Annotated in this window: 54 protein-coding genes and 1 pseudogene (1 of these 55 cut by a window edge); 30 read left to right on the top strand and 25 right to left on the bottom strand. The window is 73.0% G+C overall.

The window, feature by feature from the left end; translation table 11 throughout:
• The first annotated feature begins 56 nt into the window (after positions 1-56).
• The 4 genes from mqnE (at position 57) to ACSLIC_RS10410 (ending at position 4,134) form a co-directional block, all read left to right on the top strand.
• Positions 57-1,220: an aminofutalosine synthase MqnE gene (gene mqnE, locus ACSLIC_RS10425; RefSeq protein WP_436737398.1), complete on the top strand. Its 1,164-nt coding sequence runs from the start codon at positions 57-59 to the stop codon at positions 1,218-1,220.
• A 90-nt stretch (positions 1,221-1,310) separates the two neighbouring features.
• A complete protein-coding gene (locus ACSLIC_RS10420; RefSeq protein WP_436737397.1) occupies positions 1,311-1,832 on the top strand; it encodes an N-acetyltransferase family protein in 522 nt (173 codons plus the stop codon).
• 133 nt (positions 1,833-1,965) lie between these two features.
• Complete coding sequence (locus tag ACSLIC_RS10415) at positions 1,966-2,259, top strand: DUF4229 domain-containing protein (RefSeq protein WP_436737396.1); 294 nt, start codon at positions 1,966-1,968, stop codon at positions 2,257-2,259.
• A 525-nt stretch (positions 2,260-2,784) separates the two neighbouring features.
• A complete protein-coding gene (locus ACSLIC_RS10410; RefSeq protein ID WP_436737395.1) occupies positions 2,785-4,134 on the top strand; it encodes a dicarboxylate/amino acid:cation symporter in 1,350 nt (449 codons plus the stop codon).
• Between the two features lie 72 nt (positions 4,135-4,206).
• On the opposite strand, the gene ACSLIC_RS10405 is transcribed toward ACSLIC_RS10410, so the two are convergent.
• The 7 genes from ACSLIC_RS10405 to ACSLIC_RS10375 all read right to left on the bottom strand — a co-directional run bounded on the left by ACSLIC_RS10405 (position 4,207) and on the right by ACSLIC_RS10375 (position 10,838).
• Positions 4,207-6,069 carry a glycosyltransferase gene (locus ACSLIC_RS10405; protein ID WP_436737394.1) on the bottom strand — a complete coding sequence of 621 codons (1,863 nt, stop codon included), beginning with the start codon at positions 6,067-6,069 and terminating at the stop codon, positions 4,207-4,209.
• A gap of 19 nt (positions 6,070-6,088) precedes the next feature.
• On the bottom strand, positions 6,089-6,538 hold the full coding sequence (locus ACSLIC_RS10400; protein ID WP_436740331.1) for a GbsR/MarR family transcriptional regulator: 450 nt from the start codon (positions 6,536-6,538) through the stop codon (positions 6,089-6,091).
• A 640-nt stretch (positions 6,539-7,178) separates the two neighbouring features.
• A complete protein-coding gene (locus tag ACSLIC_RS10395) occupies positions 7,179-8,063 on the bottom strand; it encodes a hypothetical protein (RefSeq protein ID WP_436737393.1) in 885 nt (294 codons plus the stop codon).
• Positions 8,060-8,806 carry a hypothetical protein gene (locus tag ACSLIC_RS10390; protein WP_436737392.1) on the bottom strand — a complete coding sequence of 249 codons (747 nt, stop codon included), beginning with the start codon at positions 8,804-8,806 and terminating at the stop codon, positions 8,060-8,062. The genes ACSLIC_RS10395 and ACSLIC_RS10390 overlap by 4 nt, the downstream gene beginning before the upstream one ends.
• Positions 8,806-9,420 (bottom strand): WXG100 family type VII secretion target, encoded by a 615-nt coding sequence (locus ACSLIC_RS10385; protein ID WP_436737391.1) that lies wholly within the window; start codon positions 9,418-9,420, stop codon positions 8,806-8,808. Before ACSLIC_RS10385 ends, ACSLIC_RS10390 begins: the two co-directional genes overlap by 1 nt.
• Positions 9,420-9,725 (bottom strand): hypothetical protein, encoded by a 306-nt coding sequence (locus tag ACSLIC_RS10380; protein ID WP_436737390.1) that lies wholly within the window; start codon positions 9,723-9,725, stop codon positions 9,420-9,422. The genes ACSLIC_RS10385 and ACSLIC_RS10380 overlap by 1 nt, the downstream gene beginning before the upstream one ends.
• 123 nt (positions 9,726-9,848) lie before the next feature.
• Positions 9,849-10,838 (bottom strand): arsenic resistance protein, encoded by a 990-nt coding sequence (locus ACSLIC_RS10375; protein ID WP_436737389.1) that lies wholly within the window; start codon positions 10,836-10,838, stop codon positions 9,849-9,851.
• 298 nt (positions 10,839-11,136) lie between these two features.
• Between ACSLIC_RS10375 and ACSLIC_RS10370 the strand changes: the two genes are divergently transcribed.
• Positions 11,137-11,751: a TetR/AcrR family transcriptional regulator gene (locus tag ACSLIC_RS10370; protein ID WP_436740330.1), complete on the top strand. Its 615-nt coding sequence runs from the start codon at positions 11,137-11,139 to the stop codon at positions 11,749-11,751.
• 1 nt (position 11,752) lies between these two features.
• Here ACSLIC_RS10370 and ACSLIC_RS10365 read toward each other — a convergent pair whose 3' ends face one another.
• Together ACSLIC_RS10365 and ACSLIC_RS10360 are read right to left on the bottom strand one after the other, a co-directional pair.
• Entirely contained in the window at positions 11,753-12,640 is an 888-nt protein-coding gene (locus tag ACSLIC_RS10365; protein WP_436737388.1) for a MaoC family dehydratase, read from the bottom strand.
• Between the two features lie 2 nt (positions 12,641-12,642).
• The gene (locus ACSLIC_RS10360) at positions 12,643-13,968 is read right to left on the bottom strand and encodes a 3-oxoacyl-ACP reductase (RefSeq protein WP_436737387.1); all 1,326 of its coding nucleotides are present in this window, start codon (positions 13,966-13,968) and stop codon (positions 12,643-12,645) included.
• Positions 13,969-14,140: 172 nt separating this feature from the next.
• On the opposite strand from ACSLIC_RS10360, the pseudogene ACSLIC_RS10355 reads away from it, so the two are divergent.
• Positions 14,141-14,287, top strand: a pseudogene (locus tag ACSLIC_RS10355) (acetyl-CoA C-acetyltransferase); the annotation flags it as partial.
• A 262-nt stretch (positions 14,288-14,549) separates the two neighbouring features.
• A complete protein-coding gene (locus ACSLIC_RS10350; protein ID WP_436737386.1) occupies positions 14,550-16,499 on the top strand; it encodes an AMP-dependent synthetase/ligase in 1,950 nt (649 codons plus the stop codon).
• Between the two features lie 139 nt (positions 16,500-16,638).
• On the opposite strand, the gene ACSLIC_RS10345 is transcribed toward ACSLIC_RS10350, so the two are convergent.
• On the bottom strand, positions 16,639-16,842 hold the full coding sequence (locus ACSLIC_RS10345; RefSeq protein ID WP_003948780.1) for a cold-shock protein: 204 nt from the start codon (positions 16,840-16,842) through the stop codon (positions 16,639-16,641).
• Between the two features lie 321 nt (positions 16,843-17,163).
• Between ACSLIC_RS10345 and ACSLIC_RS10340 the strand changes: the two genes are divergently transcribed.
• Positions 17,164-18,075, top strand: coding sequence for a menaquinone biosynthetic enzyme MqnA/MqnD family protein (locus ACSLIC_RS10340; RefSeq protein WP_436737385.1), 912 nt, complete (start codon positions 17,164-17,166; stop codon positions 18,073-18,075).
• Between the two features lie 48 nt (positions 18,076-18,123).
• Here ACSLIC_RS10340 and ACSLIC_RS10335 read toward each other — a convergent pair whose 3' ends face one another.
• Entirely contained in the window at positions 18,124-22,878 is a 4,755-nt protein-coding gene (locus tag ACSLIC_RS10335) for an FtsK/SpoIIIE domain-containing protein (RefSeq protein WP_436737384.1), read from the bottom strand.
• A 381-nt stretch (positions 22,879-23,259) separates the two neighbouring features.
• Between ACSLIC_RS10335 and ACSLIC_RS10330 the strand changes: the two genes are divergently transcribed.
• A complete protein-coding gene (locus ACSLIC_RS10330; RefSeq protein ID WP_436737383.1) occupies positions 23,260-23,565 on the top strand; it encodes a WXG100 family type VII secretion target in 306 nt (101 codons plus the stop codon).
• A 372-nt stretch (positions 23,566-23,937) separates the two neighbouring features.
• Here ACSLIC_RS10330 and ACSLIC_RS10325 read toward each other — a convergent pair whose 3' ends face one another.
• The 12 genes from ACSLIC_RS10325 to ACSLIC_RS10270 form a co-directional block, all read right to left on the bottom strand.
• Entirely contained in the window at positions 23,938-24,525 is a 588-nt protein-coding gene (locus ACSLIC_RS10325) for a hypothetical protein (RefSeq protein ID WP_436737382.1), read from the bottom strand.
• Between the two features lie 20 nt (positions 24,526-24,545).
• Positions 24,546-25,211 carry a hypothetical protein gene (locus ACSLIC_RS10320; RefSeq protein ID WP_436737381.1) on the bottom strand — a complete coding sequence of 222 codons (666 nt, stop codon included), beginning with the start codon at positions 25,209-25,211 and terminating at the stop codon, positions 24,546-24,548.
• A complete protein-coding gene (locus ACSLIC_RS10315; RefSeq protein WP_436737380.1) occupies positions 25,208-26,590 on the bottom strand; it encodes a hypothetical protein in 1,383 nt (460 codons plus the stop codon). Before ACSLIC_RS10315 ends, ACSLIC_RS10320 begins: the two co-directional genes overlap by 4 nt.
• A 142-nt stretch (positions 26,591-26,732) precedes the next feature.
• Positions 26,733-28,178, bottom strand: a complete 1,446-nt coding sequence (locus ACSLIC_RS10310) for a putative T7SS-secreted protein (protein ID WP_436737379.1) — start codon at positions 28,176-28,178, stop codon at positions 26,733-26,735.
• The gene (locus ACSLIC_RS10305) at positions 28,175-28,501 is read right to left on the bottom strand and encodes a hypothetical protein (protein WP_436737378.1); all 327 of its coding nucleotides are present in this window, start codon (positions 28,499-28,501) and stop codon (positions 28,175-28,177) included. Before ACSLIC_RS10305 ends, ACSLIC_RS10310 begins: the two co-directional genes overlap by 4 nt.
• A gap of 91 nt (positions 28,502-28,592) precedes the next feature.
• The gene (locus ACSLIC_RS10300; protein WP_436737377.1) at positions 28,593-29,138 is read right to left on the bottom strand and encodes a hypothetical protein; all 546 of its coding nucleotides are present in this window, start codon (positions 29,136-29,138) and stop codon (positions 28,593-28,595) included.
• Complete coding sequence (locus ACSLIC_RS10295; RefSeq protein WP_436737376.1) at positions 29,135-29,806, bottom strand: hypothetical protein; 672 nt, start codon at positions 29,804-29,806, stop codon at positions 29,135-29,137. The genes ACSLIC_RS10300 and ACSLIC_RS10295 overlap by 4 nt, the downstream gene beginning before the upstream one ends.
• Before the next feature lie 56 nt (positions 29,807-29,862).
• On the bottom strand, positions 29,863-31,158 hold the full coding sequence (locus tag ACSLIC_RS10290) for a hypothetical protein (protein WP_436737375.1): 1,296 nt from the start codon (positions 31,156-31,158) through the stop codon (positions 29,863-29,865).
• Positions 31,158-31,460, bottom strand: coding sequence for a WXG100 family type VII secretion target (locus tag ACSLIC_RS10285; RefSeq protein WP_047141096.1), 303 nt, complete (start codon positions 31,458-31,460; stop codon positions 31,158-31,160). Before ACSLIC_RS10285 ends, ACSLIC_RS10290 begins: the two co-directional genes overlap by 1 nt.
• A gap of 45 nt (positions 31,461-31,505) precedes the next feature.
• Positions 31,506-32,444: a hypothetical protein gene (locus ACSLIC_RS10280; RefSeq protein ID WP_436737374.1), complete on the bottom strand. Its 939-nt coding sequence runs from the start codon at positions 32,442-32,444 to the stop codon at positions 31,506-31,508.
• Positions 32,445-32,530: 86 nt separating this feature from the next.
• Positions 32,531-33,250: a hypothetical protein gene (locus tag ACSLIC_RS10275; protein ID WP_436737373.1), complete on the bottom strand. Its 720-nt coding sequence runs from the start codon at positions 33,248-33,250 to the stop codon at positions 32,531-32,533.
• 86 nt (positions 33,251-33,336) lie between these two features.
• Positions 33,337-33,957, bottom strand: a complete 621-nt coding sequence (locus ACSLIC_RS10270; RefSeq protein ID WP_436737372.1) for a hypothetical protein — start codon at positions 33,955-33,957, stop codon at positions 33,337-33,339.
• Positions 33,958-34,462: 505 nt separating this feature from the next.
• Here ACSLIC_RS10270 and ACSLIC_RS10265 point away from each other — a divergent pair.
• From ACSLIC_RS10265 to ACSLIC_RS10190, 16 genes are all read left to right on the top strand, one after another.
• Positions 34,463-35,113, top strand: coding sequence for a hypothetical protein (locus tag ACSLIC_RS10265; protein WP_436737371.1), 651 nt, complete (start codon positions 34,463-34,465; stop codon positions 35,111-35,113).
• On the top strand, positions 35,101-36,156 hold the full coding sequence (locus ACSLIC_RS10260; protein ID WP_436737370.1) for a hypothetical protein: 1,056 nt from the start codon (positions 35,101-35,103) through the stop codon (positions 36,154-36,156). The genes ACSLIC_RS10265 and ACSLIC_RS10260 overlap by 13 nt, the downstream gene beginning before the upstream one ends.
• 443 nt (positions 36,157-36,599) lie before the next feature.
• Positions 36,600-37,334 (top strand): hypothetical protein, encoded by a 735-nt coding sequence (locus ACSLIC_RS10255; RefSeq protein WP_436737369.1) that lies wholly within the window; start codon positions 36,600-36,602, stop codon positions 37,332-37,334.
• Positions 37,335-37,345: 11 nt separating this feature from the next.
• Positions 37,346-38,173 (top strand): hypothetical protein, encoded by an 828-nt coding sequence (locus ACSLIC_RS10250; RefSeq protein ID WP_436737368.1) that lies wholly within the window; start codon positions 37,346-37,348, stop codon positions 38,171-38,173.
• Entirely contained in the window at positions 38,170-39,468 is a 1,299-nt protein-coding gene (locus ACSLIC_RS10245) for a CpaF family protein (RefSeq protein ID WP_436737367.1), read from the top strand. The genes ACSLIC_RS10250 and ACSLIC_RS10245 overlap by 4 nt, the downstream gene beginning before the upstream one ends.
• A gap of 5 nt (positions 39,469-39,473) precedes the next feature.
• Positions 39,474-40,496, top strand: coding sequence for a type II secretion system F family protein (locus tag ACSLIC_RS10240; RefSeq protein WP_436740329.1), 1,023 nt, complete (start codon positions 39,474-39,476; stop codon positions 40,494-40,496).
• Positions 40,493-41,416: a type II secretion system F family protein gene (locus ACSLIC_RS10235; protein ID WP_436737366.1), complete on the top strand. Its 924-nt coding sequence runs from the start codon at positions 40,493-40,495 to the stop codon at positions 41,414-41,416. Before ACSLIC_RS10240 ends, ACSLIC_RS10235 begins: the two co-directional genes overlap by 4 nt.
• 57 nt (positions 41,417-41,473) lie before the next feature.
• Complete coding sequence (locus tag ACSLIC_RS10230; protein WP_023418858.1) at positions 41,474-41,722, top strand: hypothetical protein; 249 nt, start codon at positions 41,474-41,476, stop codon at positions 41,720-41,722.
• A gap of 186 nt (positions 41,723-41,908) precedes the next feature.
• Complete coding sequence (locus ACSLIC_RS10225) at positions 41,909-42,424, top strand: TadE family protein (RefSeq protein WP_436737365.1); 516 nt, start codon at positions 41,909-41,911, stop codon at positions 42,422-42,424.
• Positions 42,424-42,897: a TadE/TadG family type IV pilus assembly protein gene (locus tag ACSLIC_RS10220; protein ID WP_436737364.1), complete on the top strand. Its 474-nt coding sequence runs from the start codon at positions 42,424-42,426 to the stop codon at positions 42,895-42,897. Before ACSLIC_RS10225 ends, ACSLIC_RS10220 begins: the two co-directional genes overlap by 1 nt.
• A gap of 71 nt (positions 42,898-42,968) precedes the next feature.
• Positions 42,969-43,520, top strand: coding sequence for a pilus assembly protein TadG-related protein (locus ACSLIC_RS10215; protein WP_436740328.1), 552 nt, complete (start codon positions 42,969-42,971; stop codon positions 43,518-43,520).
• A 354-nt stretch (positions 43,521-43,874) separates the two neighbouring features.
• Positions 43,875-46,832, top strand: a complete 2,958-nt coding sequence (locus ACSLIC_RS10210) for a BTAD domain-containing putative transcriptional regulator (protein WP_436737363.1) — start codon at positions 43,875-43,877, stop codon at positions 46,830-46,832.
• The gene (locus ACSLIC_RS10205) at positions 46,829-47,557 is read left to right on the top strand and encodes a prepilin peptidase (protein ID WP_436737362.1); all 729 of its coding nucleotides are present in this window, start codon (positions 46,829-46,831) and stop codon (positions 47,555-47,557) included. Before ACSLIC_RS10210 ends, ACSLIC_RS10205 begins: the two co-directional genes overlap by 4 nt.
• A gap of 175 nt (positions 47,558-47,732) precedes the next feature.
• Entirely contained in the window at positions 47,733-48,932 is a 1,200-nt protein-coding gene (gene mqnC / locus ACSLIC_RS10200; protein ID WP_436737361.1) for a cyclic dehypoxanthinyl futalosine synthase, read from the top strand.
• 14 nt (positions 48,933-48,946) lie between these two features.
• Entirely contained in the window at positions 48,947-49,591 is a 645-nt protein-coding gene (locus ACSLIC_RS10195; protein WP_436737360.1) for a hypothetical protein, read from the top strand.
• Positions 49,592-49,658: 67 nt separating this feature from the next.
• Entirely contained in the window at positions 49,659-50,354 is a 696-nt protein-coding gene (locus ACSLIC_RS10190; RefSeq protein WP_436737359.1) for a demethylmenaquinone methyltransferase, read from the top strand.
• A gap of 310 nt (positions 50,355-50,664) precedes the next feature.
• On the opposite strand, the gene ACSLIC_RS10185 is transcribed toward ACSLIC_RS10190, so the two are convergent.
• Positions 50,665-51,171 (bottom strand): GNAT family N-acetyltransferase, encoded by a 507-nt coding sequence (locus tag ACSLIC_RS10185; protein ID WP_436737358.1) that lies wholly within the window; start codon positions 51,169-51,171, stop codon positions 50,665-50,667.
• Positions 51,172-51,273: 102 nt separating this feature from the next.
• Between ACSLIC_RS10185 and ACSLIC_RS10180 the strand changes: the two genes are divergently transcribed.
• Entirely contained in the window at positions 51,274-52,560 is a 1,287-nt protein-coding gene (locus tag ACSLIC_RS10180; RefSeq protein WP_436737357.1) for a geranylgeranyl reductase family protein, read from the top strand.
• A gap of 102 nt (positions 52,561-52,662) precedes the next feature.
• Here ACSLIC_RS10180 and ACSLIC_RS10175 read toward each other — a convergent pair whose 3' ends face one another.
• A complete protein-coding gene (locus tag ACSLIC_RS10175) occupies positions 52,663-53,448 on the bottom strand; it encodes a C40 family peptidase (protein WP_436737356.1) in 786 nt (261 codons plus the stop codon).
• 872 nt (positions 53,449-54,320) lie between these two features.
• On the opposite strand from ACSLIC_RS10175, the gene ACSLIC_RS10170 reads away from it, so the two are divergent.
• The 4 genes in view from ACSLIC_RS10170 to ACSLIC_RS10155 are tightly spaced (at most 51 nt apart) and all read left to right on the top strand, a layout consistent with a single transcriptional unit that may run on beyond the window.
• On the top strand, positions 54,321-54,680 hold the full coding sequence (locus ACSLIC_RS10170) for an NADH-quinone oxidoreductase subunit A (protein WP_003948737.1): 360 nt from the start codon (positions 54,321-54,323) through the stop codon (positions 54,678-54,680).
• A 51-nt stretch (positions 54,681-54,731) separates the two neighbouring features.
• The gene (locus tag ACSLIC_RS10165) at positions 54,732-55,286 is read left to right on the top strand and encodes a NuoB/complex I 20 kDa subunit family protein (RefSeq protein WP_383172645.1); all 555 of its coding nucleotides are present in this window, start codon (positions 54,732-54,734) and stop codon (positions 55,284-55,286) included.
• On the top strand, positions 55,283-56,038 hold the full coding sequence (locus ACSLIC_RS10160; RefSeq protein ID WP_436737355.1) for an NADH-quinone oxidoreductase subunit C: 756 nt from the start codon (positions 55,283-55,285) through the stop codon (positions 56,036-56,038). Before ACSLIC_RS10165 ends, ACSLIC_RS10160 begins: the two co-directional genes overlap by 4 nt.
• Positions 56,038-56,134, top strand: partial view of an NADH-quinone oxidoreductase subunit D gene (locus ACSLIC_RS10155; RefSeq protein WP_436737354.1) — the 5' end (the start) only. The gene runs 1,283 nt beyond the window's last position; only the first 97 of its 1,380 coding nucleotides appear in the window; the start codon lies at positions 56,038-56,040; its stop codon lies off the right edge, out of view. Before ACSLIC_RS10160 ends, ACSLIC_RS10155 begins: the two co-directional genes overlap by 1 nt.

Below are 56,134 nucleotides of genomic sequence, written 5' to 3'. Positions count from 1 at the left end.
GGTCCGGCTCCTTCCGACGGGAGGGGCCGCGACGCAGGCGAGAGGAAGGCAGCCGGATGGACGCGGGGCTCAAGCGTGAGCTGGAGGAGAAGGTCCGGGCCGGTGAGCGGTTGACCCGCGAGGACGGCATCGCCCTCTACGGCTGCGACGACCTGGCGTGGCTCGGCGGCCTCGCCCACGGGGTGCGGACGCGCAAGAACGGCGACGTCGTCCACTTCAACGTCAACCGCCACCTCAACATGACCAACGTGTGCACCGCCTCGTGCGCCTACTGCTCGTTCCAGCGCAAGCCGGGCGAGAAGGACGCGTACACGATGCGGATCGAGGAGGCGGTGAAGCTCGCCAAGGCGATGGAGGGTGAGAACCTCACCGAGCTGCACATCGTCAACGGCCTGCACCCCTCGCTGCCGTGGCGGTACTACCCGCGCTCGCTCTCCGCCCTCAAGGAGGCGCTGCCGCAGGTCTCCCTGAAGGCGTTCACCGCCACCGAGATCCACCACTTCGAGACCATCTCGGGCATGTCGGCCTCCGACATCCTCGACGAGCTGATCGAGGCCGGCCTGGAGTCGCTGACCGGCGGCGGCGCGGAGATCTTCGACTGGGAGGTCCGCCAGCACATCGTCGACCACGCCACCCACTGGGAGGACTGGTCGCGCATCCACCGCCTCGCCCACGAGAAGGGGCTGAAGACCCCGGCGACGATGCTCTACGGCCACATCGAGGAGCCCCGCCACCGCGTCGACCACGTGTTGCGGCTGCGCGAGCTCCAGGACGAGACCGGCGGCTTCCAGGTCTTCATCCCGCTGCGCTACCAGCACGACTTCGTGGACATGAAGGACGGCAAGGTCCGCAACAAGCTCCAGGCCCGCACCGCCATGGCCACCGGCGCCGAGGCGCTGAAGACCTTCGCCGTCTCCCGGCTGCTGTTCGACAACGTCCCGCACGTCAAGGTCTTCTGGGTGATGCACGGCGTGCAGACCGCCCAGCTCGCCCTCCAGCACGGCGCCGACGACATGGACGGCTCGGTGGTCGAGTACAAGATCACCCACGACGCGGACAACTACGGCACGCCGAACAAGCTGACCCGCGACGACCTCCTCGACCTGATCCGCGACGCCGGCTTCCGGCCCGTCGAGCGGAACACCCGGTACGAGATCATCCGCGAGTACGACGGCCCCGACGCGGGCCGCCGCGACGAGCCGCAGCCGATGCGGGTCTGAGCCGCGCCCGGCTCCCCGCGCCCCGAGCGACCCCGTCCGCACTGCGGACGGGGTCGACCCCGCTCCGGGGGTAATGGTTAACATCGCCTCATGACCCTTACGTTCACGGTGGACCCGCCGCAGACGCCCCAGCTGCGCGACCAGATCGTCGGGGTGTGGACCGACGTCTCCAACGCCGGGGGAGCCGTCGGCTTCGTCCCGCCCGTCACCGCCGAGGACGTCCGGCCCGACTACCTCAAGTACCTCGTCGCCCTCGAAGCCGGCCGGATGCACCTGGTCGTCGGCCGCGACGAGGGCGGCCGGGTCGCCGCCACCGCCTTCCTCGGCCGCAACACCCACCGGCTCCAGCGCCACTGGATCTGGGCGTACACGGTCATGGTCCACCCCCGCCTCCAGGGGCAGGGGTGCGGCCGGGAGCTGATGGCCGCCGTCGAGCGGGCCGGGCGTTCCCTCGACGGGATCGAGGCGATACGCCTGACCTGCCGCGGCGGCACCGGCGTCGACCGGTTCTACGCCTCGTGCGGCTACAAGGAGGTCGGGCGGGTCCCCGGCATGATCCGGGTGGCCCCGGGCGACGACCGCGACGACATCACCATGCTGCTGCCGCTCTGAGGGCCGCCGGGCCGGGGCGCGGATGCCAGGAATGCCGGACACCGGCCCCTGGCGGCGGCGCCCTCGGCGCCCCGTGTTTCACTGGATGGACCCGCCCCTGTGGGGCCCTGTTGACCGGAAGAGTGGATTCCTCATGCTCCGCTACACCCTGAAGCGCTTCGGGATCTTCGCCGCCTGCTTCGTGGTCGTCGGACTGCTGGTCCAGTTCGGCATCGTGCCCAGGGGCGTGGGCGGTTCCAACGTCCTGTGGGTGCTCCTGCTGGCCATGGTGATCTCCGCGCCCATCAGCTTCGTCGCCCTCCGCAAGGACCGCGACGAGGCGTCGGTGAACGTGGTGGCCAGGGTCGGCCGCACCAAGGCCAAGCTCGACGCCAACCGCAGCCAGGAGGACGCCGCCGTCGACGCGGCCGCGGCCAAGTCCAGCTGACCGCACGCCTTCCCGGCACCGCACACCGCGCCCGCCCCGGCAGGCCGGCCCCCACGGGCCGCCGCCGGGGCTTCGGCGTGCCCGGGGGTGCGAGGTGCGCGGGATGGGGGCGCGTGAGGCGTTCCCCACTCCCCAAAGAAGTCCTTTGATGTTCTCAAAGCGGCAGTGTTAACGTATCGGTCATGATGACCGCAGCCGCGCACCGCCAGGCCAGGAGCACTCCGCTCGTGGCGCGTCTGCACGTCGACCTCTGCCGCTGCGTCTCGGCGGCGTGTCGCCGTCCGGCGGCCTGTCGCGCCACCTGAGCCCCGCCCGGCGGGGGCCGACGCACGACCGCGTCACGCCGCTCGACCCCGCCGCCCGGTCCCGGCCCGCAAGGGCCCTCAGGTGCCGGCACCGCCCATGACGCCCGGCCGCACGGCCATCCCCGTACGTCCGCCCCCGCGCGCTTGGCGCCGCGCGGGAGCGCGTGCCCCGGGCACAGCCCCCGTCCCCACCCCCACCGCATCCCACCGGAGTGTGCCCGTGTCCGCACAGAACCCCGCCCCCGAGCCCAGCTCCGTGGACGCCCAGTCCAGAGGTGCCGGGCAACCCCGGTCCGGCTTCCGCATACCGAAGATCCCGTTCTGGGCCCAGATACTCGGCGGCCTCGTCCTCGGCGTACTCCTCGGCTGGCTCGCCCGCGACCAGCGGATCGACTGGCTGGTCACCACGCTGGAGCAGGTCGGCGGTGTCTTCATCGGCCTGCTGAAGCTCGCCGTGGCCCCGCTCGTCTTCTTCGCGATCCTGGTCTCCATCACCAACCTGCGGAAGGTGAACAACGCCGCGCGGCTCGCCTCCCGCACGCTGCTGTGGTTCATGATCACCTCGCTGATCGCGGTCGCCATCGGCCTCGCCATCGGCCTGGTCACCAACCCGGGCGCGGGCACCGGCCTCACCCCGAAGGACGGCGCCGCGCCGGAGAACACCGGCTCCTGGATCGACTTCCTCACCGGGATCATCCCGACCGACGTGATCACGCCGTTCACCGAGCTGAACGTCCTCCAGATCGTCTTCATGGCCGCCGTCGCCGGTATCGCCGCGCTCCAGCTCGGTGAGAAGGCGCAGCCGATCCTCACCCTCAGCGAGTCCGTGCTGAGCCTGCTGCAGAAGGCCCTGTGGTGGGTGATCCGCCTCGCCCCGATCGGCACCATCGGCCTCATCGGCGGCGCCATCGCCACCTACGGCTGGGACCTGATCGGCAAGTACGCGACCTTCACCGCCGACATCTACATCGGCTGCGCCCTCGTCCTGTTCGGCGTCTACCCGCTGCTGCTGTCGACCGTCGCCAAGCTCAACCCGGTCCAGTTCTTCAAGGGCGCCTGGCCCGCGATCCAGCTGGCCTTCGTCTCCCGCTCCTCGGTCGGCACCATGCCGGTCACCCAGAAGGTCACCGAGCGGCTCGGCGTGCCGAAGGAGTACACCTCCTTCGCGGTGCCGTTCGGCGCCACCACCAAGATGGACGGCTGCGCCGCGATCTACCCGGCGATCGCCGCGATCTTCGTCGCGCAGATCTTCGACATCCAGCTCGGCTTCACCGACTACCTGCTGATCGCCTTCGTCTCGGTCGTCGGCTCCGCCGCCACCGCCGGTCTCACCGGCGCCACGGTCATGCTGACCCTGACCCTCTCCACCCTGGGCCTGCCCATGGAGGGCGTCGGCCTGCTGCTCGCGATCGACCCGATCCTGGACATGATCCGCACCGCCACCAACGTGGCCGGCCAGGCACTGGTCCCGGTCCTCGTCTCGGCCCGCGAGAACATCCTCGACCGCACGGCGTACGACAACGCGTCCAGCTTCGAGCTGGACGCCGAGGAAGCGCCCGCCGCCGTCTGATCCAGGCCGCGCACGGTCCGCGACGCCCCGTCATCCTCCGGGAGAGCGGGGCGTCCGGCGTTCCGGGCCAGGTCAGTCCGGCACCCGGACCGTCACCACGCTCGCCTCACCCAGAACCCCGGTCGCCGGAAGTCTGAGCACCGTCTGCTCCATGCCGCGCGTCAGCTGCGCCAGCCCCTGGCCACCGGGCTGGTGGCGCCCGCGCTCGTACCGGATGAAGGACACCCGGGTGCCCGGCACCGGGGGACCGGCCGCCCGGTACTGGCGGTACGTCATCGCGTCGCACCCCGAGTACCAGCCGGTCGCCGGCTCGTACCCGGTGACCAGCAGGCAGGGCGTGCCGTCGGAGGCCAGCGCGCGGGCGACCGGGACGGTGGAGCGGGCCTGGCCGGTCGGTCCGGGCATGGCGCCGTGGGCCACCACCTGGGCCGTGCCGGCGCCGGTCAGCAGCGCGAGCACGCCGAGGGCCGCGAGGAGCCGGTGCCGCTGGTCCCCGGCGGCCCGGGCGAGGGCCTGCACGCCGAGCAGGGTCAGCAGGACGACCGGCAGGTAGACGAAGCGGGGTTCGCCGTCGGTGGCGACCCCGAGCAGGACGAAGACCAGTACGGAGGTGAGTCCGAGGAAGGCCCACCGCCGGGTCTCAGGACCGGGCCCACCCGCGCGCCGCAGCCGCCGCACCGCCCCGTACGCCGCGACGAGCCCGGCCGCCATCACCACACCGCCGAGGTCCCCGGCGAGGCGGTACGGGAAGATCGCCAGGTAGTAGAGGAGCCCGTCCCCGACGAACTGCCGCTCGGCCTGCGAGGTGGCCCAGAACACCAGGCCCAGCGGTGACCCGGTGACCTGCGCCGCGTGGACGAAGTGCGGCACCAGCCCGGCGAGGATCACCGCCCCGGCCACCGCCAGCTGCCGCCCCCGGGCCAGCCAGGCGCGCGGCCCGTACGCCAGCAGCGCCGCCAGCGCGATCGCGGCGAGGTTGCCCGTCACCCCGTACCGCAGGTAGAAGGCGGCCAGGACGAAGGGCGGAAGGGCGAGCAGGGCGCGTGAGCCGGGGTGCTCCTGGGCGCGGGTCAGCAGGAGGACCACGACCACGAGGAGGCCGGTGCTGCCGATGTCGTTGAGGAACTCCGGGAGCCGCCGCAGGAAACCGAGGCCGCACAGGACGAGCAGCACGGTCAGCACGGCCCGGCGCGGAGTCGTCCAGTACGCCGCCGCCAGGTAGGTCGCGGTCAGCATGGCCAGGGCGAGCAGCAGGGTCACCGCGCGCAGCGCGCCCACGTCGTCGTGCAGGCGCAGGGCGAGGGTGCCGAGCAGCGGCAGGCCCGGCGGGCGGTACTCGCCCCAGCCGGCGGCGGGCGGCCCGCCCTCGGTCCAGGAGCGGGCCTTGTTGGCGTAGACCGACTCCTCGTGTCCGATCCACGGCTCGTGGTCCTGGAGCGCGGCCCAGAGCAGCGCTGCGAGGCCGAGGACTCCGGCGGCCAGGGCGGCGGGCGGGAGCGCGGCGAGGCGGGCGCGGAGTCGCGGCGGCGGGCCGGGCAGGGCGGCGAGGGCGGCCAGGAGTCCGGCGCGGCCCCACCAGAGCAGGGGAGCGGCGGCCAGGAGCAGCGGCCAGGGCTGCCAGCCGGGGAGCGGGACGCCGCAGGCCAGGGCGAGATGCTGGAGGGCGGCGAGGGCGGTGAGGGCGGCGCCGGTGCGCCAGACCCAGGGGGATGCCGGGCGGGGCCCCGGCCCGGGTATCGGGCCCGTGGCGCCATCGGCCGTGGGCTCCGTCGTCTGTCGGGCTGTCAGGACGCACCTCGCGAGGGGCTCGGCCTCGCGGGTGGGGGCGCGCGGGCGGGGGCTCCGGACGCGCCGGAGGAGGGCGGGCGGCCCACGGCGGCGAGTATGCCCGCCGGCGCGGGGCGTGCGGGCCGAGTTGCGTAAGGGTTTGGCCACCGTTTCGGGTGAGGGGGCGTCAGCCGTCGTCGACCGCTCCGGGGCCGGTGGGGCCGAGGACCTCTTCGCGGTGGGCGCGCCAGCGGCTGAGCAGGCTCTCCATCTCGTCCCGCAGGAAGTCGAAGAACTCCAGCGTCTCGGTCATCCGGCGGCCCGGCGTGGTCTCGGGGCCGACCGTCGCGATCCCGTCCCGCAGGGCGTCCGACCAGCGGACCAGGCGGGCGCCCCGGCTGGTCGGCGCCTCGTACCACTGGTCGGGGTGGAGGCGGTACCGGTCGCGCCGGGAGCCCGGCTCGCCTTCGCGGCGGACCAGGGTGATGGTGACGAGGTGGCTGATGGCGCCGGAGACGGCGGCCGGGCTGATCCGCAGCTGCTCGGAGAGCTGGGCGGAGGTCAGCACGCCCTCGGGCGAGGAGAGCAGCGCGCCGAAGGCCCGGGCGGCCATCCGGGGCATCCCCGCCTCGACCATGTCGGCCGCGAACCGCTCGACGAAGAGCGGCAGTTGCTCCTCGCCGGGCTCGTCGTCCCGCTGAGGAACCCTTCCTCCGCCACCGCCAGCAGGAACCGGCCCCGGCCGAACGCCCCGCCGCCCCCGAAGGAGCGGCCCGATGAGCGCCGCCGCCACCCTCCCCTGGCCGCCCTCGCCCACCCCGTCGGCCGCCTCCGCTGGGCCGTCGGCCACCTCCTGGTCGCCCTCTCGGGCCCCGCCGCCCTCCTCGCCATCGCGGCCCTGGGCCTCGCCCTCGGCCACGGCCGCGACCTTCCCGCCCTCCTCCTCGGCTGTCTGGCCCAGCTCCCCGCCGTCTGGACCTGGCCGCCGTCGTCTCAACCCTCTACGCCTTCCTGCCCTGCGCCGCCCCGGCCGGCTGGGCGATCGCCACGCTCTGCCTGGTCGTCGGCTGGGCCGGCCCGGTCCTCGGCCTGCCCGCCGTGGTCATGGACCTCTCCCCCTTCCACCCACGTACCGAAGCTCCCGGGCGCCGACCCGGACTGGGCGCCGGTGGCCGTACTGGTGGCGGTCGCGGCGGTGGTGCTGGCTACGGGCCCGGGGGAGGCTCCGGCGGAGGGACCTGCTGACCTGAGGGAGCCTGCCGCCCGGCGCCGGGGGGTCACGGCTCGCGGGGGACCTCTTCGACCACGGCCTCCGCGAACCGCCACGACCCTCGGTTGCCGGATGCCTCGGCGCGCAGCCCCGTCTCCCAGGCGATTCGGGCGGCCCGCTGTTGGGTCAGCCCGGGGTAGTCCTCCGGGTGCACGCGGATGTAGCCGCGGCGGTCGGCGGGGCCGGTCCGCAGGAGTTCGCGCAGCCGGGCCTCCTGCTCCTCCACCTTGCGCTGCCCTGCGGCACCTGCCGCGCCGGGCGCACTCTCACCGCCGCCTTCGCGCCTCCGGCCGCGCCACGCCACCCGGCTCACGGCCGACACCGCCACCAGCATCAGCCCCGCAGCGCCCGCCAACTCGGCGGCTGGGTCGGCCTGTCCGGGTGTCCGGGGGCGCACCTCACCCTCGGGGTCCACGAGCACGGCGAGCCGCCTCCCCACGTCGTAGAGGTCTGAGGTGGTCTCCATCTCGCCCGGGACCGTGCTGCCGTCCTCCGCCCGCTCCAGGGTGTAGTAGGAGTGGCGTCCCTTACGGCCTTCGGCAGGGGCGAGCCGTTCCGCGACCACGGTCACCGCGACCTGCTCCCCCCGCTGCCGCAGCGTGAGGTCCTCACGGGCCAAGCCCGCCACGTACCCCGCAGCCGCCGAGACGACCACCGCGAGAAGCGCCGCCCCGAGAGCCGTCTCCGTGGGGGCGAGCCGACGCAGCAACAGGGCGAGCACGACGCCGTGAACGCCCCACAGACAGATCTGGAGGACGGTGGAGAGGCCGCCCGACACGGCGTACATGCCGCAGGCGGTGGCGAGTACGTAGCAGCAGGTACTGATCGCCAGCGCCACCCGGAAGGTGCGTGACGGCCTGGTGGCCTCGGCCGGCTCGTCAGGGGCGTTCACGGGTGATCCTCCGTTCCTTTCCGGGCGGCGACGACGCGTGGCTCGCCGGGTTCCTCCGCGCCATCGGCTGCCGGTTCCTCCGCCGACACCGACTTCATGATGCCGCCCAGCACCTCCAGCCAGGAAGGCCAGTTCGCGACGTCCTCCGTGGTCAGTGCGTAGAGCGCCGTCCCCGGGCCGGTCTTCAGGGGGACGCAGAACTGGGCCTGGAGCACCGTGGTGACCACCGGCTCCGTCACGCCGAAGAGAGCGCCGGGAATGCTCAGCTCCTCCTCCCTCACACAGAGGGCCGCGATGCCATAGGGCAACATGATCAGTCCGACGTCGGCGCCCGGATGGAGGTCGCGCCACTGCTGTGCCGTACGTTTCGCCGTCACCCGCCGGTCCTGCGGGACCGGACCGGTGTCGGGCCGTTCGACGATCACGCAGAAAGTCGCTTGGGAGAGCTGCCCGTCAGGCATCCGCAGGAGACCGCTGGAAATGTGCTCCGCCCCGGCCTGGATCACCGTCTGGAGGATGTACGCGCTCGAGGCGACGAGGCTGAACTTCTGCAGGGCGGTGGCGCTGTCGAAGAGGGCCTCCACAGCCGCGACCATGCGCGGCACCCGGTCCTCCGCGTCCTCCTGGACGTCGAACTCAAGAAATCCGGGCGGGAGGACGAACCAGAGATCAGGACGCTGGGCGTCGGCCGCGGGCTGAGGCTCGGGTTCCTGGGCATTCGCGAGCGATGCTGTAGTCACCATCAGTCGGTCAACTCCCACGCGCCCAGTCCGATGGCGCTGCCGATGGCCACGGCACCGCCGAACCTGCCGCCACCGGCGCCGGTGGCGATGTTGGCGGCGCCGTAGCCCGCTTGGGCGCCCTTGAAGGCCCCACCGACCCCGGGCACCATGCCCAGCGCGTCGCCGCCCAGGGTCAGCCAGTTGCCGATGTTCTGACCGGTCGGCGGGAACAGCCCGCTGAAGCCGTACGACGCGGCGTGGGTGAAGAACGCCAATGCGCTGAGCCCGATCGCCAGTGGTGCCAGAACGGGACAGAAGATGGCCACCACGCCGAGCACGGAAGCGGCGACGGTGATCCAGTCCGCGTGCTTCTTCAGCGCGGTCGCCGCCGACCCGAAGGAGTCCCGTGCCTCGTCCATACGCGGGCGGAACTCGTCGTCGAACTTCTCGCGGAAGGCCTCAGCGGTCTTCCCCTCCCAGGCGCCCACACCCGTGCCGTCCAGGACCTGGCAGATCTCGTTCAGCGCCTTGGCTGTCCTGCGGACTGTCCGGGCGACGTCCTCCGCCGTCGTGTGGTCTCCGGGGCAGGGTACGAAGCCCAGTGCGGGAAAGGCGTCACCGCGTACCCCGGCCACTACGCCGCCCCTTCCTTGCCCTTGTTCCTGGCGGCCCGGGCAAGCTCGGAGTCGATCTGCTCGAACGATGTCTTGATCTTGAGCAGCGCCTTGGACGCCTTTGCGGAGAACTTCGTGAGCTGCTTGATTCCGTAGGACCACTCGTCGCCGAAGTCGTCCATGCGCCGCGCAAGTTCGGGAACGCCCATCGAGGTGCCGTCGACGCTCTCCATCTCCCGGCCGGGCTTCTTCATCAGATCGGCGATCTGATCCAGGTTGTGCCGCACCCGATTCAGAACCTCGTAGTCGACCGACAGGTCGCTCATCTCATCTCCCCCTGTTTGGCCGTGGCTCCGCACTCGGGCCCAGACATCCGTCGCCTGCGGCGCCCGCGAAACATGCCATGCGCACGCTAGTTCGATCGGGTGCCGGGCCCTTTGAGGGGCCGACTACATTCGGCCTGCGTTCCCGCCCGGGAGCAGCCGGGGGACGAGCCGGACATACGCCACCATGCCGACGACCTCCACCAGCGTCTGCGTGACCACCACCGCCCCGGCGGCCGCGAACCGGTCCGGCAGGGCCAGTGCCAGCGGGAGGACGACCAGGGAGTTGCGGGTGGCGCCGGAGAAGACGACGGCGCGTGCCGCCGGGGCGGGCAGGCGGAAGAGGCGGGCGACCGCCAGCCCGGCGAAGGCCATGATCACCAGGAAGGCGGTGTAGAACGGGACGGCGGCGGCCACGTCGCCGAGGCTGTCGCCGATCTTGGGCACCTGGGAGGCGACCACTATGAGCAGGGTCGCCGCCATCAGCGGGACCATGGCGGTGCCCGCGGCGTCGGCGGCACGCCGCCCTGCGGGCCTGCGGGCCGCCCAGCCCTGGACCGTCCACGCCAGCGCCAGCGGAATCACGATCAGCACGAGGAACGCCTCGACGAACGGCCCCACTTCGACGACGTCGGCCAGTTCCGCCCCCATGAACAGGTACAGGAACCCGGGCAGCAGCACCATCTGCGCGACCAGCAGCAGGGGGGTGGCCGCCAGCAGACGGCGGCTGGAGCCCCCGGCCAGGCCGGAGAAGACGATGACGTAGTCGATGCAGGGGCAGAGCAGCACCAGCAGGACTCCGATCCGCACCGCCTGGTCCGCCGGGAGCAGCACGGACATCGCCGCCACCACCAGCGGCACCACGACGAAGTTCACCACCAGCACGGCCGCCAGGAACCGCACGTCCCGCAGCGACCGGAACAGCTCGGCCGCCGGGACCTGGAGGAAGGTGACGAAGAGCAGGGCCCCGAGTACGGGGTTCACGGCGTGTTCCAGCCCCGGCGCCAGCCCGGGCGCTGCCCAGCCCACCAGCGCCCCCGCCACCATGGCCCCCACGTACACCGCGACCTGGTGCCCCTCCATCCGCTCGACCAGCCCCACCCGCTCCTGGGCCACGTCCCCACTCCCTCACTTGCCGTGCGCTGTGCGGGGCCAGCGTTGCACGGTCAGCAAGTGCGGACGAACGACCACTACGCGGGCTGATCCTGGCCCCCCGCACCCGAAATCCAGCCCGGCCGGCGCCTGAGGCCACCCGCGCCGTGGCCCAGGCGAGCCCCGCAGAATGCCCGCCCGCCACCGGGCGGCCCCCAGTCAACGGCACACCCCCGTACCCTTGGACGGGACTTTTCGACTCAGGGAGGCGGGCCGCGTGGCCGAGACGACGTCCGGTCGGGGGACGGGGCGGGCCAAGCGCATGCCCCGTGAGGTACGCGAGCGCCAGATGCTGGACGCCGCCGTGACCACGTTCGCCCGGCACGGCTACCGGGCCGCCTCCATGGACGGCATCGCCGAACTCGTGGGCGTCTCCAAGCCCTTGGTGTACCTGTACCTGAACTCCAAGGAAGACCTGTTCACCGCCTGCATCCGCCGGGAGGCGGCTGCCCTGGTCCGCGCGGTGCGCCAGGGCGTGGACCCGGACACGCCCCCGGACCGCCAGCTCTGGGAGGGGCTCGGCGCCTTCTTCACCCACACCGCCGAGCACCCGGACGGCTGGGCCGTCCTGCACAACCAGGCCCGCACCAGCGGCGAGCCCTTCGTCCGCGAGGTCGCCACGATGCGCGAGGACCTCGTCGCCTTCGTGACGCAGCTGATCGTGGCCGCCGCCCGCGAGGTCCACGACGACCCGGAGCTGGACGGCCGCGAGGTGGTGGGGCTCGCCCACGCCCTGGTGGGCGCCGCCGAGTCGCTGGCGGGCTGGGCCAACACCGACGGTTCGGTCACCGCGAAGGAGGCCGCCGCGACGCTGATGAACTTCGCCTGGGCCGGCCTCGGCAACCTCATGGAGGGCGACCGCTGGACGGCCCGCTGACTCAGGCGGCGTCCGGCAGCGGCACCGCCCGCCCGGTCACGTGGAGCCGGCCGGGGGTGCCGTTCGGCCGGTCGGGCCCGCGCACGGTGAAGTCGGGGCCGGCCGAGCCGTAGACGACGGTCGAGGGCAGGAGTACGGGGGCGTGGAAGGTGGCGCTCGCCGTGACCGGGCCCCGGACCGCGTGGGCGGCGAAGGCGCGGGCCGCCGTCCACATGCCGTGGGCGATGGCGCGCGGGAAGCCGAAGGGCCTGGCGGTCAGCGCCGAGAGGTGGATCGGGTTGCGGTCGCCGGCGACGGCGGCGTAGCGCCGGCCGAGCGAGGCCGGCAGCCGCCAGGTGTCCTCGGCGGGCAGCACGGCCCGCTCGCCCTCCCGCTCGCCGCCCGCCGGGGCGTTCGCGCCCGCGTGCCGCGCCAGATAGGTGGAGCGCGAGGACCAGGCCGTACGCCCGGCGAGCCGCGCCTCGGTCACCACGACGGCCTCGGTGCCGCGCCGGTGGGGCAGGAACTCCTCGACGTACACCACGAGGTCGGGCCGGTCGTCGCCGCGCAGCTCCCGGCGCTGGGTGATGGTGAGGGAGGTGTGGACGAGCCCCATCAGCGGGAACGGGAAGTCGGACGAGGTCATCAGCCGTAGCTGGAGCGGGAATCCGAGCAGGTGGGGATAGGTGACGGGCAGCACCGGCCGCTCGTCCGGGACGCCGTCGGCGGCGAAGCCGCACAGTTCGGCGTACGAGCGCAGTGCCTTCGGGTCGGCCTCGGCGCGGGAGAGGACCAGCCGGGTGGCGGGGGCCGCGGCCCCGGCCGAGGCGCGTTTGAAGAGCGAGGTGGCGCCGCCCTTGGCGAGCAGGGGCAGGAGCGCGGGCGGGGCGGCGAGGTGGCTGTCTGCCATGGTCAGGCCCCCAGCAGCGACTGGCCGCAGACCCGTACGACCTGCCCGTTGACGGCGCCCGAGGCGGGGTGGGCGAACCAGGCGGTGGTCTCGGCGACGTCGGCCGGGCGCCCGCCCTGCGCGAGGGAGTTCATGCGGCGGCCCGCCTCGCGGATGAGGAGGGGGACGGCGGCGGTCATCCTCGTCTCGATGAAGCCGGGGGCGACCGCGTTGACGGTGACGCCGTGCTCGGCGAGGGCGCGCGGCCCCAGCGAGCGGACCAGACCGACGATCCCGGCCTTGGAGGCGGCGTAGTTGGTCTGCCCGGAGTTGCCCGCGAGGCCGGCGATGGAGGCGGTGGCGACGATGCGCCCGCCGGGGCGGATCGTGCCGGCCCTGAGCAGGGCGTCGGTGGTGGTGAGGACCGAGGCGAGGTTGACGTCCAGGACCGAGGCCCAGCGGTCGGCGGGCATGTTCTGGAGCCGGCGGTCGCGGGTGATCCCGGCGTTGTGGACGAGGACGTCGAGGCCGTCGGGAAGGGCGGCGGCGATGCGTTCGCCCGCGTCCTCGGCGGTCATGTCGAGCGGCAGGGCGGTCCCGCCGAGCCGGTCGGCGACTTCCACCAGGTCGGCCTGGGCGGCGGGCACGTCGAGGACGACGACGTGCGCCCCGTCGCGCGCCAGGGTCGCCGCGACCGCCTCGCCGATGCCCCGGGCCGCCCCGGTGACCAGCGCGGTCCGCCCGGCGAGTGGCCGCTCCTCGTCGGCGGAGCCGGTCGCGGCGCCCCGCTCGCCGAGGGCCCCGGTGGTGATGACCTGCCCGCTGACGTACGCCGACTTGGGGGAGAGGAGGAAGCGCAGGGTGGACTCGGCGCCGGGGACGTCGGCGATCCGGACCAGCTGTACGGTCCGCCCGCGCCCCGCCTCCTTGCCGAGGGAGCGGACGAACCCCTCCAACGCCTGCTGGGCGGCGGCCTGGTGGTGGTCGGCCGGGTCGGGTGCGGCGCCGAGGACGACGATCCGGCCGCTGTCGCGGACGCCCCCCATGACGGGGTGGAGCGCCGCGTGGACCGCGCCGAGCCCGGCGGTGTCGCGTACGCCGGTGGCGTCGAGGACGACCGCGGCCGGGCGCTCGGCCTGGTCGCGTACGTCGAGCCCGGTGCGGGCCAGTGCCGCCGCCAGCGCGTCGCGGTGCGCGGAGACGCCGGCGCTGAGGTGGAGCAACGGCCCCTCCAGGGTGGGGTGTCCGGCGGACCAGCGGCGCAGCTCGGCGGGCTGGGGGAGGCCGAGGCGGCGGGTGGCGAACCGGCCCGGGGCGGTGCGGGTGAAACGCAGATAGCGGTCGGCCATTGTCGAACTCCCGGGTGGGTCGGTAATTTACTTCTGAGTAAGGTTACTCAAGGGTCAGGAGCTGGTCGAGATGAAGCCGCCCCACCGCACCGCACATCCGGTCGCCGTCCTCGGCGGCAGCCGCATCACCGTCGCCCGCTCCGAGGGCGCCGTGCCCCGGCTGCTGGAGCGCACCGGGCTCCCCCTCGCCGCGACCGGCACCCGCACCGTCGCCACCCCCGCCAAGCTGCCCGCCGAACGCGGGCGCCCCAGCCAGGAGCTGATCTCGATCTGCGCCGCCGGCGGCCAGGGAGTCACCGCGATCCTGGAACGCCCCTGACCGCACCGGCCCGCCTCCGGACCCGCACGCCGGAGGCCACCGACAGGGGAGGCGCGGCGCGCACCCGCCCACCCACGCCGCGCCGCGTCTCCCCGCAACCCGCCGGCCGGGAGCCTTCGCCAGACGTACCCCACCCGCACACACCGCCGACTCCACCCGACCCGATGTTCGCGCAACCCTCTGACGCACCAGTGCGGCTCCCCGCCCCCGCCGGGACGCCGCCCGCCCGCCCGCCGAGCCCACCTGCCGAGGAGCCGCCCTCATGTCCGCGTCCACCACCCCGCCCGCCGCCCCGCTCGCCCGCACCACCGGGGAGGACGGGCGGCCCCGCCTGGTCGTACCGGAGCTGCGCCGGGTGGACGGCACGGTCCGCGAGGCCGCCGTCCCGCCCTTCGCCCCGCCCGCCGCTGGCTCGCTCGCCGACATCCCCTTCGACAACGCCCGCGAGGCGCCCGGCGAGGCGGTCCTCTCCCGCAAGGACGAGGCCGGCGGCTGGCAGGACCTGACCGCCGCCGACTTCGCCGCCGAGGTGCTCGCCCTCGCCAAGGGCCTGGCCGCCACCGGCCTGGAGCCCGGCGACCGGCTCGCCATCATGGCCCGCACCACCTACGAGTGGACGCTGCTGGACTTCGCCGCCTGGGCCGCCGGCCTGGTCACCGTCCCCGTCTACCCGACCTCCTCGGCCTTCCAGACCCGCTGGATACTCCAGAACTCCGGCGCCAGGGCCCTCGCCGTCGAGACCGCCGGACAGGCCGCCGCCGTGGGCCCCGAACGCGACCGGCTCCCCGACCTCGCCCACGTCTGGTCCTTCGCCACCTCGGCCAAGGACCCAGGGGGCGACCTCGGCCGCCTCAAGGAGGCCGGAGCCGCGATCGGCGACGCCGAGATCACCCGCCGCCGCGGCGACCTCACCCCCGACACCACCGCCACCCTCATCTACACCTCCGGCACCACCGGCCGTCCCAAGGGCTGCGTCCTGACCCACGGCAACTTCTTCGCCGAGGTCGACAACGCCATAGAACTCCTCCACCCGGTCTTCACGTCGGTCTCCAAGGACCCCGCCTCCACCCTCCTCTTCCTCCCCCTCTCCCACGTCTTCGGCCGCATGGTCGCCATCGGCTGCCTGCGCGCCCGCGTCCGCCTCGGCCACGCCCCCAGCATCAGGACCGACGACCTCCTCGCCGACCTGGCCGGCTTCCGCCCCACCTTCCTCCTCGCCATCCCCTACGTCCTGGAGAAGGTCTTCAACACCGGCCGCGCCACCGCCGAGAAGATGGGCCGCGCCTCCTCCTTCGACCGGGCCGCGCGGATCGCCCGCTCCTGGGGCGAGGCCGTCGAGGCCCGGCAGCACGGCACGGGCCCGGGCCCCGGCCTGCCCCTGCGCGCCGCCCGCGCCCTCTACGACCCGCTGGTCTACCGCCGTATCCGTGCCGCCCTCGGCGGCCGCGTCCGGTACGCCATCTGCGGCGGCTCCCCCCTCGGCCGCCGCCTCGCCGCCTTCTACGCCGGCGCGGGCATCGAGATCTTCGAGGGGTACGGCCTCACCGAGACCACCGCCGCCGCCGTCGTGACCCCGCCGCTCAAGCCGCGCCTCGGCACGGTCGGCTGGCCCCTGCCCGGCGGCCGGGTCAAGATCGCCGACGACGGGGAGGTGCTGCTCGGCGGCGGCCACGTCTTCACCGGCTACTGGGACGCCGAGGCGGGCGAGGTCACCCGCGGGCCCGTCGACGGCTGGTTCCCCACCGGCGACCTCGGCGCCCTCGACGAGGACGGCTACCTGACCATCACCGGCCGCAAGAAGGACATCCTCATCACCACCGGCGGCAAGAACGTCGCCCCGGCCCCATTGGAGGACTGGCTCCGGGCCCACCCGCTGGTCGGCCAGTGCATGGTCGTCGGAGACGACCGCCCGTACATCACCGCGCTGCTCACCCTGGAGCCGGAGGGCATCGCGCACTGGCGGAAGATGCGGAAGAAGGAGGCGCTGCCCCCTGAGGAACTGGCCCGCGACCCGGAACTGCTGGAAGCGCTCCAGAAGGCGGTGGACGACGCCAACAAGCTCGTCTCCCGGGCCGAGTCGATCCGCCGCTTCACCGTGCTGCCGGTGGATTTCACGGAGGAGGCCGGGCACCTCACACCGTCGCTGAAGATCAAGCGGGCCGCCGTCGAGAAGGAGTTCGCCGAGGAGATCGAGGCGCTGTACCGGAAGTGAGCAGCCCTTCCGGGAAGGCCCCGGGAAGGCCCCGGGGAAAGGCAGGAGCCCCGTCCCCTCCGCCGAGGCGGAGGAGCGGGGCTCCTTGGGTACTGCTATCGGGACCGGATCAGTCGGCCACTCCCAGCTGAGCGGATGCTCAGGCGGGGGTGACGTTCTCCGCCTGCGGGCCCTTCGGGCCCTGCGTGACGTCGAAGGTCACGGCCTGGTTCTCCTCAAGGGAGCGGAAGCCGTTGGCGTTGATCGCGGAGTAGTGGACGAAGACGTCGGGGCCTCCGCCTTCCTGGGCGATGAATCCAAAGCCCTTTTCGGCGTTGAACCACTTCACGGTTCCGGTAGCCATAAGCCCTCCTTGGGCCAAAGGGTTGCCCTGCTCCAGAACCTGCAAGTGTGAAAACAAGTGCAAAAGTCTGAAAATGACGAGAGCCTGCGGTCACATGCTCCGCAGGCTCTGTACTGCAAGGGAAACCAAACTGCAACTTGCGGCGAGCCTAGCACGCAGGGGCTCGGCACCGGTAGAGGGAAAGATCACTTCACCCGGACGTTTGATTGCCGCTGGTCAGCCGTTGACAACGGTACACCCGGCCTGCTCGCGACGCTCCGCCCGGTACCGTTCGGCGGGCCCCCGCGTGAGCCCTGCGCAAGGCGGAGCTAGCCTCACGAGGTGGACACTTCTCGCGCTGACGCATCCGACGACCTCCCGACCGACCCCAGCGCGCGAGCGCACCGCGACGCGCCCGCCGGGCAGGCCCGCACCAGGCCCCGTGTCGGCCACATCCAGTTCCTCAACTGCGTCCCCCTCTACTGGGGGCTCGCCCGCACCGGGACCCTGCTCGACCTGGAGCTGACCAAGGACAGTCCGGAGAAGCTCTCCGAGCAGCTGGTCCGCGGCGACCTCGACATCGGACCGATCACCCTGGTCGAGTTCCTCAAGAACGCCGACGGCCTGGTCGCCCTGCCCGACATCGCGGTCGGCTGCGACGGGCCCGTCATGTCCTGCGTGATCGTCTCCCAGCTGCCGCTGGAGCAGCTCGACGGGCGCCGGGTCGCCCTCGGCTCGACCTCCCGCACCTCGGTCCGCCTGGCGCAGCTGCTCCTGGCCGAGCGGTACGGCGTCACCCCGGACTACTACACCTGCCCGCCCGACCTCGGCTCGATGATGCAGGAGGCCGACGCCGCCGTCCTCATCGGCGACGCCGCCCTGCGCGCCAGCCTCCACGACGCCCCGCGCCTGGGCCTCCAGGTCCACGACCTCGGCCAGATGTGGAAGGAGTGGACGGGCCTGCCCTTCGTCTTCGCCGTCTGGGCCGCCCGCAAGGAGTACCTCGCCGAGCAGGAGCACACCGTCCGCCAGGTCCACGAGGCGTTCCTCGCCTCCCGCGACCTCTCCCTGGAGGAGGTCGGCAAGGTCGCCGAACAGGCCGCCCGCTGGGAGGCGTTCGACGCGGAGCTGCTGGAGCGCTACTTCACCACCCTGGACTTCCGCTTCGGCCCCGACCAGCTCGGCGGCGTCCACGCCTTCGCCTCGCGCATCGGGGCGGGGGAGGTCCCGGTGGCGTTGCTGCCGCCGGCCTGAGTCGGCCGCGGGGGCCCCGCGCACCCGGGGTGCGCGGGGGAGCCTCGGCTACAACGGGGTGGTGACGGTGGCCAGTTCGCCGTTGCCCAGGTGGAGCATGCCCTTGCCCGGCGCGACCTGGCCGCCGGTCTGGCCACGCGAGATCCGTACGCCGATGAGGTCGCCGGAGGAGGAGTCCTGCGGGGAGAGCAGGATGCCGCGGCGGGCCTTCTTCGCGTCGACCTGCCAGCCGGAGAAACCGCTGCAGACGTCCTCCTCGTCGCCGGCGATGACCAGGGCGAGGCCGCGCTCGGAGCCGCGCTGGATCAGCTTCTTGAACTGGCCCTCCGCGTCGCAGTCCTCCAGGACCTCGCCGTCGTCCACGACCACCACCACCGGAGTCTCGGGCGTGGGCTCCGCCTCGTCGATCAGCTCCTCGAACTCGTCCTCGTCGATGTCGTCGCCGGTGAACACCTTCAGGACCTGGTCGTGGCCCTCCAGCTCCCGCAGCGGGGAGCGGCGCGGCGCCGCGACGACCAGCCGGACGCCCTGCGCCAGGAACGAGCGGACCATGGTCATGAGGACGGTGGAGCGGCCCGACTTGGCCGGGCCCGCGATCACGAACGCCGGGACGCCCTGCGCCAGGTCGGGCCCGTGGCCGGTCAGCTCGTCGCCGCCGACGCCGACCAGCGCCCACAGCTTGGAGCGGGAGACCTCCTGGTCGCGCAGCTCCCACGCCTCGTCGAAGGAGATGCGCGAGGGCAGGGTGTCGACCCGGAACGGGCGGCGGTCGCGCGGCACCCCGGCGTCTCGGGCCTGGGCGGCCTCGCCGATGGCGGTGATGGCCGCGGCCTGGCCCTGGCCGGTGGCGTCCTCGGCGAGCAGCGCGAACTGCGTCTCGGTGCCGAACTCGTTGCGGTAGCCGCGGCCGGGCGGGATCTCCTCGGGGACCTTGCGGGCGGGGATGCCGAGCATCGAGAAGTCGGAGCGGTCGGCGAGCCGCAGCCCGTACTTGTCCTCGGTGAGGGTGGCGACGCGGCCCACCAGGAGCTGCCGGTCACCGGTGATGATCATGTGGATGCCGACGCTCGCGCCCTCCCGCATGATCGTGGTCAGCTCGTCGGTGAGGGAGCCGTGGTCGATCTCGCCGAGGGTGGGCAGCCAGCCCTCCCAGCGGTCGAGCAGGCAGACCAGGTGCGGCAGCCGCTCCTGGTCGGTGGCCGAGGCCCGCTGCTCGCCGATGTCGGCGAAGCCCGCCTCGGCCAGCAGGTCCTGGCGGCGCCCCAGTTCCCCCTTGAGCCGGTTGATCAGCCGCATCACCCGCTCGGTCTGGTTACGGCCGACGACGGCGCCGGTGTGCGGCAGCCGGGTCAGGGCGTTGAGGGCGCCGTTGCCGCAGTCGATGCCGTAGAGGTGGACATCGGCGCAGGAGTGCGTACGGGCCAGCGAGGCGGCGATGGTGCGCAGGACCTGGGAGCGTCCTGAGCGGGGCGCTCCGCCGATCATCAGGTGGCCGAAGGTGGCGAAGTCGACCACCACCGGGCGGCGGGCCTGGTCGGCGGGGAGGTCCTCCACGCCGTACGGGGCCGGCGGGAGCGCGCCCGGGGCGAGTGTGGTGGCGGCGGGGGCGGGGATCTCGTCGAGCAGCAGGGTCTCGGAGAGCGCCGGGAGCCAGGGGCTGTGCTGGGGCGGGATGGCGAGCGCGGTGTTGGCCTCGCGGACGGCGTCGACCAGCACCTTCAGGTCGGTGATCTCCTCCTCCTCGCGGGCCTCCACCTTCGGTTTGGTCAGGGCCGCGCGGCCCAGGTCCGGCCAGCCGAGCGCGCCCACCCAGGGGGTGAGCAGCTGCGGGTCGGCCGCGCCGGGGCGGCGGCCACCGACCCGGCCGGACTGGAAGGGGACCAGGGAGGCGTGGCCCAGGCGGACGTAGGCGCGGCCCGGGGTGGACTTGGAGATGTGCCCGGCCTCGGGGGAGTCGATGACGTCGCTGGACTCGCCGCCGTCGGTGACGCGCAGGGCGATGCGGAGGTTGGTGTTGGCACGGATCTCGGGTGAGACGACGCCGCTGGGCCGCTGGGTGGCGAGCAGCAGGTGGATGCCGAGCGAACGGCCCCGCTGCGCGATGTTGACCAGGCCGGTGACGAAGTCGGGCAGGTCGCGGACCATCGAGGCGAACTCGTCGATGACGATGAGGAGCCGGGGCACCGGGGCGTGCGACGGATCGCGGCGGACCAGGTCCTGGTAGTCCTCGATGTCCTTGGCGTCGGCGTCGGCGAGGATGTGCTCGCGGCGCTTCAGTTCGGCGCCCAGCGACTCCAGGGCGCGCTCCACCAGATGGGCGTCGAGGTCGGTGACCATGCCGACGGTGTGCGGCAGCTTCACGCAGTCCTTGAACGCCGAGCCGCCCTTGTAGTCGACGAGGACGAACGTCATGTTCTCCGGGGTGTTGGCGACCGCGAGGGCCGCCACGATCGTCTGGAGCAGCTCGGACTTACCGGAACCGGTGGTACCCGCGATCAGGCCGTGCGGTCCGTCCTTGCGCATGTCGATCCCGAACGGGCCGTCGTACGACTCCCCGATGACCGCCATGGTGGACTGGCCGCCCATCCGCCAGCGGGCGGCGATCGCCTCGGAGGTCGGCGGCTCCAGCTGGAGCACGTCGAGCAGGCGGCTGGAACCGGGCAGCGCGGAGTCCTCGGTCTCCCCGCTGATGTCGCGCAGCGGGGCGAGGGCGCGGGCCAGCCGCAGGCACCAGGCGGCGGAGACGAACTCGGGGCGCACCAGAGTGCGTTGCTCGGAGCCGTTCTCCTCTACGCGTAGCCGCAGCTGCTCCTGGCCCGCCTCGGCCTCAGTGTGCCCGGTGGGGTGCCACGCCTGGAACGAGGGGAAGGTGCCCGGGCGGGCCACCGCGGCGGCGGGGACGGCCCGCGAGGCGGGGTCCAGCTCGCGGGGCCTCGGCTCGGCGACGACGACGGCCAGGCACTCGCCCGGCAGGAACCGCTCCTCGGTGTCGAGGCAGAGGGCGTAGATGTGGGCCTCGGGGCCTTCGCGCAGCAGCCGCACGACGCCGGGCAGCGAGCGCAGCCGGCGGGAGCCGTCCCAGACGACGAGGATGTCCGGGTCGGAGAAGCCGGCGTTCTGGCCCCGGTTCTCCTGGAGCGCCTTCTGGCGGGCGTCGAGGAGCTGGGTGAGTTCGCCGATCCGGGCGCCGACCGTCTCCGCGTCCGTGCCGATGAGGAGGTTGACGTCCTGGCCGCCGGCCGGGCGGCTGTGCGGCAGCCACCGCGTCCACTCCCAGTCGGGCTGGGCTCCGGTCTCGGTCAGTACGTAGAACTGCACGTCCATCGGGCTGTGCAGGGCCGCGGTCTGGGCGAGGGCCCAGCGGCCCATGGCCCGGCCCGAATCGCCGGGACCGGCCATGCCGACCACGCCGAGCTGGCGCAGCGGCAGGGTGACCGGGGCGTCCTGGATGCGCCAGGTCACCTCACGGCGGTGCTCGTCCTGTTCGGGGTCGTCGAGGACGACCTCGGAGGGCAGGTAACCGGTGCCGACGCGCAGCAGCAGGTGGTCCTGGTCGGTGCGGCGCCGCTCCCACAGGCGGGTGCGCGGCCCGGTGCACAGGGACAGCACCAGAGCGGGGTCGGGCACCGCCTGCCGCCGGTCGAGGCGTTCGGCGACCAGGGCGTCGCGGGCGTCCTGCTGGATGCGGGCCTTGGTCTCCTTGTACTCCTTCACCGTCTTGGCGTGCGAGCGGCGGCCGTGCTTCTTGTCCATGAAGTAGTTGCCGAAGAGCATCAGGGGGCTCAGCAGCGCCATGATCATGTAGTACCAGCGGCCGAAGATCGCCACCGCGACCACGGCGCCGACCAGCGGGAAGAGCGCCATCAGCCAGGGCAGCGGCCGGGCCTCGTACTCCTTGGGGCGGCTCGGCAGGTGGAAGCGGGTCTGCCGTGTCGGGGGGCGGAGCCTGGGCGGGCGGTTGTAGTCCAGGCCGAGACCGTCCTCGGACCATTTGAGCGCCGCGTTGGGCGGGGTGTAGCGGTTCAGCTCCAGCAGGGTGTTGCCGATGGCTATCTGGCCGCCCAGGGGCCAGCTGTCGCCCTCGACCGGCTCGCCGTCCAGGGTGATCTCGCGGTCGCCGCGCGGCGGGCGGACCTTGCGCGGGTCGCCGTCGGGGAGGGCGAGGCCGTCCTTGACGTCCTTGGCCCGCTGCTTCTCGCGCTTCTCGGCCTCCCGTTCCTGCCGCTTGACGCGCTTCGCCCGCTCCTTGGGCGTCTCGCCGGGCGGCGGCTCGGTGGGCGCCGGCCCTTCCTCCTCGCCGGGGGAGACGGACTCCTGGTGGACGGCGATCTGGCAGGTGCCGTCGGTCGCCACCGACAGGGTCAGGGCGCGGGCGTCGAGTTCGGGGTCGTCGATGCGCAGGCGGGCGGCGAGGCCGCTGCCGATGTCGTACCGGCCGACGCCCAGCCGGTGCACGGAACCCGCGGACGGCCCGCCGACGACGCGGAGTTCGACCAGCCCGGAGGGCTCCCCCGGCAGACAGCCCGCCGGGTCGTGGAGGCTGACGACCGCGCCGTCGCGCAGCGCCGAGGTGGGGATGGTGGCGTGGGGGTCGACGGGGTGGCCGTCGACGAAGATCTGCGGACCGCCGTCGCCGCCCGCCGCGCCCTGCCCGATCGGAACGACCTGGCCGTGCCCGGACACGCCGAGGCTGTCGGCCAGTTCGCGGGCGATGGCCGCCGCCGGGGCTTCCGGGTCGGCGTCGAGGACGACGTCGGTACTCTCCCCGCCGAAGGGGTCGACGACGGTCAGAGTCAGGCGCACGGCTGCTCGGCCTCCCACAGGTCCCCCGTGCCCGCTTCCTGGACGCGGGCCACCGATGAGCCGACGATAGCGGTCGGGTTCGGCCCTGGGGCAATGGGCCGCTGTGGGGAAAGCGTGGACGCGCCCCTCGCTGCACGGGCCAAGCCGCAGGTACGGGGCATTTGGGGCGCCGGGGCGGCTGGAGAGGCTGTCATGGTGCTGTCACAACTCCGCGGAAGCGGGGGGATCGGGGGTGTCCGCTCTTGACTCCCGCCCGTAAGCTGCTTGCTCAAGAGCGGACGATCACACCGGTGGCCGCGCGCGCCGCGCGGGGTCCGCCGGTCCGCGACAAAGGGAGCCACGGGGGCTGTCCCTGCGGCGAGTTGAAAAGGGGAGCGCTTCATGGGCCAGGGCAAAGACCTTGACGTCACATACCAGGACATGCGGGATGCGGCCAAGCATGTCGTCAAGGAGAAGGGCAAGGTCGACGAGAAGCTGGACGGGCTGCGCAAGTACATCGCCAACCTGGTCGAGTCCGGCTACGTGACCAAGAGCTCGTCCAAGGCGTTCGACGAGAACTTCGATGACTTCACCAAGGGCGCCAAGAAGACCATGGAGGGTCTGGACGGCATGGCCGACTACCTGACCATGGCCGCCGACAAGTTCGAGCAGATCGACGACGAGCTGGCCAAGTCCGCCAAGAAGTAAGGCGGCCACGCCACTTGAGGCGACTGCGAAGCCCCGGCTCCCCGGCTCCCGGGAAGCCGGGGCTTCCGGCTCGTTCGGGGGCGCCCGGCCGGTGAGAAGCCGTCACGGCCGGGCCGCCCGAAGTCATCTGACCCGGCGCCGGGTCGGGCCGGAGCCCCGCGGCGACCTCGGCCGGCTCCGCCAGCCGCCGGACGAGCCGTGCCGGGTCGTGGCGGACGCTCCGCGCCATGACGCCCCTGCCGAACTCCGCGCACCGCCGGGCGCAGGTGGGCCTCACCATGGGCATGCCCTGGGGCTCGCCGGCCTCGGGAAGACCACGGGTGGCTCCCGCGGCGCGGTCTCCCGCGACGCCGGCCGGACCCGGGTCACGCGTCAGAGCGTCAGCGACAGCGCCATGTTGTCCACGATGGCGGTGATCGGCTCGTCCAGGACGGGTTCGGTCCAGGAGCAGGTCAGGACCAGGAGGCCGTTCTCGCCCCTGGGCTGGACGCCGTAGGCGAGGGTGCGGATGACGGGGCGGGAGCCGAAGAGGCGCTTCTTCTCGCCGATGATGTCCTGGCGGATGCGGACGGCGGGGCCGAGGGGGAGGTCGGTGTGGTCGATCTGCGGTGGGCCGAAGTCCTCGGAGGCGAAGTGCTCGGCCATCCACTGAGGGGTCACCTCGGGGGTCGCCTCGTCGGGGAGGACGGCGTTGAGTTCGACCAGGCCCGCCGAGGCGTCGAAGCCGCTCACGTACCAGGCGAAGGCTCCCAGCGGCCCCCGGGTGGCGCTCTCCTCGGCGACCGAACGCAGGTCGCGCGAGAGACGCTTCATGTCGGCCCGTTCACCCTCGGCCGCGTAGCGCGCGGCGAGTTCCGCCGCCGTCCCCTCGGCCCAGGCGCCGAGGCTGAAGGGCGGTGCCACGTCGGGGAGCGGAACCCAGTCCTCGTGGTGGTTCACACCGAGGTCGGAGATGTCCATCAGCGGTCGGTCCTTTCTGTTCACGCGTCCGACGGCGTGGAGCCGGACGGCTGCTCCTCGTCGGACTTCTCGGCGCCGGCACTGTCCTGACGGGTCTCGCCCACCCAGACGAAGGTGTCGGCCACGGCGTCGAAGAGTCCGGTCATCGCCTCCTCCAGGGGTTCGAGCGGAGTGGAGAAGGAGAGCAGCAGGAAGGCTTCGGCGCCTGGGACGGGAAGGTGGTAGTCGACGCCGACCGAGATGTCGGACCGGCCCGTCTCCTCGTCCACCGTCCCGCGCTGCTTGCTGATGACCCGCACGGCGGGCCCGGAGGGCAACTCGCCCACGCCCACCTCGACGGTGTGCTTCCCCTCCGACAGCCGCTGGGCCAGAGCCTCCAGCGGCAGCCCGCCCCGGTGCGGAAGCGGTGCCAGGGTCACGAGCAGTGAGGCGGGGACGGTGACGGGGCCCGCCTGCTGGAGGCTGAGGTACAGCTCGATGCCGCCGTTGCGGTACGCCTTGGAGGCACGCTTGCGCAGGTCGCGGCGGAGTTCCTCCTTGACGTGCGGGGCGTTGTCCACGCCCTCGAACTGCTGCTCCACCAGGGCGTTCACCGAACGGTCCCGGGCCTCGGGTTCCAGCGGGATGCGGAACCAGCCGTCGGGGAGCAGCAGCCGGTAGTCCCGGGGCTGGTCGGGTGGGGTCACGAGGACGGGTCCTTCCAGGAGATCGGGCGTTCGAAGTGCAGACGGCTGCGCAGGTGGTGCACGCACCAGGGGGCGAACTGGAGGAGGAGTCCGGCCACGCCGAGCAGGACGGAGGTCCAGGCGGCGACCGCGGATTCGATGCGGACGACCGGCGCCCACCAGACGGAGAAGGCCGAGGAGAACATCATGACGAGCGTGGAGTTGACTGCGCCGACACTGCGGGCGAAGTACGCGGCATGCCGTGCCTCCTTCGCCCTGGGCTCGGGGAACGCGGCGCCAGGGCCCCGGAGGAGGTCAGAGTAGGAGAGCGCCACCGCACTCACCTTCCGCTCCTCGCAGGGCAGCGGCACCGCGCGACGGAACCGGTGCCACGCCGCCTCCCCACCCGGCCCCGCGAACCAGTCGGCCCACGCGCCGATCGGCGCCCGGACACCGGAGGCGTAGCGCAGTTCCACACCGACCGGCTTGCCGTCGGGACCCGTCATCCTGACCAGCGCGACGGCCGCCGCGGAGCCGGAGAGGGCGCGGCGTACGTCGGCACCGTACGGGTTGACCACCGACAGCTCCCCGGGGAAGACCCGCAGGACGGCCCGGGAGACGAAGCGTCTGGTGGCCACGGTTCCCCCGCCGCCCTCGGGTGGCCCGGGGCAGGGGGAGACCTCCACCGACGGGGGCGGACCGAGGCGGGCGGCCGAACGGTTGCGCAGGGCGGTGACGCGCCGCACCGTCAGCCGTGCCACGGGGGCGACGAACGCGGCCACCGCGGCCAGCAGCATCAACCAGGGCAGGCTCGCCTCGGAGAAGTACAGCACCGTGAACGCGAGGAACCACACGGCGCCCGCAGCGACGCGGAGCGCCTGGTACCACAGCGGAAGCGTCGGTCCCGGGCTGAGGAGGAGCGCCAGTTCCCGCCACCACGGCTCGCGCGGCGCGTCGGGCCGGCCGCGCTGCGTCCGGTCGACAGGGACCCCGCAAGCCTTGAACAGAGCGGAGATCCCACTGCGGTGCACCGCTTCCTCGAAGCCCAGCCAGCGCCCGCCCGCCGGAATCCACTGGTACGGCAGGAGCCGGCCCACCGGCCGCCCCGACGAGTCCAGGAGCCACACCTCACCGGCGCCGCGCTCCCGGCCGACCGTCTCGGCCCCCGGGAAGACCAGCAGCGCCCGGCTGATGCCCTGTGGGCCCGACAGCGGGTACCGCGTCTCACGGCGTACGCCGAAGAAGCCGCGCGAGCGCAGGACGAGCGCCTTGCCGTCGAAGAACAGCCGCGACCAGACGCTGATCTCCACCCCGGGCCCCGGCTCGGCCGCAGGGCGGAGAGCCGGCTCCGGCGTGGTGCGGGGCCGGCCGCGGAGGCTGGCCACGTCGGTGGTGGACATCGCTGAGGAACTCACTGGTGAGGCGGTGTGGTGAGACGTCCCCGACCGGATCGGCCGGGGAGGGGCGGCGGGCGGAGGGGCCCTGCCGCACCACCGTACGAAAGCCTTCCCGTACCGTCCACGGCGGCTCCCGCTCGGCCCGTCACGGGACCACGGCCCTTCCCGCGCCCTTGAGGTCGCTCACCATCGCTTCGCCCGCCGCCTTGGGGTCGGTGACCGCGCCGTACGCGCCCTCCGCGCCGGCCAGGGTGCCGGTGAGGGTGGAGCCCGCCCAGACGCCGGTCATCCCGGTGAAGTTGCCGCCGCCCTTCGCGACCTCGGCGATCGCCCTTCCCTCTGCCGAGATGCCCCGCAGATCCGCGCCCGCGCGCGCGAGGGAGGGATCGAGTTCGCCTATCGACTTCGGCAGCGCCATGTCCTTGGGCTTGGGGCCCAGGCTCGTCAGGTCCGCCCAGGTGTCCTTGGCGAACGCCTTGGGGCTGTACCCCTCCTTGAGGTTGGCCTTGCTGGGGAACCAGCTCTTGGGCGCGTTCGCCATGGCGTCGGCGTGCTTGCTGCCGCGCAGGGCGCCCTGGGTGCCGCCCTTGTTCGCGGCCTTCCACGCCTTGTTGACCTTCGTCCCCTTGGCTATCGCCTGCTGGTAGAGCTTGGTACGCGCCATCGCCCGCGCCCCCGCCGAAGCCGCCTTGCCCCCGGCGACGGCCGCCCGGCCCAGCCCGAAGGTGGCCACGCCCACGGCGTCCAGGATCACCGACTTCAGGCTCCCCTCGCCGCCCAGGTAGAGCGTGAGGTCCACGGCGAGGGCGGTGATGCTCGCGATCAGGGCCACAGCGTTGAGCACGGCGGCGAGGATCTGCCCGACGACCGGAATCCAGCCGATGGCCAGGGCCGCCACCCCCGCCCACATGGCGATCTTCCCCGCCCACTTCGAGATCTCCTTCAACCACCCGGAGTTCTCGTGCACCCAGTTCTGGAACTTGTCCTTCCAGCCGTCCTTGAGGCCGTCGTCCCCGATGACGTCGTGGATGGCGTCGGCGGCGCGCTTGGCCGCCGCGTCGCGGATGCCCTTGGCGGAGGCCACGGCCTCCCTGGCCGCCTTGAGGGCCGAGTCGGCGCTCTCCTCGGCCTTCTCGTGGCGCTTGGTGGCCGGGTCGTCCTTCGGGGTGTCGTCCGGCTGGGCGGCGAGGGCGCTCTTGGCGGTGCGGCGGTCCTCGTCCGCGGCCTCCGCGTCGCTCAGCGCCTTGTCGGCCATCTTCTGGGCGCGCGCCAGCTCGGAGGCGTACTGGGTGCTGCACACGTCGGCGTTGACGGTGGTGCCCAGGGCCCGTGACGCCTCGTCGTAGCGGCGGAACGCCTTGCGGAGCTTGTCGCTCGCGCCCTTGGCCTGGTCGCGGTACTCCTCGGCGGTCTTGGACTTCCACGCCTCGACGGAGGCGAGCGCCTTGATCTCGCCGGCCTGCTTCTCGATCGCCTCGGCGGTCTTGCGCAGTTCGCGGCCGAGGCGGGCGACATCCTCGGGGTCGCCCGGTACCGGGTCACCGGACTCGCCGACGACCTCCCAGCGGTGGGACGCGGGGCGGGAACTCATGAGCCACCGCCCTTCTTGCCCTTGCCGCTCTCCTTGTCGGCCTCACGCAGCGCGCGGGCCAGCTCGGAGTCCAGCTTCTCGTACGAGTCCGCGGCGGTCTTGGTGATCTTGTGGAGCTTGTCCAGCTCCTCCATCAGCTTGCGTCGCCGGATCTTCCAGTTGCCGTCGAACTCGTCGAACGCGTCCAGGAGTTTCTGCGACCCCATCTCGCCCATCCCGTACCCCTTGGCCGGGTTGGCCCGCTTCTCGAAGGTGTCGTGGACCCGCTTCAAGGCCCGCGCCGACTCCTTGATGCGGTCTATGTCCGCTTCCTGGTCCCCCATGATGCCCCCAACGTGCTGACCGTCTGGGCAAGACCGTAGCCAGGAGGCCGCGGCGCTGGCCAGTCAGGGCCGGGCCCGGAACGGCGGAGCCTCAGGTACGCGACCACCGCAACGACCCCCCGATCGCCCGGCACAGCCCGCCCATCGGGCCCGCGCTGCCGCTGACCGGGATGCGGAAGGAGAGGTGGAGGAAGCCGCGGCGGCCCGGGATCTCCACGTACAGGTCGAGGGATTCGGCGGTGGTGACGAGGACGGCGGGGCCCGCCGGGTGCGGGGGGCGGGTGACCGTGGCGGCCGGGTGGCGTTCGGTGAGGTGGGCGGCGAGGGAGTCGGCGGTGGCGGCGGGGAGTTCGCCGGTCGCCATGAGGGAGACCAGCAGGGAGACCGGGGTCAGGGCCGACTCGGCGGTGTCCGCGCGGAGGTAGATCTCCAGGGCGCCCCGGGCGACACCGGCCTCGGTGATGTTGCGCAGGGCCTTCCAGAGTTCGGCGCGGGTCGCGGAGGACATCCGGTGCTCGGCGGCGCGGCGGTCGGCGTAGAGCTTCAGTTGGGGGCGCCAGCGGTCCTGGCACAGGTCGATGCGGAACCAGTCGCGGGGGACGAGGAGCCGGTAGTCGTCCGGTGGCGCGGCGTTCACCAGGGCGTCACCAGGGGAGTGCCCTCGTCGTCGAAGAGCCGCAGGCTCTTGACCACGCCCGCGAACATCGAGGAGAAGACGTCCCAGCCCTCGGCGGACGGGGTGGACATCTCCAGGATCACCACCGTCTCGTTGGGCAGCGGCAGGTGCACCTGGATGAACCAGGTCGGCATCAGGGTGTCGGCTCCGCCCCCGGTCAGCACCCCGCTCACCGGGGTCTGCCGCACGCCGATGCACGAGACGGCCTTCCCGCACGCCAGCTTCAGCCGGTCCACCTCGCCGGTGCCCAGCGAACGCAGCGCCTTGGAGGTGGCCTTGAGCGGATCGCCGCCGGCCGAGCCGGGCAGGTCCCGCAGGACGACGTGGACTTCGGCCGAGCAGCGCTCCCCCTCGACCTCGGTGATGACGAACCCGGCGTACTGCACGCCCTCCTCGATGAGGGTGTCGTAGTTGCCCGCCACCATCACCGCCCACTGGACGCGCATCTCCTCGCTGCCCTTCGGCAGCACCTCCGCGGAGAGGGCGAGCAACTGGTCGGCGAGGTCGTCCGGGTCCTCGAACCGCGCGGGCAGCTCGAAGAAGCCCTCCGGCATCACCCAGCGGACGTGAACGGGGCGTTCACCCGGGGCAGCCGTCGCCTGACGGTGCTCGGGAGCGGTTGCGGTCATGGTTCTCCCCGCGCGGCGACGCCGGAGCTACGGACTCCGGCGCCGCCGCGCGACGGTCAGGCGGCGAGGGCCGCGTGGAAGGGCCGGGGCGACGGGTCCAGGACCGGGGTCGGGGCGAGGTCGGGCAGTTCCCCGGACGGGGAGGGCGAGGGCGGCGGGGTCGGGGCCGGGCCCGGCCGGGGCTCCGGCACGGGGCCGCGGCTGTCCCCCGGGTCTCCGGTGGACTCGCCGGTCTTGCCGGTGGCGATCTTGTACACGGCGGAGATGAACCCGGCGCCCTTGATGGCGCTGGTGATCGCCTCCCCGGCGAGCGGCGCACGGCCGACCTTGGTGAGGATGCCGTTGACCGCGGTGACCGCGAGGCCGTTGAAGAACTTCTCCCCCACGCCGGCGAGCGCGCCCCGCCCGGCCCCGCCGAAGGCGCCCCTGACCCCGCCCATCACCCCGCGGAACCCGCCCCCGAGCCCCCGCAGGCCCTTGAGCGCCCCGAAGCCCTTGAGGGCACCGAGCCCCGGGACGACGCCCAGCACGTCGAGGCCGAGCTTGAGGAGGTTGAGCTTGCCGCCGCGCGCCGTCATGTCGTACGCGTGCCCGGCCAGTGCCAGCGCGCTGCTGACCACGGCGAGGGCGGCGAAGATGGGGGCGAGTACCTGGAGCGGCGGGACGAACGCGCAGATCACGGCGAGGACCGAGAGGATCGCCGAGAGGTTGGCGAGACCGTCGGCCCAGTCGGCCAGCCAGTTCATGAAGCCACCGGGGTCGCGCACCCCGTCGTGGTGGATGATGTTCTTGATCTTCTTCTGGGCGGCCTTGGCCGCGTCGTCGCGGATCTGCTTGGCCTCGGAGACGTCGCGTATGCAGTCGATGACGATGTCGTAGTTGTCGTCGCGCTGGTCCTCGTACCGCTTCTGCTCGGCGGGGGACAGCTCACTGTCCGCCGGCCGCACTGGACCGGGCGGGCCGACCTTGTCCAGTGCCTTCTGGTACTTCTCGTTGGCCGTCATCGCGCGGGTGCGCGCCTTGTCCGCCAGTTCCTGGGCGCGGTTGAGCTGGCTGGCGTAGTTCTTGGCGCCGTCGGTGACCTTGGTGCCCATCGCGGTGGCCGCCTCGTCGTAGCGGTCGTAGGCCCGTTTGAGGCGTCCGGCGGTGTCGCCGGCTATCTCGTGGAAGGCGCGGCCGGCGTCACTGTCCCAGCCCTCCACCGTGGCCAGCGCGTCGATGGCGGCGGACTGCTCCTTGATGGCGTCCGCCATGTCCCGCAGGTCCTTGCCGAGCTTGGCCACCTCGTAGGGGTCGCCGGGTATCGGGTCGCCTTCGTGGATCGGGTCCCAGTCGGTGGGGCGTCCGGCCATCACTTACCACCCTTCTTGGCGTCGCGGAGGGCCTTGGCCAGTTCGCTGTCCACCTCGTCGTAGGTCTTGGCGGCCGTGCGGGTGTACTCGGAGAGGTTCTTCAGGTCTTCCATCAGCTTCTTGCGCGTCTTCTTCCAGGTGCCGGAGAAGTCGTCGAAGACGTCGCGCAGCTTCTCGCTGCCCAGCTCCTCCTGGTACCCCTCGGCCGGGTTGCCCCGCTCCTCGAACTCGTCATGGATCTTCTTCAGGTCTCTGGAGCACTGCTTGATCATGTCCAGATCCGCCCGGACCCTGTCCGCCATGTACGACCCCCGTCGTTCTGTCACTCACTGATTCATCGCGGCCCGTCAGCCCGTCAAGGCGTCCGACCCGTCGCTCGGACCCAGCAACTTCGCCAGTTGAGGGGAGAGTTCGGGTACGGGTGCGCCCGCCGCCTGGGCCACTCGTACGTCCGCCAGGTAACGCAGCGCCGCCTGACGGCCGCGCTTCTCGCGCACCCCTTGCCGGTAGCCCACCACCCACAGCGTGATCGCGACGGCCACGCCCAGGCCGAGGCCGGCGTACCCGACGGGTTCGTCTTCGAGGTAGGCCCACATCGCCGCGCCGGCCGCGGCGCATGCGGACAGGAGACCTACCTCCCCGTGCCAGCTCCCCTTGCCGACCGACTGCTCCCAGACGGTGACCTCGGCCGGCTTGCGCGGCAGCCGGACCTCGCCGGAACTGCGGGGGGCGGACGGCACCGACGGCGGGGTCGCGCCCTTGGCCGCGCCGACGGGCGCGATGTCCGGCAGCGGATAACCGGGCTTGCCCCCCGTCCGGGAGGACCCCACCAGCCAGTCCGGCACGTGCGTCAGTGTGAGGCCGTGCGCGCGGGCCAGTGCGAGGACCTCGCGGTAGGCGGTGAGGACCGGGTCGCGGTGAGCGCGGTGCCACTTCCTGACGACGTGCACCATCGAGGCGATACCCAGAACGGCGGCGACGGCCGCCGCTGCGAGGAGGAGCGTCCGGCGTCCGACGAGGGAGGGGTGAACGGGCTCGGCGAAGGGGAGCACCACGGCGGCGAGCACCAGCAGCGCGGCCAGGCAGGACGTGCCGACACCGACGGAGGAAGTCGCCCTACGCCCCCGCCGCAACTCCTCGCGGACCCGCTCGTCGTCGGTGAAGTCCACCCCCACCCGCTGTCCCACGCGGCGCACGGCCTCGTGCAGGACGGGGTCACGGCGCAGCGCGGCGCCGCTCACCGGCAGCAACTGCGGTGCGGCGCTGGGGTCCTGGCTCGCTGACATGGTGTCAAGCGTACTCACATTCGATGAGTGCGAGGTGCTTTCGGCGGGAGGAAAAACGGGGGCTTGCCGGGGTGGCCGGGCCGCCGTCAGCCGGTCGCCGCCCCCCGGTCGGGCTCCGGGCCGTCCCCGATGAGGGCGAAGGCGAAGGCGAGGCGGCGGTCGAACCAGTCGGCCCGCAGGGTCATCTCCTTGCTGCCCGCCGAGTGCATCACGGTCTCCTCGCCCGTCGACCAGATCAGCGGGCGCGGCTTCTTCTTCGCCGGCCCGCCCTCGCCGCCGCGCATCGCGCTGTCCAGCAGGGCGAACGTGGCGCTGAGGCCGACGGTGAATGCCTTCCCGGCCAGGCCGTGCTGAGCGAGTTCCCCGGCGCCGGTGATCTCGGGGCGGCCGGGCTGCGCCACCCGCCAGGTGTGCCGCCGCAGGACGCCGCCGGGGAGCCTGCGTACGGTGCCGACCTCGGCGCCGTACGCGTCGCGCACCGGGTAGGCCCGCACTCCGTTCTCCTCCTCGGGCACGCCGACCGAGCAGAGCAGCCGCTCCAGCGCCGCGTCCTCGAACAGGGCGAAGGCCGCCCCCGGGACGCGCGCGGCGGTCTCCTCGGCGTCGGCTGTGTAGGCGCAGGGTGCGAAGACCTGGTCGTACCCCTTGCGGCCGCGGGGAACCCGGACGGCCCGCTCGCCCCGTACCGCCTGGTGCCGCTTCTTCGTGACGGGCCGCTCCAGGGTGCCGACCACGAAGCGGTTGACGTCGGCCCAGGGCACCGTCTCCACCGGCGGCTCCGGCTCCTTCTTCCTCCCGATGGCCACGCGGCCCCCCTCGTCGTCGAACCCGGCCGCGGTCCGGCCGCCCCGGGCTTCGCCGACCCTACCGAGACCGGCCCCGGCCCCGCCGGTCAGACCGCCACGTTCTCGTAGAGGACGCGTATCCCCGCCTCGGAGAGGGAGACGCCGAGGGGGCGGATGCGGCTGGTGCGGAGTTCGATGGCGTCGCCGGAGTGGAGGTGGAGGTCGGCGGCGGCCCGGCCGCGTCCGGCGGGCAGGAGGACCACGCCGAGGATGTCCGGGAACGGGATGTCGGCCGACGCGCCGTTCTCGGACCGGAGTTGGAGGTGGCCGTCGCGCAGGGCGAGGACGGCGTCGCGCGGCGGGACGGTGTCCCAGGGTGAACCGGGGGCGGGACCGGGCTCGTTGAGGCCGACGCGGACCGCGTGGCACTCGGGACCGAGGTCGGCGCCGTGGCGTGCCGCGCGGATGTCGCTGACGAGGGAGGCCGCCCGCCGCCGCTCGGCGAGGAGCAGCACGAGCGGAATGCCGCAGACGAACCCGATCAGCAGGAAGACCAGACCGACGGCGCCCAGGGCGTCGCGCTGCACGGTCAGCCCGTACACGGCGACGGCCAGCGGAACGGCGGTGAACAGCCAGTAGAGCACCCGGGCATCGGCCGCCGGCTCCACCAGCAGCCCGGATTCGCCCGAGGCGAGCCGGGCACGTCGCCGGGCGCGGTCCTCGCTCATGGGGCGCTCTCCCCCGCTTCACGGCCGCGGCCGACGCCGACGTGCCCGCCGCCGTGCATCAGGTGGTCACTCACGAAGGTGCCCTCGGGTGGTGGGGGGAGGGGCCCGGGGGAGGGCCCGGCTGCGGGCGCGATCATCGCACAGGGGGCGGGGCGGGGTAAGGGGGGCGTGAGAGGTGGCCGGCGGTGGTGGCGCACGTCGGGGCGGGTCCTGCGGCGCTCATCCGGGTCTGGTCGGCGTCGGGGGGGCGCGGCGCGGAGCCGTCGGCGCGAGACCCTTCACGGCAGCGCCTCGTGTGCACCGCTCGGCTCGCGGAAGAACTCCGAGAAGCGCGGGGACGCCCTGCGGGAGCACGGGCGCGCGCTGAGACGCGGAAGCCTCTTCGCTGCCGATCCGCGTCACGTCAGTCGGCCTCGTGATGGCGGAAGTGCTCCTGGAGTTTCAACGGGTGTCGCACTAACGTCAGTTCACCCTGTCCCCTGACTGCCCCGTCCAGGAGTCGAATGTGAACCGCCGCACGTTGTCCCTCGCGCTCGCCGCCGCCGCGACTCTGACGCTGTCGGCCTGCGGCTCGGACGAGGCTCCGTCCGCCGCCAAGGACGCGATCGAGGGGGCGGAGAAGGGGGACGGCGCCCAGAAGGAGGCGCCGTCCGCGGAGCCGTCGAAGGCGGCCGGGCGTCCGGAGATCACACTGCCGGACGACGTCGAGAACGTCTTCGAGGAGTGGAAGACGGGGGACAAGACCAAGGACGCGATCCTCACGGACGTCTCTCACCGCATCAACGCCACGGATTACGCCATCACCAAGGCGGACCCGGAGGCTGAGGCGGTCAAGTTCTACTACCGGGGCAAAGCCCTGGCGGAAGCCCAGGATTGGGTTCTTGGGTACAAGGAGGACGGGCTGTCCATCACGGGGACGGTTCGCTTCCATTCACCGGGCATCGAAGTGTTCTCCAAGAGTTCCGCCGGCATCACCTACTGCGCCGACGAGAGCAAGGGTTTCGTCAAGGACCGGGAGACCGGCAAGGCGGAGAAGACCGACTCCAGCGACAACTCCCATGTTCTCTACAGCGCACGCGTAGAGAAGACCGCGGCGGGCGTCTGGCAGACCACCGAGCTTCTTTCCGAGAGGGGGAACGCCAAGTGCGTGTCCTGAAACCCAGGGGTTCGCTGTTGCTGGCCTTCGCCGCAGCGACCGCTTTGGCGCTGCTGTCCAGTCCTGCGTCCGCCGACCGGCGCCCCGGCTCCCAGGGAGGCACACAGGGAGGCACACAGGCGAAGGGTGGCAGAAGCGGCGCCACGCTGACCTCCCAGATCACCTACTCGGGGAACACCGGTGGCGCAGGCGGCGGCAGCCGGAACCAGGCCGTCACTCCCGTCGGCGACTGGACCCCGCCCGCCTGCTGGTACGAACCCCGTACGGCGAAGGAGTTCGCCACGTACATGGAGGACATGTACGACAGCGTGGTGAACATGCCGGGCCAGCACAGCTACGCCAAGACCTCGGCCGGGCAGACGCGTGAGTACTACAAGGACGGCGAGTACGAGAACTACAACCTCAAGGAGTCCGACGAGGGCCTCTGGTGGGTCGCGGTGCGGGACGAGGACCGCTGGATGGAGGAGGCCGCGAAGGCGTGCAGCGAGCCCCCCGCCTGGGTCGAGAACGGGGAGACCCCCGACCTTCCGAACGCCGTCACGCCCGAGGTCCTCGCCCAGCTCGCCTACGACCAGATACGCGTGCCGGACACCGAGGTCAGCCTGGCGCCCGGGGGCAGGACCAAGGTGAACCTGCCGACCTGGGCCTGGCTGGACCGGGCGACCTTCAAGCCGGTCTCGGTCACCGCCTCCCTCGCGGTGAACGGGGTGAACATCTCGGCCACCACGGTCGCGCGCCCCGATTCCCTGGCCATCGACCCGGGTACGAAGGACGCCGCCCTGCACCCGGCCTCCGGGGAGTGCGGGCTGGACGGGGGCGGCGTCGGCGAGCCGTACGCCGAGGGGAAGGCGGCGCAGGAGCCGCCGTGCGGCGTGACCTATCTGCGGGCCTCGGGCGGGAGCGCGTACGACCTGAACGCCACGGTGACCTGGAAGGCCGGCTGGACGGGTACCGGGCAGCCCCAGGAACAGGCGTTGCCCGACGGCGCGTTCGGCGGCGGCCAGGACGTGGTGGTCGAGGAGATCCAGTCCGTCAACCGGTGACGATGTGGGGAGATCTCGCGAAGATGCCCGATCCCCCCGGCGCGGGGACGGCGCCGCCCGGCGGTCCGCTCGCAGTGACGGGCCGTCAGGTGTGCGGGGGGCGGGGTGTACCGTCCTCTCGCGCGGTTCGCTGCGGCCATCACGCCGTGACGGCGTGAAATCCCCTGGCCAGAAGCGGAGTTCGGGATCGTGGGGGCCGGGGTGGGAACCGTGACCACCACCCCCGGCGTGACACACACCGGAGCCACTCGACCGCCTCAAGGGCCCTTCAGCCCTTGAGGCCGCCCCGCCCGCTGCTGATACGGTGCGTTGGCCCGACGCGTGACTACGCGCGGCGCGCCGGACCGCCAGACGGGTGGGGCGCGGCGGACGACCGCAGGTGGTGTCGGCATCTCTGCGGGCCGGGCGACGACGACGGATTCTTGGGTACGGGGAGCGGCTGCGTGAAGATCCAGGAGCGTGCGGGTGGGGGCAACAACCGGGCCTCCGCGCCGGCACAGCCGGGTGTGGGTGAGCGGCTTCCCACGCCGCCCAGGGAGCGCAAGCCGGCCCTCGCGGCCCTCGCCGTCCTCCTCATCCTCGTAGGCGCCCTCGGCGCGACCGTGCTGGTGCTGCGCGCGGGCGACCGAATATCGGCGATCAAGATCGAGAAGGAGATCCCGGTCGGAGCCGCCGTCACCGACGACGCCGTGACCGAAGTCCTCGTCGCCGCCGACGAGTCGGTGAACTACGTCGAGTGGTCGCAACTGGCCTCGCTGAAGAAGCTCAAGGCCAAGTACACGATCCCGAGCGGTGCCGTCGCCGTCGGGGAGATGTTCGCCGAGGGCACCGGCCTGCCCGAGGGCAAGGTCAACGTCGGCCTCTCCCTCAAGGAGGGCCAGTACCCCTCCGGGCTCAAGCCCGGTGACTCCGTGACCGCCTACCGCGTCGGCGACGCCGCCAAATCGCGCACGGGCAACGCCGAGCAGGGCTCCGGTTCCACCGCGGGCGCCCCGCTGGTCGAGAGCGCCCAGATCGCGTTGGTCCGCCAGGCCGAGGACGGCTCGGTCAACTCCGGCACCCTGCCCGTCACGGTCACCGTGGACAAGGCGGTCGCCGGACCCCTCGCCCAGGCGGCCAACGCCGGTGAGGTCGCCCTGGTGCGCCTGCCCGCCGGCGGCGCCTCCGACGGCAACTGAGGGGGCCCGCCATGGCCTTGATCGCCCTCGCCGCCGACAAGGGCTCGCCCGGCGTCACCACCGCCGCCGTCGCCCTGTCCGCCGTCTGGCCCCGCCGTGTCCTGCTCGCCGAGACCGACCCGGCCGGCGGTGACCTGCTGTACCGCAGCGCCGCCGCCCACGGAGGCTCGCTCGACCCGAACACCGGCATGCTGTCGATAGCCGCCACCGCTCGCCGGGGCCTCGTCCCCGACCAGCTCTGGGACCACACCCAGCCGCTCTCCGGCGGACTCGACGTGCTGGTCGGCATCGGCAGCGCCGAGCAGGCCGCCGGGTTCACCGGGCTGTGGCCGACGCTCGGCCAGTCCTTCGCCCAGCTCGGCGACTCCCCGCACGCCCCGGCCGACGTCATCGCCGACTGCGGGCGGATCAGCGGCGACACCGCCGCCGTCGAACTCTTCCCGTACGCCCAGCTCGTGCTGCTCGTCTCGCGGACGACCCCGGAGGCGCTGGCGCGCGTACGGGACCGGGCCGGCCACCTCACGCAGCGGCTGCACGGCGGGCCGCGCGGGGCCGCCGGGATCGCGACGCCGCTGATCGGGGTCGTGCTCGTCACCGACCCGTCCGGCTCGGCCAAGCTCGTCCACCAGGTCAACGACATGCTGGTGGCCGGGCAGACGGGCGCCCGCGTCGTCGGCACCCTCGCCGACGACCCGGCCGGCGCCGACCAGCTCGCCGGGCGCCGGCGCGGGCGGCTCGACAAGTCGCTGCTCATCCGGTCCGCCCGGAAGATCAGCGCCGACCTGTACCAGCAGTTCGGCGCCGCCTGGAGCACCCCCGCCGCGGGGGCCGGGCGATGAGCGTCGACCACCAGCTCGTCAAGCGGTTCCGCCAGGAGGCCGGCGACCGCATCGCCGAGCAGCGCCGACTCGACCAGGTATCCGGCGTCGCCGCGATGTCCGGCGAGGACGAGCGGCAGTACGCGCGTGCCGTCATCGCGCAGATCCTGGAGGAGTACGCCCGCACGGAGATCAACGCCGGGCGCACCCCGCCGGACGCGGAGACCGAGGAGCAGTACGCCGCCGCCGTGCACGCGGCGCTCTTCGGCGTCGGCCGGCTCCAGCCGCTGCTGGACGACCCCGAGGTCGAGAACATCGACATCAACGGCGCCGACCAGGTCTTCGTCGGCTACGCCGACGGCCGCGAGGCCAAGGTGGACCCGGTCGCCGAGTCCGACGAGGAACTGGTCGAGCTGATCCAGATCCTCGGCGCCTACTCCGGTCTCTCCTCGCGCCCCTTCGACTCCGCCAACCCCCAGCTCGACCTGCGGCTGCCCGACGGCTCCCGGCTCTCCGCCGTCATGGACGTCACCCGCCGCCCGGCCCTGTCCATCCGCCGCGCGCGCATGGGCAAGGTCTTCATGTCGGACCTGGTCGGCAACGGCACCCTCACCCCCGAGGTCGGCCACTTCCTGGCCTGCGCGGTCCGCGCCCGCAAGAACATCATGATCGCGGGGGCCACCAACGCCGGAAAGACGACGCTGCTGCGGGCACTGGCCAACGAGATCCCGCCCGCCGAACGCCTCATCACCGTCGAACGCGCCCTGGAACTCGGCCTCGACACCTTCGCCGACCTCCACCCCAACGTGGTCGCCTTCGAGGAGCGCCTGCCCAACTCCGAGGGCCAGGGCATGATCTCGATGGCCGAGCTGGTGCGCCGCTCCCTGCGGATGAACCCCTCGCGGGTGATCGTCGGTGAGGTCCTCGGCGACGAGATCGTCACCATGCTCAACGCGATGTCCCAGGGCAACGACGGCTCGCTCTCCACGATCCACGCCAACAGCTCGCACGAGGTCTTCAACCGCATCTCGACCTACGCCCTCCAGGCCAGCGAGCGCCTCCCCATCGAGGCCAGCCAGATGCTCGTCGCCGGGGCCGTCAACTTCGTCGTCTTCATCCAGCGGCGCAACAACTACCAGACCGGCGGCCGGCTCCAGCGCATGGTGACCTCCATCCGCGAGGTCAACGGCGTCGACGGACGCGTCCTGTCCAGCGAGATCTTCGCCGAGACCCCGGACGGACGCGTCGTCCCGCACGCCCCGATCGCCTGCCTCGACGACCTGGTGGCCTTCGGCTACCGGGGGAACTGGGCGTGATCCGCATGAGCCACCCGACCCACCTCGCCGACCCCGCCCTCGCCGCGGGCCTCCTCGACGGCATGGGCGGCCTCTTCTCCCTCCCCGTGCTGTACGCGCTGGGCTGCGGCCTCGCCGTCGGCGGCGGCCTCGCCCTGCTCATCACCGCCGTCCGGGGCCTGCCCGCCAAACCCGAGCACGAGAAGGCCAAGGCCGGTGAACGCGCCGCCGAACTCCTCCGGTTCGCCGGGCAGCGCGGCACGCTCGCGGCCGGCGTCGGCCTGGTCGTGCTGCTGGTCACCCGCTGGGCGGTGGCCGGTATCGCGGCGGGCGTCCTGGTCTTCTTCTGGGACAAGCTCTTCGGCGGCGCCGCCGAGGAACGCGCCGCGATGCGCCGGGTGGAGGCGCTCGCCTCCTGGACCGAGTCGCTGCGCGACACCATCGCCGGAGCCGTCGGCCTCGAACAGGCCATCCCGGCCTCGGCCCGCGCCGCCGCGCCCGTACTCCGTCCGCACCTGGACGCCCTCGTCGACCGGCTGCGCTCGCGCACCCCGCTGCCGGAAGCGCTCCAGCACCTCGCCGACGAGATCGACGACGCCTCGGCCGACATCATCATCGCCGCGCTGATGCTCAACGCCCGGCTGCGCGGCCCCGGTCTGCGGCAGGTCCTCGGGGCGCTCGCCAAGTCCGCGCGCGAGGAGGTCGACATGCGCCAGCGCGTCATGGCGCAGCGCTCCTCGACCCGCCGCTCCGTGCAGATCGTGGTCGCCGTCTCGGTCGCCTTCGTCCTCGGACTCGCCGTCTTCAACCGCGACTTCGTCGCCCCGTACGGCACCCCCGTCGGCCAGGCCGTGCTGGCCTGCGTCTGCGGCCTCTTCGCGCTCGGCTTCTGGTGGCTGCGCAAGCTCTCCACCATCGAGACGCCGGAACGCTTCCTCGTCCGCGACCAGCCCGCCGTCCAGCAGTTCGTCCGGCCCCGCACCCCTGACGCGCCGGGCCAGGCCGCGCCCTACGGGGCCGCCCCCGAACAGGAAGGGACGCGGCGATGAGCCTGACCACGCCGATCCTCATCGGCGCCGTCCTCGGCCTCGGCATCTACGCGCTGGTCCGCGCCCTGATGCCGGCCAAGTCCAGCCCCGTCACCCAGGTCGCCCGCATCGACGCGCTCCGCGCCCGGGGCAGCGCGTACTCCTCGGGGCGCGGCACCGGCGACAGCACGGGCCGCCTGGACACGCTGCGCTCCAAGGTCGGCACGCGCGTCGCCGAGCTGTACTTCCAGCAGGGCTGGGAGCAGCGTTCGCTCCGCGCCGACCTCGCGGTCCTCGACCGGAGCTGGGAGAAGTTCCTCGCCACCAAGGTGCTGCTGGCGGGGGCCGGGCTGTTCTTCGGCCCGTTCCTCTTCGTCATCGTGTGGCGGCTCGGCTTCGGCTCCAGCCCGATCATCCCGGTGTGGATGGCGCTCGCCTTCGCCCTGGTCTTCTTCTTCCTGCCCGACCTGGAGGTCCGCCGGGACGCCGCCGACCGCCGCCGCGACCTGCGGCGGGTCATCGGCGCCTACCTCGACCTGGTCTCCATGAGCCTGGCGGGCGGGCGCGGCCTGCCCGAGGCGCTGATGGCGGCGGCCGAGGTCAGCGACGGCTGGGCCGCCAAGCGCATCCGCAACGCCCTCAACGACGCCCGCATCACCGGGCACAGCCAGTGGCAGGCGCTCGGTGAACTCGGCGAGGAGCTGGGCATCGAGGAGCTGAAGGACCTGGCCGCCTCGCTGGCGCTGGTCGCCGACGACGGCGCCAAGGTCCGCGAGTCGCTGGCCTCCCGCGCGGAGACCATGCGGCACCGCGAGATGGCCGAGATCGAGGGCGCGGCGGGCGAGAAGTCCCAGTCCATGCTCGTCGCCCAGCTCCTGCTCTGCGCCGGCTTCCTGGTCTTCCTGATCTTCCCGGCCGCCATGCGCGTGTTCCAGGTCTGAGCCGTTCCCCGACATCCACCCCGTACGACCCCGACGACCCCACCGAGAGGACTCGCCATGCGATTCGGACGGAGCTTCAGCCACCCCGCCGTCGACTTCCTGATCACCTTCCTCCAGGCGCGCGTCGAGCGCGCCCGCGACGAGGACACCGACCGCGGCGCCTCCGCGGTCGAGTGGGTCATCATCTCCGCAGTCGTCGTCGCCATCGTCGGCGTCGTCGCGGCCATCCTCAACGCCGCCCTCAGCGAGGGCGCCAACAAGGTGGGCGACTGCATCAAGGGCGCCGACGCGGGCAGCACCTGCTGACCCGGCCACCCCTGACCCGGACGTCCCGGGGTCCGGGCCGCCCGCCCGGACCCCCGCCGCCCGCCGGATGAACCCCCGGCGTACGAGGCCGGGCCCCGGACGACCCCGGGCCCGGCCCGGTGCCGACCGACCGTGCCACGAGCCCGCCTGACCCACGAGCCCGCCCGTCCCAGGAGCGCCGAACCCGTGCAGCCCGTACCGAGAAGGCCAGGCCCCCGAGGGGGTGCCAGCGGACCGCGCCGCGCCGTACCCGCGCGCGGCTCGGCCCTGCGCCGGTTCGCCGCCTCGCGGCGGGCGGCGGCCAGGGAGTCGGGCGACAGCGGCATGACGGCCATCGAGTTCGTCTTCCTCACCCCGATCCTCTTCTTCATGATCTTCGCGACGGTCCAGTTCGCGCTGTACTTCTTCGCCGACCACGTCGCCCAGGCCGCGGCCCAGGCCGGGGCACGCAAGGCCCGCGCCACCGCCGACGAGAACCCCGGGGGCTGGCGCGGCGAGGCCCGTACGGTCACCAACGCCTACATCCGGCAGCTCGGGCCGCAACTGGTCGTCAGCCCGGACGTGACGATGCTCCAGCCCGAGGCCGGCATCGTGGGCGTGGAGATCACCGCCCGCATCCCCACCGTCTTCCCCGGGCTCGACCTCACGGTCCACGCCCAGTCGTCCGGGCCGGTGGAACGCTTCGTCGAGGAGGCCGGCTGATGGCTCCGCCGACACCCACGTCCCGGCTCACGGCGCTGGTACGGGACCGCCGCGCGCGGCTCGGCCTCGCCCCGGGCCGCTGCGCCGACGCGGGGATCTCCACCATCGAGGTGGTCATCCTCGCCCCGGTGATGATCCTCTTCCTCCTCGTCCTGGTCGCCTTCGGCCAACTGGTGGACGGGCGCGGAGCGTTGGACGGGGCGGCCCGGGACGCCGCCCGCGCCGGGTCGATCCAGAAGGACCACGGCACCGCCCTCGCCGAGGCCAGGCGGGCCGCCGAGGCCGACCTCGCCGACGTCTGCACCGGCCCGGTCAGCGTCCGGCAGACCAGCGCCGGCTTCGAGCCGGACACCCTGTTCACCGTCGAGGTCAGCTGCCAGATCCGGGGGCTCGCCATGATCGGCGTCAACGTGCCCACCACGCTCACGGCGAGCTTCAGCTCGCCCCTGGACCCGTTCCGGAGGACGGCGTGACGCTCCCCGCGCGGCTGCGTGCCGCCGTACGCCCCGGGCCTGTCCGGCGGATCTTCGTGGGCCCGCGACGCCTGGCACCCACTCTCGCCGTACGCCCGGATCACCCGAGTACGTCCCGTACGAGGGAGTTCCGGGCGCGCGCCGAGAGCACGCACCGGACGCCGCAGGCTGTTCCACGAAGATCTGCCGGACAAGCCCGGGGCCGGCTCGACGACCGGGGCTCCGGAGCCGGGGCCGTCATCGTCTTCGCCCTCGTCTTCCTCGCCCTGGCCGCTTTCGTCATCGACGGCGGACTCTCCATCTCCAAGCGCGAACGGGCCGCGGACATCGCCGAACAGGCCGCCCGCTACGCCGCCCAGGACATCGACCGCGAGGCGCTCTACCAGGACGAGGGCGGGGCCGCGCCCATCAACTACGCCAACTGCGGCGCGCGCGTGCGCGAGTTCGCCGCCGAGATGGGCATGAACGGCGCCGACATCGCCGCCAGCGGCTGCGTGGCCGCCTCCGTCGACCAGGTCGAGGTCGAGATCCAGCTCACCTACGACCCGGTGTTCACGGGGATGTTCTACGGCGGGGCCGTCACGGTGAAGGGCCGCTCGCTGGCGGAGAACGCGGTGGGGTGAGCCCGACGGGGCCACCCGCCGAGCGGCACCTCGGCCCGGGCGGACCTCCGCCAGGCCGGCGTTCGAGGCCCTCGTGAACCGTCAGCACCGAACCGAAGCCCGGCCACGCATCAGCCCGGGCGGCGCTTGAGGCCATCAGTGACCGCCACGGCCGACAGGGAAGCAGGCACCGCCGGAGCCCGGCCACGACGAACCCCTGGCGGGAACCCTCGCCGGAGAGCGGAAATCCCGCGGGCCCCCGCCCGCACCCCTTCGACAGGTCCATGCCGACTAAGTAGGCTCAGGCCGAACCCACCCGACCCCGTACGACAGGCGGCCGAGCCCGCCCCCGTACCCGTCCTCAGGACTGTGCCCATGGCCCGCCGCACTCCCAACAGCTCGACGCGGCCGACGCGTTCGACGCGACAGCCGCAGCCCCAGCCGCTGCCCCGGACGCGGCGGACCTTCGGCGACTTCGCCAAGGCGGTGCTCGCCTTCCTGGCGCTGGCCGTGCTCGTGGTCGGTGTGCCGCTGGCGCTCGCCTCGGTGATCGGCTGGCCGTTGCCGACCGAGGCGCCGTCGCTGGACATGCTCCAGCAGGAGATCACGGTGGACACGTTCCTGAACGTGCTCGCGGTCGTGGTGTGGTTCGCCTGGGCGCAGTTCACCGCCTGTGTCCTGGTCGAGGTGAAGGCGGCGCTCTCCGGCGTGGGGCTGCCCTCCCGGGTGCCGGGGGCCGGGCCGAGCCAGGCGCTGGCCCGTCAACTGGTGGCGGCGGTCCTGCTGTTGGGCGCGACCGCGGCCAGCTTCTCGCCGGGGCTGGGGCAGCTCGGCCAGCAGCTGGAAGGGCATCAGCAGCCTGTCGCGGCTGCCGCCCAGCAGACCCCGGGCCTCTTCGGCCAGGACCGGGCCGCCGCCGAGTCGGCCGCCTCCGCCGTCGCCGAACAGGCGGGCGCGCAGGCGGAGCAGGCCGCCGCCAAGCCGAGTGCGGCCAAGGGCGACACGAAGTACTACCGCATCCAGCCGCCCGAGGGCCGCCACCACGACTCCCTGTGGGAGATATCGGAGCGCCACCTCGGCGACGGCCGCCGCTACCACGAGATCTACGAGCTCAACAAGGACCGTGAGCAGCCCGACGGTTCGCGGCTCTCCGAGGCCAGCCTCATCCGGCCGGGCTGGATCATGGAGATGCCCGCCGACGCCACCGGCGGCGAACTGGTCGAGATGCCCGACGAGGCCCCCAAGGTCTCCGAGGAGGTCCGCGAGCAGATCACCGACTACGCCAAGTCCGGTGAGTCCGGCGCCGAGGGCGGCGGGGCCGCGCAGGAGCAGAAGCCGGACACCGGCGACACCGGCGACCAGGACCGCGACACCCAGCAGATCTCCGTCCCGGCCGAACGCCCCGCGGAGCGGCCCCAGGTGGCCGCCCCGGCGGCCGAGGGCTCCTCGTTCGGCCTCCCCGAGGCCCTGGTCACCGCACCGCTGCTCGCCGCCGGCCTCCTCGGCGCCCTCGGCCGCCGCCGCCGGGCCGCGCTGTGGCAGTCCGCGATGAGCGCCGCCGGCGGTCGCCGGGGCATGGAGCCGCCGGTACCGGCCGGCTCCGCCGCCGACGTCCAGGACGCCCTGCTGATCGGCGCCGACCCCGAGGGCGTCCGCCTCCTGGACCGCTCCCTGCGCGGCCTCGCCGCCTCGCTCGCCGACGAGTCGCGCCCGCTGCCCACCGTGTACGCGGCCTGGCTCAGCGACGGCGACCTCCACCTCCAGCTCGCCCAGCCCGCCGGCGAGCCGCCCGCGCCGTGGCAGACCGGGCAGGACGAGACGTTCTGGATGCTCGCCCGCGCCGACGGCGAGCGGTACGGGGACGGCGACGCCGCCGCGCCCTTCCCCGGGCTGGTCTCGCTCGGCACCCTCGACGACTCGCGGCTCCTGCTCAACCTGGAGGCGGTCCCCGGCATCGTCTCGCTGAGCGGCGCCACCGCCGACCGGGACGCCGTCTTCGCCTCGGTCGCCGCCGAACTGGCCACCAGCGGCTGGTCGGACCGGATGACCGTCACCCTGGTCGGCTTCGGCGAGGAGCTGACCGCCATCGCCCCGACCAGGCTGCGCCACCTCGACGGGGTCCCCGCCCTGCTGGAGACCATGGAGGCCGAGACGCGCCAGCGCCGGGGCGCGCTCGGCACCGCCGGCCACGACTCGGTCCTCACCGGCCGTACCGGCCCCGCCCAGCACACCCGCTGGGCCCCGCACCTGGTCCTCGTGGCCGCCGAGCCCACCGCCGAGCAGGCCACCCGCCTCGCCGAACTGGCCGCCGACGCCCCGCGCCTCGGCTTCGGCTACCTCATCGGCACCGGGGGCGGCGAACTCCCCGGCGCCGCCTGGGAGATGGAGATCACTCCGGAGGGCCGCCTGCTCGCCCCGCTGCTCGGCCTGGAACTGGACGCCCAGCGCGTCGAGGCCGCCGAACAGCGCGCCCTGGTCGACCTGTTCACCACCGCCGACCCGGACCACGAGCCCGAGCCGGGCGCCGCGCCGCCGCCGTTCCTGGTCGACGTCACCGAGCAGGGCCGCCCCGCCGTCTACGCCCGCATGGTCGGCCCGTACGAGATCATCGGCATCGACGCCCCCGACGACGCCCGCTCCGTCCTGCTCCACGAGGCGCTGGCCCAGCTCCTGCTGCACCGCGAAGGCGTCCACGTACGGGTCCTCGCCTCGGCGCTGTGGCCGCGCGGCGTCACCGAGGACGTGCGGGACGCCCTGGTGGACCGGCTGCACGACTGGCTCGGCACCGACGAGGACGGCACCCCGCGCCTGACCACCGACGCGGCGGGCCGCCTCCTCCTGGCCAAGTCGGTCGTCTCCGACCTCGACGTGCTCCGCTCGCTGTACCACGAGGCCACCCAGGGCCGTGGCGCCGGCGACCGGGCCGTGCGGGGCCGCGCCCTCACCGACGCGCTCGGACTGGTCCGTGGCCCGCTCCTCGCCGACCGGCCCGAGGGGCGGTACGGCTGGCTCTCGCACGAGATCGTCGACGCCCAACTCCCGCTCCTCGTCGCCGACATCGGCCTCGCCCTCGCCGCCTTCCACCTGGAGAAGGACCGCGCGGGCAAGGCGATCGAGGCGCTGGAGCGCGCCCTGTCCACCGCCCTCGAGGACGAGCGCCTCTGGAACGAACTGCTCCGCGCCACCCACGCGAGCGGTGACACCGAGGCCCTCGCCCGCCGCGCCGCCGACCTGGTGGCCCGCAGCGGCGCCCGGGGCGTGCCCCCGCGCACCGAGGCGCTCCTCGACGAACTGCTCCCCGCCTGGCGCGACACCGCGTCCGCCGCCGGGTGACCGCCCCGCTCTGGCTCGCCCCGCTCGCCGCCCTCTGGGGCGCCCTCTGGGGCGCGCTGCTGCCCCGCGCCGCGTACCGCTTCGCCGCCCCGGCGGGCGAGGAGTGGCACACCGCCTGCCCCGACGGCCACCCGCTCGGCGGCTGGCTGGGCAGGCCGGACTGCCCCGACTGCGGTACGCCCCTGGGCCGGCGGGCGCTCCCCGTCCCCCTGACCGCCGCCCTCTGCGCCGCCCTCGCCCTCACCACCGGGCCGCGTCCCGAACTGGCCGTCTGGCTGCTCGCGGCCCCCGTCGGCCTGCTCCTCGCCGTGGTCGACCTGCGCGTCATGCGGCTGCCCGACCCGCTGACCCTGCCGCTCGCCGCCGGGGTCCTCGCCCTGCTGGGGGTGGCCACCGCCCTGCCGGGTGCCGCCGGCTCCTGGCTCGACGCCCTGTACGGCCTGCTCGCCCTCGGCGGCGGCGCCTTCGTCCTCTTCCTGATCAACCCGGACGGCTTCGCCTTCGGGGACGTGAAACTCTGCCTCGCCCTCGGCGCCGCCCTCGGCTGGTACGGCCTCGGTGCCGTCTTCCTCGGCGCCTTCGCGGGGCTGCTCGTCGGCGCGGTCCACGGCCTCTTCCTGGTCCTGGCGAAGGGCGCGGGCCGCCGCACCGCCTTCGCCTTCGGCCCGAGCCTGCTGGCGGGGGCGTACGGGGTGCTGCTGGTGGCGGGAGCGGCGGCGGCGTGAGCCCGTTCCGGGGGCGGAGCGCGAGAGCGCGCCTCCGACGGCGGAGGCGCCCCGGACGCGAGCGGGGCGGCTCGGGGGACATGCCCACCAGCGCCCCGGAGGGGGGCGAAGCGCGCGGGAGGGGAGAGCGTAGGCTGACGGGGACCAGTTCCCCGCGCCGAGAGGTGTCAGCCGCGTGACCGAGAAGGCCGACCTCCAGTCCGTCCTCGACCGTGCCGCGGCGGGCGGCCGCATCACCCCCGAGGAGGCGGTGGCGCTCTACCGGGACGCCCCGCTGCACGCCCTCGGCGCCGCCGCCGACGCGGTGCGCCGCCGCCGGTACGCCGGTACGGAGCACATCGCGACGTACATCATCGAGCGGAACATCAACTACACCAACGTCTGCGTCACCGCCTGCCGCTTCTGCGCGTTCTACGCCGCGCCGAAGGACACCGCGAAGGGCTGGACCCGCGACCTCGACGACATCCTGCGCCGCTGCGCGGAGACGGTCGAGCTGGGCGGCACGCAGATCATGTTCCAGGGCGGGCACCACCCCGACTTCGGCGTGGAGTACTACGAGGAGCACTTCGCCGCGATCAAGAAGGAGTTCCCCCAGCTGGTGATCCACTCGCTGGGTGCCTCCGAGGTCGAGCACATGGCGCGGATCTCCAAGACCACCGTCGAGGACGCCATCGAGCGCATCCACGCCGCCGGTCTGGACTCCTTCGCGGGCGCCGGCGCCGAGCTGCTGCCGGCCCGCCCCCGCAAGGCCATCGCCCCGCTCAAGGAGTCCGGCGAGCGCTGGCTGGAGATCATGGAGACCGCCCACCGGCTGGGCGTCGAGTCGACCTCGACCATGCTCATGGGCACCGGCGAGACCAACGCCGAGCGCATCGAGCACCTGCGGATGATCCGCGACTCGCAGGACCGCACCGGCGGCTTCCGCGCCTTCATCCCGTACACCTACCAGCCGGAGAACAACCACCTGAAGGGGCGCACGCAGGCGACCCTCTTCGAGTACCTGCGGATGATCGCCATCGCGCGGATCTTCCTCGACAACGTCGCGCACATCCAGGGCTCCTGGCTGACCACCGGCAAGGAGGTCGGCCAGTTGTCGCTGCACTACGGCGCCGACGACCTCGGGTCGATCATGCTGGAGGAGAACGTGGTCTCCTCGGCCGGGGCCAAGCACCGCTCCAACCGCCTGGAGATCATCGACCTGATCCGCAAGGCCGGCCGTGTCCCCGCCCAGCGCGCCACCACCTACGAGCACCTCGTCGTCCACGACGACCCGGCGAACGACCCCGTCGACGACCGTGTGGCCTCGCACATCTCCTCCATCGCCATCGACGGCGGCACCGCCCACCCCGAACTGAAGCTGCTCGCCCCCAACTGAGCCGAGCCGCCCCCGTGCTGACCCTCCACACCGCCCCGCTGCTGCTGCCGCCCGGCGCCGACCCGCTCCCGGACGGCGCCGTACTGGTCCAGGGCGAGGCGGTGCTGGCCCTCGGTGGCCGCGCGGAACTGGCCGCCGCTCACCCCGGCGCCCGTACCCGCGCCTGGCCCGGCCTGCTCACCGCCGGCCTCACCCACGGCCGGGCCACGCCCCTGCTGGAGACGGCCTACCACCCGGACCCGCGTGAGTACGACCAACTCGGCGACGCCCCGCTCACCGGCGCCGCCCTCGCCCGGCTCGCCCCCGACCGCACCCGCTGGGCGGGCAGCGCGCGGCGCGGCGTCCAGCGGCTGCTGCGGTACGGCGTGACCCGGGTGGCCGGGCCCGTCACCGACCCCGCGGTGCGCTCGGCGCTGGCCCGGTCCGGGGTCACCGTCGTCCCCGGACCGGGACCGGCCACGGCTCCGGGGGAGGGCGCGCCGCCCTTCGACCCGTTCGCGGGCGGCCACGACGCCCTGTCCAGGGCGCCGCTCGCCCCCGGCGTCCGGGCCGACCTCGCCGCCTTCGACGTACCCGACGCGGCGGCCCTGCGGGACGGGGGCGCGAGTGCCTGCGTGGCGACCGTGCTGGCCGGGCGGCTGGTGCACCGGGCCCGCTGAGCGGGGCTCGGCGCGCCGGGAGCGGCCCGGCCCCGGGAGGTGCGGCGGCCGGAGGCACAATGGCGGGGTGACGCGTGCATCTCTGGACAAGCAGCCGCAGGAAGTCGCCTCGATGTTCGATGACGTGGCGGCCCATTACGACCTGACCAACGACGTGCTGTCGCTCGGCCAGGCCCGTCGGTGGCGGAAGGAGGTGGCCCGCGCCGTCGACGCCCGGCCCGCGCAGAAGATCCTCGACCTGGCGGCCGGCACCGCGACCTCCTCGCAGCCCTTCGCCCGCGCCGGGGCGTACGTCGTGCCCTGCGACTTCTCGCTCGGCATGCTCCAGGTCGGCAAGGCGCGCCACCCCTGGATGCCGTTCACGGCCGGTGACGCGATGCGGCTGCCGTTCCGCGACGACACCTTCGACGCCGTGACGATCTCCTTCGGCCTGCGCAACGTCCAGGACACCTCGGCCGCCCTCGCCGAGCTGTACCGGGTGACCAAGCCCGGCGGCCGGGTCGTCATCTGCGAGTTCTCCCAGCCGACCTGGGCGCCGTTCCGGTCGGTCTACACCGAGTACCTGATGCGCGCCCTGCCGCCGGTGGCCCGGGCCGTCTCCTCCAACCCGGACGCGTACGTCTACCTCGCCGAGTCGATCCGCGCCTGGCCCGACCAGCCGGCGCTGGCCGCCCTGCTCCAGAAGGCCGGCTGGGCCGAGGTCGCCTGGCGCGACCTGACCGGCGGGATCGTCGCCCTGCACCGGGGCTTCAAGGCAGCCTGAGCCGGGCCGGGCCGCCCTTCCGGCCACTCCAGGGCCTGGGCGCCAGGTAGTGCCCGCGCCGGTCACCGACCGGCCCCGGGCGCCGGCCGGGCTGCCGGGTTCGCGGTCTCCCCGGGACCCCGGCCGACCACGACGGCGAACCCCTGTAGCCCGGCCGGCGTTCGAGGCCGTCAGTGACCCGCAGGGGCGAGGCCGGCGGACCGAGGCGGAGCCCAGCCACGACCCAGCCACGACCCAGCCGGGCCGGCGCTCGGACGCCGAAGGCAGCGGCGCCGGGGCGGCCACGGCCGTCGGCCGCCCCGGCGCCCGGTCAGAGCTTGAGCCGGTAGCAGTGGCCCTTGCGGCCCGAGGGGGTGCGGAACTCCTCGGGCTCACCCATCCCCAGCCGCCGGGCCACCGCCGAGGAGCGGTGGTTCTCCGCGTCCACCAGGGCCACCACCTCGTCGACCCCGGCGGCACGCACCCGCTCCAGGGTCTCGCGGGCGGCGGCGGTCACGTACCCCCGGCCCCAGGCGGAACGCGTCAGTCGCCAGCCGATCTCGATCTTGCCGACGGCGGGGCTCCAGTCGTGCGGCCAGGGCTGGGCGCCGGTGAAGCCCAGCACCTCGCCCCCGGCGTCGGTCAGGGTCCAGAAGCAGAAGCCGTGTTCGGCGTCGTGGCGGCGCTGGCGGGCGGTCATCTCCTCGTAGACGGAACGCTCGGCGGACCGGCCGCCGAGGAACGCCATGACCTCGGGGTCGTCGAACGCCCGGTGCCAGGCGTAGGCGTCCTCCTCGGTGGGGACGCGCAGGCCGATGGCGGGCGGAGGGTTGGTCATCTTCGGTGCGGCCCTTCGGTTCGGTGACGGGTGCCGCTGCATAGACTGCCCCTGTCCCGTGCCGGACGGCACCCGATAACCCAGCCCCGGGGAGAGCCAGCAGTGAACGAGCCCCGCACCGAACAGACCGCGGACGTCATCGTCGTCGGCGCCGGACCGGCCGGCTCGGCGACCGCCTACCACCTGGCCAAGGCCGGACTCGACGTCCTGCTGCTGGAGAAGACGGCCTTCCCGCGCGAGAAGGTCTGCGGTGACGGCCTCACCCCGCGCGCCACCAAGCAGCTGGTGGCGATGGGCATCGACATCTCCGAAGAGGCGGGCTGGCTGCGGAACAAGGGCCTGCGCATCATCGGCGGCGGCCACCGCCTCCAGCTCGACTGGCCGGATCTCGCCTCCTTCCCGGACTACGGACTGGTCCGCAAGCGCGACGACTTCGACGAGCAACTGGCCCGCCAGGCGCAGAAGGCCGGTGCCCGCCTGCACGAGCGGTGCAACGTCAGCGCCCCCCTCACCGACCCGCGCACCGGCCGCATCACCGGCGTCGAGGCCAAGCTCGGCGAGGAGAAGACCCCGGTCACCTTCCACGCCCCGCTGGTCGTCGCCGCCGACGGCAACTCCACCCGCCTCTCCCTCGCCATGGGCCTGCACCGGCGCGAGGACCGCCCGATGGGCGTCGCCGTCCGCACGTACTTCACCTCGCCCCGCCACGACGACGACTACCTGGAGTCCTGGCTGGAGCTGTGGGACAAGCGCGGCCCCGGCCCGGACCGGCTGCTGCCCGGCTACGGCTGGGTCTTCGGCATGGGCGACGGCACCTCCAACGTCGGCCTCGGCGTCCTCAACACCTCCACCTCCTTCAAGGAGCTGGACTGGCGCGAGGTGCTGAAGGCGTGGACCGCCTCGATGCCCGAGGAGTGGGGCTACACCGAGGAGAACATGACGGGCCCGATCCGCGGCGCCGCCCTCCCGATGGCCTTCAACCGCCAGCCGCACTACACCAAGGGCCTGCTGCTGGTCGGCGACGCGGGCGGCCTGGTCAACCCGTTCAACGGCGAGGGCATCGCCTACGCCATGGAGTCCGGCCAGATCGCCGCCGACGTCATCGTCCAGGCCCACGCCCGCTCCACCCCGGCCCAGCGCGAGCGCGCCCTGCTCGGCTACCCGAAGGTGCTCAAGGAGACCTACGGCGGCTACTACTCGCTGGGCCGCGCCTTCGTGAAGCTCATCGGCAACCCGAAGGTCATGAAGCTCGCCACCGAACGCGGCCTGACCCACCCGGTCCTGATGCGCTTCACCCTCAAGATGCTGGCCAACCTCACCGACCCGGCCGGCGGCGACGCGATGGACCGCGTCATCAACGGCCTGACGAAGGTGGCGCCGAAGGCGTAGGGCCGGGCGCGGGGTGCGCCTGCGTACACACGGCGGACGGCCCGCCTCCCCCAAGAGGGGAGGCGGGCCGTCGCGTGTCCGGGGGCGGGGGTACCGCTCAGCTCACAGGACGCGGACCGCGCCGGAGGCCGGGTAACCGGAGAGGTCCTGGATGACGACGCCCTTGGAGGGGTTGGCGGCGTCGAGGTACTTGCCGTCGCCGATGTAGACGCCGGTGTGGTACGCCGAGCCCTGGCCACCCCAGTAGAGGATGTCGCCGACCTGGAGGTTGGCGGTGCCGACCTGGGTGCCGGCGGTCGACTGCGCCTGCGAGGTGCGCGGGAGGTCCACGCCGACCTGCTTGAAGGCGGCCTGCACGAGACCGGAGCAGTCCCAGGAGTTGGGGCCGGTGCCGCCCATGACGTAGGCGTCGCCGACCTGCGCCTGGAGGAAGGCGACGACCGTGGCGACGGAGCCGGAGGCCGGGGCCGGGACGTCCTGGCTGGGTGCGGAGGCACCGGAGCCCGAGGACGAGGTGGTGGCGGCGGTCCGCACACCGGACAGGTCGGTGCGCTCGGCGCCGCGGGCCGCACGCTCGGCGGTGGCGGCACGCTCGGCGGCCTGCTTCTCGGCGGCGGCCTCGGCCTTCTTCTCGGCCGCGTGCTGCGCCTTCTCGGCGTCCTTCACGGCCTTCTCGGCCGCGCGCTGCTGCTCGGCGCGGTACTGGTAACCGTCGGCGGCCTGCTGGGTCGCCTCGGCGGACAGGGCCACCTTCGAGGTGAGGGCGGCGGTCAGCATGGGCATTTCGATGGTCTCGGTGACCGGCTCGGCGGCCGTGGCGGCGTTGGCGCTGCCGGCGACCGCGATGGTGCTGAGGACGCCACCGGCGACTCCGGCTCGCAGCGCCATGGTCGACGTGCTGCGGCGGCGGGGCTTCCGGTGGCTGCGTATGGGAGCGGAGTGGGGCATGGGACAACCGCTACCAGGGTCGTCCGGTTACCCACAAGAAACGTGGGGTGCGCCACAGCTGTCCGTTTTGCCCGCCGAACGAGCGGCGTACGGGCCCTTATTGACGCCACAACGGGCATAACGGGCCGTCGTGATCATGCGCGTGATCACTGGTTTTCCGCGTTACGCCCGAATTGCCCACCGCATACCACCGCAGTGGCCGGATGGCCAAGCCCCGGAGTCGGTCGCCCGGCGGCGACGTGGCGCAGGTCACGGAACGGTCACCGCGTCAGCCGCGTCCCGCGCGCTCGTGAACGTGTGCACGCGCGCCGGTGCGCAGGGGGTGCCGGGCCCCCCTCGGGGCACTGATGGAGACCCGGTGGTGAGGAGTCCGCTTTTGGCCGGTGCGTCCCGACCCGGCGGGAGCATGTGGTTCCGCTTGCGCGGGGCCGGATGGGCGGCCTGTTCCTATATCAAGCCACGGTGTCCATCGCAAAGTTGCTCTACGCGGACGATCTTGCTAGCGAAACCCCCTCCCACCTGCTCCGATGATCGAAGATGTCACGTCTGGTGATCACTCGGGTGCTTCACGTGTGAACATCACCGCTCATCCGACTTCATGATCCTTCGTCAGGTGGTGGAGATCACAAAGACGTTGGTGCCCCCGTGTCGCAGATCACAGGACGGCAGGCATAGGATGCGGGGCAGTTGGGCTTGTGAACTGCCTCACATGTTCGCGATCTTCGTGGGCGTGCCGGGGCGGATCAGGCGGAATCGCCGAGGGGCCCACGTCGCCGAATGCAGTCAGTGCCGACTGAGAGGAGCGAGGAGCGGTGAACGCGTATGCGCCCATCCTCGTACTGGGAGCCCTGGGGGCGGCCTTCGCGGTCTTCTCCGTGGTCATGGCCACCCTGATCGGACCGAAGCGGTACAACCGGGCCAAGCTCGAAGCCTACGAATGCGGCATCGAGCCGACCCCGACTCCGGCCGGCGGTGGGCGATTTCCCATCAAGTACTACCTGACGGCGATGCTCTTCATCGTCTTCGACATCGAGATCGTCTTCCTTTACCCCTGGGCCGTGAGCTTCGACGCCCTGGGGCTTTTCGGGCTCGTCGAGATGCTCCTCTTCGTGCTCACCGTCTTCGTCGCCTACGCCTACGTCTGGCGCCGCGGCGGCCTGGAATGGGACTGAACCGCACGCCCACGAGGGATCACGAGGGATAGAGGGGTCTGAGAGCCACCCATGGGACTCGAAGAGAAACTTCCGAGCGGCTTCCTGCTCACCACCGTCGAACAGGCCGCGGGCTGGGTACGCAAGTCGTCCATGTTCCCGGCCACGTTCGGCCTCGCCTGCTGCGCCATCGAGATGATGACCACCGGCGCCGGCCGCTACGACCTGGCCCGCTTCGGCATGGAGGTCTTCCGCGGCTCGCCGCGCCAGGCGGATCTGATGATCGTCGCCGGACGGGTCAGCCAGAAGATGGCGCCCGTACTGCGCCAGGTCTACGACCAGATGCCCAACCCCAAGTGGGTCATCTCGATGGGCGTCTGCGCGTCCTCGGGCGGCATGTTCAACAACTACGCGATCGTCCAGGGCGTCGACCACATCGTCCCCGTCGACATCTACCTGCCGGGCTGCCCGCCGCGCCCCGAGATGCTGGTCGACGCGATCGTCAAGCTCCACCAGAAGGTGCAGGGCTCCAAGCTCGGCGTCAACAAGGAGGAAGCGGCCCGCGAGGCGGAGGAAGCCGCCCTCAAGGCGCTGCCCACCATCGAGATGAAGGGGCTGCTGCGGTGAGCGACACCCACCAGGACCCCGAGGAGCCGCGCGAGGAGCCCGCGCTCCCGGCCGCCCGCCGCGAGGGCGGCGACGCCATCGGCGTGCGCCGGGGCATGTTCGGCTCCCAGGACACCGGCGACACCAGCGGCTACGGCGGCCTCGTCCGCACCGTCTCGCTGCCCGGCCCGGCCACCCGCCCCTACGGCGGCCCGCGTTCGCGCGAGGGGTACGGCGTCTTCGACGAGATCGCCGACGAACTCGAAGGCGCCCTCGACGAGCAGGGCCTGCTCCCGGAGAACGCCATCGACCGCACCGTGGTCGACCGGGGCGAACTCACCTTCCACATCGAGCGCGAGCACCTGCCGCGCGTCGCCCGCACCCTGCGGGACGACCCGGCGCTCCGCTTCGAACTGTGCACCGGGGTGAGCGCCGTGCACTACCCCGAGGACAAGGGACGCGAGCTGCACGCCGTCTACCACCTGCGCTCGATCACCCACAACCGGCTGATCCGCCTGGAGGTCGCGGCCCCCGACGCGGACCCGCACGTTCCCTCGCTGGTCTCCGTCTACCCGACCAACGACTGGCACGAGCGCGAGGCGTACGACTTCTTCGGCCTCGTCTTCGACGGCCACCCCGCGCTGACCCGGCTGATGATGCCCGACGACTGGCAGGGCCACCCGCAGCGCAAGGACTACCCGCTCGGCGGCATCGCCGTCGAGTACAAGGGCGCCCAGATCCCGGCTCCCGACCAGCGGAGGTCGTACAGCTGATGAGTACTTCCCACCCCCGGCAGGAGGCCGGGCACCGAGCCGCCGCCGAGGACGACGCGGTCGGCTACTCGGCCGGGCGCGAGACCACCGAGGGCA

Origin of the sequence: Streptomyces sp. BBFR102 (assembly GCF_051397025.1) — a bacterium.
Classification (GTDB): domain Bacteria; phylum Actinomycetota; class Actinomycetes; order Streptomycetales; family Streptomycetaceae; genus Streptomyces.
Note: the sequence above shows the minus strand (reverse complement) of the source record. Positions and strands in the feature narration are given on the sequence as shown.

Bases quoted from the DNA above. Each gene is read 5' to 3' on its own strand.
- ACSLIC_RS10280 (WP_436737374.1), bottom strand. From the start codon at position 32,444: ATGTCAGCGAGCCAGGACCCCAGCGCCGCACCGCAGTTGCTGCCGGTG.
- ACSLIC_RS10285 (WP_047141096.1), bottom strand. From the start codon at position 31,460: ATGGCGGACAGGGTCCGGGCGGATCTGGACATGATCAAGCAGTGCTCC.
- ACSLIC_RS10245 (WP_436737367.1), top strand. From the start codon at position 38,170: ATGAGCGTCGACCACCAGCTCGTCAAGCGGTTCCGCCAGGAGGCCGGC.
- ACSLIC_RS10390 (WP_436737392.1), bottom strand. From the start codon at position 8,806: ATGGTGACTACAGCATCGCTCGCGAATGCCCAGGAACCCGAGCCTCAG.
- ACSLIC_RS10270 (WP_436737372.1), bottom strand. From the start codon at position 33,957: ATGAGCGAGGACCGCGCCCGGCGACGTGCCCGGCTCGCCTCGGGCGAA.
- ACSLIC_RS10305 (WP_436737378.1), bottom strand. From the start codon at position 28,501: ATGGGGGACCAGGAAGCGGACATAGACCGCATCAAGGAGTCGGCGCGG.
- ACSLIC_RS10420 (WP_436737397.1), top strand. From the start codon at position 1,311: ATGACCCTTACGTTCACGGTGGACCCGCCGCAGACGCCCCAGCTGCGC.
- ACSLIC_RS10400 (WP_436740331.1), bottom strand. From the start codon at position 6,538: ATGGTCGAGGCGGGGATGCCCCGGATGGCCGCCCGGGCCTTCGGCGCG.
- ACSLIC_RS10350 (WP_436737386.1), top strand. From the start codon at position 14,550: ATGTCCGCGTCCACCACCCCGCCCGCCGCCCCGCTCGCCCGCACCACC.
- ACSLIC_RS10210 (WP_436737363.1), top strand. From the start codon at position 43,875: ATGGCCCGCCGCACTCCCAACAGCTCGACGCGGCCGACGCGTTCGACG.
- ACSLIC_RS10175 (WP_436737356.1), bottom strand. From the start codon at position 53,448: ATGGCGCTGCGAGCCGGAGTCGCCGGTGGCGTCCTCAGCACCATCGCG.
- ACSLIC_RS10310 (WP_436737379.1), bottom strand. From the start codon at position 28,178: ATGAGTTCCCGCCCCGCGTCCCACCGCTGGGAGGTCGTCGGCGAGTCC.
- ACSLIC_RS10380 (WP_436737390.1), bottom strand. From the start codon at position 9,725: ATGAGCGACCTGTCGGTCGACTACGAGGTTCTGAATCGGGTGCGGCAC.
- ACSLIC_RS10315 (WP_436737380.1), bottom strand. From the start codon at position 26,590: ATGTCCACCACCGACGTGGCCAGCCTCCGCGGCCGGCCCCGCACCACG.
- mqnE (WP_436737398.1), top strand. From the start codon at position 57: ATGGACGCGGGGCTCAAGCGTGAGCTGGAGGAGAAGGTCCGGGCCGGT.
- ACSLIC_RS10235 (WP_436737366.1), top strand. From the start codon at position 40,493: ATGAGCCTGACCACGCCGATCCTCATCGGCGCCGTCCTCGGCCTCGGC.
- ACSLIC_RS10165 (WP_383172645.1), top strand. From the start codon at position 54,732: ATGGGACTCGAAGAGAAACTTCCGAGCGGCTTCCTGCTCACCACCGTC.
- ACSLIC_RS10345 (WP_003948780.1), bottom strand. From the start codon at position 16,842: ATGGCTACCGGAACCGTGAAGTGGTTCAACGCCGAAAAGGGCTTTGGA.
- ACSLIC_RS10370 (WP_436740330.1), top strand. From the start codon at position 11,137: ATGCCCCGTGAGGTACGCGAGCGCCAGATGCTGGACGCCGCCGTGACC.
- ACSLIC_RS10360 (WP_436737387.1), bottom strand. From the start codon at position 13,968: ATGGCCGACCGCTATCTGCGTTTCACCCGCACCGCCCCGGGCCGGTTC.
- ACSLIC_RS10330 (WP_436737383.1), top strand. From the start codon at position 23,260: ATGGGCCAGGGCAAAGACCTTGACGTCACATACCAGGACATGCGGGAT.
- ACSLIC_RS10185 (WP_436737358.1), bottom strand. From the start codon at position 51,171: ATGACCAACCCTCCGCCCGCCATCGGCCTGCGCGTCCCCACCGAGGAG.
- ACSLIC_RS10295 (WP_436737376.1), bottom strand. From the start codon at position 29,806: ATGACCGCAACCGCTCCCGAGCACCGTCAGGCGACGGCTGCCCCGGGT.
- ACSLIC_RS10220 (WP_436737364.1), top strand. From the start codon at position 42,424: ATGGCTCCGCCGACACCCACGTCCCGGCTCACGGCGCTGGTACGGGAC.
- ACSLIC_RS10290 (WP_436737375.1), bottom strand. From the start codon at position 31,158: ATGGCCGGACGCCCCACCGACTGGGACCCGATCCACGAAGGCGACCCG.
- ACSLIC_RS10240 (WP_436740329.1), top strand. From the start codon at position 39,474: ATGAGCCACCCGACCCACCTCGCCGACCCCGCCCTCGCCGCGGGCCTC.
- ACSLIC_RS10250 (WP_436737368.1), top strand. From the start codon at position 37,346: ATGGCCTTGATCGCCCTCGCCGCCGACAAGGGCTCGCCCGGCGTCACC.
- ACSLIC_RS10230 (WP_023418858.1), top strand. From the start codon at position 41,474: ATGCGATTCGGACGGAGCTTCAGCCACCCCGCCGTCGACTTCCTGATC.
- ACSLIC_RS10365 (WP_436737388.1), bottom strand. From the start codon at position 12,640: ATGGCAGACAGCCACCTCGCCGCCCCGCCCGCGCTCCTGCCCCTGCTC.
- ACSLIC_RS10325 (WP_436737382.1), bottom strand. From the start codon at position 24,525: ATGGACATCTCCGACCTCGGTGTGAACCACCACGAGGACTGGGTTCCG.
- ACSLIC_RS10415 (WP_436737396.1), top strand. From the start codon at position 1,966: ATGCTCCGCTACACCCTGAAGCGCTTCGGGATCTTCGCCGCCTGCTTC.